The organism is Pantoea sp. BAV 3049, from assembly GCF_009765445.1.
In the GTDB taxonomy this organism is placed as follows: domain Bacteria; phylum Pseudomonadota; class Gammaproteobacteria; order Enterobacterales; family Enterobacteriaceae; genus Erwinia.
This window is the reverse complement of record NZ_WHOY01000031.1, coordinates 3,166,392-3,207,763: the sequence shown is the minus strand read 5'-3', so window position 1 is coordinate 3,207,763 and position 41,372 is coordinate 3,166,392. Positions and strand designations below refer to the sequence as shown.

Here is a 41,372-nt window from a genome sequence, read left to right as displayed (position 1 = left end):
GTTAGAATACCTGCCTGTCACGCAGGGGGTCGCGGGTTCGAGCCCCGTCCGTTCCGCCACTTTACATTAAGCCCTGAGTCTTATGACTCAGGGCTTTTTTGTCTGTCCCGCAAACAGTCATAACCCTCGATCAGATTATCTGATCCCGGATTTATCGCTGTTCCGCAGGGCCTGGTATAACTTGTTTTCAAACCTTATTAGCATGCTCTGATTGAAACCCGGCCTTAAAGTCCCTATAAATGAATAACAGTATCAATCCAGCATCAAGTTAAGAGTCAGGCGGTAAAGTGCGAAAAAAGACCTATGCCATGAGATATGTAGCAGGACAGCCAGCGGAGCGTATTTTTCCGCCTGGTGCCATGCTGCACGTCGGCAAGGCTCTGCCGCCTGGCGCACCGTTGACTACCGAGCCCTCATTGAGGGTACTGGTGTGGAACATTTTCAAACAGCAGCGTGCTGACTGGCTGTCAGTTCTGCAAAACTTTGGTAAGGATGCCCATCTGGTTTTACTGCAGGAGGCGCAGACCACCCCTGAACTGGTGCGTTTTGCCACTACAAATTATCTGGCTGCCGATCAGGTTCCGGCATTTGTCCTGCCTCAGCATCCTTCCGGCGTGATGACGCTGGCCTCTGCCCATCCCGTTTATTGCTGTCCCCTGCGCGAGCGCGAGCCGTTATTGCGGCTGGCTAAATCCGCGCTGGTGACGGCATATCCTCTGCCGAATGAGCAGATGTTGATGGTGGTAAACATCCATGCCGTTAACTTCAGCCTGGGGATCGATGTGTACAGCAAGCAGCTGGGGCCGATTGGTGAGCAAATTATTCATCATCAGGGGCCGGTGATTATGGCGGGAGATTTCAATGCGTGGAGCCGCCAGCGTATCAATGCCTTATACACTTTTGCCCGTGACATGGGGCTGGAAGAAGTAAACTTTACCGACGATCATCGGCGCAAAGCCTTTGGTCGTCCTTTAGATTTTGTGTTTTATCGCGGAATGGGTGTGGCAGAAGCCTCCGTCCTGGTTACCCGCGCCTCCGATCACAATCCTCTACTAGTCGAATTCAATCCCGGCAAGCCTGCGCTTCTTTAGGGAATGTCTGGCCTGCCGCCACTCACGGGCAGGCCAGACCATCGTTCTGCCCATACTCACTTTACAGGCAAAGGAAACAGAGATATGGCAAAGCATCATCATGACAACGTCGATCGGCAATTTGGTGAACAGGCCAGCGCCTACCTGAGCAGTGCCGTGCACGCCAGCGGTCGGGACCTCGTCCGGCTGGGAGAAAGACTGTTTGCAGAGCCGGAAGCGGCGGTGCTGGATTTGGGCTGCGGTGGCGGCCATGCCAGCTATGTGGCGGCTCAACATGTCAAAAGCGTGGTGGCTTACGATCTCTCTGCCAGAATGCTGGCGGTGGTGGCTGAAACGGCCAGAGAGCGTGGCTACACGCATCTCACCCCCCAACAGGGCTACGCTGAACAGCTGCCTTTTGCTGACCAGCAGTTTGATATCGTCATCAGCCGCTATTCCGCCCACCACTGGCATGATGTGGGCCGCGCATTGCGTGAGGTTAAGCGGGTGCTGAAGCCAGCAGGCAAAGTCATCTTTATGGATGTGAATGCGCCAGGCAACCCGGTACTGGATATCTGGTTACAGACGGTAGAGGCATTACGCGATACTTCGCACGTTCGGGATTACCCGCCTGGCGAATGGCTGACGATGTTTACGGAAGCAGGCCTGGCTATCAGCGCTATTCAGCACGATCGGCTGGAACTGGAATTTCGCAGCTGGGTAGAGCGGATGCGCACGCCAGCGGTAATGGTGGAGGCAATCCGCGCTTATCAGCAGTCGGCATCTGATGAAGTGCAGCACTACTTTGCGCTGCAGCCGGACGGTAGTTTCAGCACCGACATCATCTTTATCGAGGCTTTCAGGCCCTGAGCCAGCATAGCGGCCCCGCAAGGGCCACTATTTCACCAGAGCAATCGCCCGGATCGGCGAGGCAGATGCCCCTTTGATTCTCAGCGGCAGCGCGATAAAGGTAAATTCTGTCGGCAGGGTTTTCAGATTAGCCAGATTTTCCAGAATCAGGCATTCCGCTCCCAGTACGGCCAGATGCGCGGGATGTGCCTCATTGCTATAGCGATCCAGCGACATAGCGTCCGTACCGAAGACTTTCACGCCTTTACCAATCAGGTAATCAGCCCCTTCGCCTGACAGCCCCGGCCAGTTAGCTAAAAATTCTGCCTGATGCGGACGGCAGCGCCATTTCTCATCATAGCCGGTGCGGAAAATTACGATATCTCCAGCCTCTATTGCGCCATGCTCAGCTTCCCAGCCCTTGATCATCTGCAGGCTGATATCGCTGTTGGCGGCCAGATGGGACATATCCAGACAGCGCCCACGTCCGGTCAGCTGACGGACATCGATTTGCTCAATGGTTTTTCCGCCCTCGATAAAATGTACCGGCGCATCCACATGGGTGCCGCAATGGTCACCCAGGCTCAGCTGGCAGTTATAGTTACCGTCTCCGGCGACATAATCCTCCGCACGGCTGCAAAAGAACTTCCCGTGGGTTGGCCAGACCGGCATAAATTCCTCATAGAGATGATTCAGCTCAATCAGGCGGTGCTGCTGAAGTAGTGAGACCAGGTCATTTGTCATATCAGGCCTTTTGGACGTTAACGGTTTCTTTGATAAACCAGAGTGGCACACAGGAGAGCACCAGCACGCAGGCGATCACCAGATAGTGCACGGTGAAACCGTAAGTGTGAATGATCCAGCCGCTGACCGGGGCAACCAGGATACCGGCGATGCCAACCGCCAGGCCAATCATCAGGCCCATACTGGAGGCGGCGGCACGTGGCGAGGAGTCGATCAGCAGCGCGTAGGCAACCGGATAAGGTGAGTTACGGAACAGACCCCAGAAAATCAGGATTGCCCAGCCCAGAACGGCTGAGTGAATAAAGATGCACAGCGCTGCTGCCAGGATCCAGCCAGCAATAATAAAGCCGAGAGAACGCTTACGGCCCTTCACGTCGGAGAAGCTTCCCCACAGGATCTGCCCAATCCAGCCGGTCAGTCCTGAAGCCCCGGAAATAATCGCGGCGGTGGAAAGGTTAAGGCCCACTTCACGTGTCAGCTGCAACGTCAGGAAGTTGGCTATGCCCATCTCCGCCCAGGTAAATCCGAAGATCAGCAGGATGGCCAGCTGGCAGTTACGGTTCTTCAGGCAGGAGGCGACGTTAGACCAGAGCGAGGCCTTCTCCACCGTTTTCTGTAAAGACTCCGTCACCGGCGGTGTAAGCTTGTTCTCCACGATCCAGTCGTTGACCTTCTGGTGATTCTTGCGGGTACCCAGGATCAACTGAGCGATAAGGATCACCAGACCAATCATTGGGATAAACAGAAATGCTTCGCGCCAGGTGGCAAAGGCCAGAATGGCGGCAATCAGGATCGGGCCGATAAACTGACCCAGAGGGAAGCCTGTGTGGTGCACGCCAATGGCAAAGCCGCGGTTTTCTTTCTGCCACCATTCGCCGAGCAGCGCGACGTTAATCGGTTCCGAGCCGCCGGTGCCCATGCCCATCGCCACACGCAGTGCCTGGAATGCACCAAGGGACTTACAGAATGCCGTAGCCACACCGGAGATAATCTCTACCAGCACGGCCACGCACCAGCTGTAACAGCGTTTGTGGCCGGTCCCTACCCAGTCTGAAAAAAGCCCGAACAGCACCGCTCCGGCCAGCGTGCCGACAAAGCTGAGTGAGTTCAACCAGCCTGCCTGTACCTCGCTAAGATGGAACGAAGTCATGATGGCCGGGAGCAGGGTAGGAAGGATAATCCTGTCGATAGAGTTCATCAGGATCGCCAGGGTGGTGATAACCAGCATCCACCAGGAGAGCGGATGGGCACGTGGCAGAAAACGCATCAGTCCGCGCTGTGCTTCTCCTGCCCGTGAAGCTGTATCCGGTCTTTGCCGGGCCAGTTCTGCCTGTGAAGCCACTTCAGCCCGCTGCTGGGCCAGTTCTGATGAAGGGATAGTCATACCCGATGCCTTTTAATGTGTTCTTACCAGTACGCCCTGCACGTTCATCCGCGAAGGAACGATACGCCCTGTTATTGAATTGTTTTTTTATTCGGTGTTGTGATCAAAAAATAAACACGCAGGTAACATTAGTGACCAGATGTACTACCATACAAGATGGGTGTTGCCATTAAGGGATCCGGATCACAGTTGGTATCGGGTAAGCGTGTCTGGGATCACAGAATGACCCACAGGAGAGGGAACAAAGGCTGGATTAAGGGCATAAAAAAAGCCAGTCCTGAGACTGGCTTTTTATCGGTCTGAAGACGTTTTAACTGTCCGGAGTGCTGGTGTTACTGACAAACAGCGTCAGTTTGTCACCAGGCTGAAGGTTTGCGATGTCACCGTTGTTCCAGCGCATCAGGTCCTTCATATTGACTCCGTGACGTTTCGCGATGCTGGCCAGAGAATCACCTTTGCGTACTTTATAGGTGATGCTGTTGCCATTATCGGCCAGTTTGGTGGCGTTGCCGCTACCGCCCAGGCTCAACGTCTGCCCCGGTTTGATATTGCCGCCGCGAAGATTATTCGCACGCTGCAAATCTTTCACCGAAACGTTCAGGCGTTTCGCAATTCCAGACAGAGTATCGCCATTGCGCACTTTGTAGGAACCTGCCGTCGTATTGCTGGCCAATGCTGTTGGCTGCACGGCAGCGATATCGCCTGTTGCCAGCGAATTACGCAGCTGCGCGACGTTTGACTTCGGTACCATAATGTACTGAGGACCGCCTTTTGGCGCCGTCGCACCGCGTTTGTAACCCGCGTTAAAACTTTTCAGTTTGCTCAGTGACATGCCCGACATTTCTGCCGCCTGCGTCAGCTGAATCTGCTGACCTACTTCCACTCGTGCCAGAGCACGGGCTTCGTTAGGTTCCGGCAAACGCACGCCGTAACGCTTGTTGTTCTTCAGAATATCACCCAAAGCCAACATTTTTGGCACGTAGACCGTGGTCTCGCGTGGCAGCGATAGATGCCAGAAATCCGTTGGTTTCCCGCGGGCTTTATTGGCTTTAACCGCCTTCATCACACGTCCTTCACCGCTGTTATACGCGGCGATGGTCAGTAACCAGTCCCCGCCAAACATGCCGTTCAGGCGCTGCATCATGTCCAGCGCGACCTTGGTAGAGGCGACAACATCACGACGCCCGTCATACCACTGGTTCTGCTTCAAACCGTAGTTACGCCCCGTTTGCGGTACTATCTGCCAGATACCAGCGGCATTGGCAGCAGACGTTGCATGGGGGTCAAAAGCGCTCTCCACTATGGGTAGTAGTACCAGTTCCATCGGCATCTTACGTTTCTTAATCTGCTCGACAATCCAGTACATATACGGCTCTGCCCGTAATGTTACATCGTGGAGATAGCTCTTGTTTCTCAAATATTTTTGTTTTTGTTCGCGTATCCGGGGGTTATCCGGAACCTTCATCTTCAGCTCGTCGCTAATGAAATTCCACAGATCCTGTTCCTGCGTAAGGCTGGTTCCATCATCCTGCCAGCGCGGTGACAATAAACGGTCTGCGGTTTTACTAGTTTCACTTTGACTTGCTGAAGACAAACTCTGTGCATGCTGTTCCGGATCGTTAGCGTCGTGTCCTGACGCCTGACAACCTACCAGCAAGACTGAGGCGAGTAATATCGCTTTAGCCTTCATGTGTGTGTCATAGTTCGCTTAAAAGACGAGCAACTATACGTGGTCGTTTTGCGCAACACAACCTGAAAAATTAAAAATGGTCTTTCTTCTCGCGTAGAGTTGCAAACACTTGCCATTCATGTTGTGGGGATGTTTCATGGTCGATATTTTTTTGTAATTCAGTATCTTGCGTTCGCAAAAATACATTTATTTTCCGCTCTAAAGCCAGCTTTGTGGGCACCGATACGCCGTTTTTTGCGCGTAACTCCTTAATTTCATGATAATAGCGCTCTATCTCCACATCCTGCGGCAAAAGGGCGTGGGCAAACTTCAAATTGGATAACGTATACTCATGTGCGCAACAAACCAAAGTATCTTCGGGTAGATTGTTAAGTTTTTGAAAAGATTCAAACATCTGCGCTGGCGTTCCTTCGAACAACCTGCCACAACCACCCGAAAACATAGTGTCACCACAAAAAAGGTAAGGGAAACTAAAATATGAGATATGTCCTAAAGTATGCCCGGGGGTAAGAAAAATACTAAATTCGACCCCCAAAACAGCCACTTTATCTCCCTCACTGACGATGTGGGTAGCCCCTTTATCTTGCGTTTCGCCTGGGCCATACACTACAAGATGGGGGTATTTTTCCACCAGTTCTTTCACGCCGCCAACGTGGTCGTGATGGTGATGAGTGAGAAGAATCGCTACCGGTTGCCACTGGTTTTTTGCCACTGCTGCAAGCACCGGAGCTGCTTCGCCTGGATCGACAATCAGGCATTCGCCCCGATTGTTATTAAGTGTCCAGATGTAGTTGTCCTGAAGTGCCGGAATACTGGTAAGATTCATCATCGCCTCTGGATTGCCCGAAATGGAAAGAAGATGGTAAAGCATGAAGCCCGCTAAAACACGCCAAATTCGTCACGTGCCTCAATCCTGGTCAGAGATACCCTGGGGTGAATTTTATCGCGATGCGCTGACGCAGCACCTGCAGCCCCGTCTCGATAAAATGTACGGTTTCCATTTGCTGAAAATAGGTAATCTCAGCGCGGAGATCGACACTGAAAACTGCGCAATCTCACATCAGGTCAACGTAGGGTTAAGCGGCAATGATCTGCATGTCAAAGCCGACCCGATGAGCCTGCCTTTTGAATCAAAATCCGTTGATGCCTGTCTGCTGGCACACAGTCTGGCATGGAGTAGCGATCCGCACCGTATTCTGCGTGAAGTGGATCGGGTATTGATCGACGATGGCTGGATGATTATCAGCGGCTTCAACCCGTTCAGCGTGCTGGGAATGGGCAAGCTGATCCCCGGGCTTCACCGCCGCGTACCGTGGAACAGCCGAATGTTTACCCAGATGCGGCTGATGGACTGGCTGGGCCTGCTGAATTACGAAGTGGTACAGCGTACCCGTTTTCAGGTGCTGCCGTGGAACCGGCAGGGGGGCAAGGTGATCAGCACCCATTTTCCGGCGCTGGGCTGCCTGAGTATTATCGTGGCGCGCAAGCGAACCTTCCCGCTGATCATGAATCCGGCGAAGAAGGCCGCTGTAAACAGAAGGCTGAGCCCGGCTGTGGGCGCAACCAGGCAGTTCCGCTCGCGCCAGCGCCATCAGGATTCGGACTGATAGCCCACATCTTCAAAATTGGGGCTGCCAGCCGCAGCCCGGGCTAATTCGTCACAGCGCTCATTCTCCGGGTGGCCCGCGTGGCCTTTGACCCATTCCCACTTTATCTGATGGTGGCTGAGCGCAGTATCGAGTCGTTTCCACAGGTCGACATTCTTCACTGGTTTTTTATCGGCCGTTTTCCAGCCGCGCTTCTTCCAGTTATGGATCCAGCTGGTGATCCCCTGGCGGACATACTGGCTGTCGGTGCTCATTACCACTTCACATTGCTCTGTCAGTGCTTCAAGCGCGACAATGGCCGCCATCATCTCCATGCGATTATTGGTCGTTAAGTAGTAACCTGCGCTGAAGGTTTTTTCGTGTTTGCCGTAGCGCAGGATCGCGCCGTAACCGCCCGGACCGGGGTTGCCAAGACAAGAACCGTCGGTGAAAATTTCTACCTGCTTAGGCATCTCTGGTAGACTCCCTGCTGAAAAACGCCAAGTCTGACATAAACGGGTCCTATGAGCACAGTAAATACCACACGGCAGATCGTACTCGATACTGAAACAACCGGCATGAACATGATCGGGGTCCATTACGAGGGCCACCGCATCATTGAAATCGGTGCCGTGGAGGTGGTGAACCGTCGCCTGACGGGAAACAACTTCCATATTTATCTGAAGCCGGATCGGCTGGTGGATCCGGAAGCGTTCGGCGTCCACGGCATTGCCGATGAGTTCCTGGCAGATAAGCCAACTTTTGCCGAGATAGCGGACGATTTTATCGCTTATATCGACGGTGCGGAGCTGGTGATCCATAACGCCTCGTTCGATATCGGCTTTATGGACTATGAATTCGCCAAACTGGGGCGCAACATTCCCAAAACGGACACCTTCTGTAAAGTCACCGACAGCCTGGCGATGGCGCGTAAGATGTTCCCCGGCAAACGCAACAGCCTCGATGCGCTCTGCTCACGCTATGAAATAGACAACAGCAAGCGAACGTTGCACGGCGCACTTCTTGACTCTGAAATTCTGGCGGAAGTGTTCCTGGCGATGACCGGTGGGCAGACGTCACTGACTTTCTCGATGGAAGGGGAGCGTCAGGAGCAGAGCAATGGCAACACTATCCACCGTATTGCCCGGCCGGCTTCCGGCCTGAGGGTTGTTGCGGCCTCGGCAGAAGAAGTTGCCGAACATGAATCCCGGCTGGATCTGGTGATGAAAAAGGGCGGCAGCTGCCTGTGGCGGGCTTAAGTGTTTAAAAACGGGCAATAAAAGCGCGGTAAGGTGAAAAAACACGCACTTGCTCTTAAAGGCGTATAAAAAGCATTGACGACCTGAACGCCTGCCCGTAATATTCGCCCCGTTCCCGACGGGGAACATCGGTGGAGCGGTAGTTCAGTTGGTTAGAATACCTGCCTGTCACGCAGGGGGTCGCGGGTTCGAGCCCCGTCCGTTCCGCCAAGCATTCAGAAAGCCTGATTCAGCAATGAGTCAGGTTTTTTTCGTTTCAGGGCCTGCCAGCCTGGCGTTGGCCCCTCCAGTCTTTTCATTCACGCCCTTTTCAGTGAAGCATCATTGACCAGATGCACTTTCACTGCCTGCTCTTCCAGGCAGTTGCGGTGCTCAGCCTCGATTCCCGTATCAGTGACAACATGCTGAAACTGATGATTCAGCGCCAGTGGGTAGGGGTGGATTCGCCCAAATTTGGAGGAATCGGTCAGGGCAATCGTTTCAATACCTTTGTCCATCACCGCATTGATGGTGTCGCAGCGCAGCATATTCTTGCCAGTAAACCCGGTATCCGCATGCCAGCCATCCACGCCAATAAATGCTTTCTGAAAATGGATCTGTTGCACGCAAGCCCGGGTCAGCGGGCCGACTACTGATTCACTGCCTTTCTGATACAGGCCACCGAGAATAATCACCTCACAGCGAGCTTCCTTCAGCAGCCCGGCAATAAAGTGGCTGACCGTGACGATGGTCAGCGTTTCATTATCGGCGAGCGCCCGGGCCAGCAGGGCATTGGTGCTTCCCCCTTCAATAAAGACCGTTTCTCCCTCGCTGACCAGCGAAGCGGCATAGCCTGCCAGCGCCTTTTTCAGCGTGAAATGGGTCTGCATTCTGGTGCCGACATCATCCAGGCCAACAGAATGGGCGAAGCCGTGCGCTCTCTTTATATAGCTGTTGCGCTCCAGCGTGGTCAGATCCTGACGAACCGTCACCTCCGAAACCTGGGTAAGCTGGGCCAGCTCGCTGACGCTGACCGTGCCGCGGTCATTAACCAGCTGAACAATTTGCAACTGTCTGGAATTGATCATCTGTTCAGAAGCCCGGTACGCCGAAGGTTTTTAACCACTCCTGCTCAAATTTTTCCACCGCAGCGGTGACCGCGGGAGTGTGGATGATCTGCTCTGCGACATCCAGCGGCAAGGTAACTGACTGGCAACCGGCCAGCAGACAGGCCATCACCTGGCGAGGCGTCTTGAAACTGGCGGCGAGCACTTTTGCGCCGGGCGCATGCAGGCTCAGAAGCTGCTGTAAATCTTTCACGGTCTGAATACCGTCGCCGCCCTGAGCATCCACGCGGTTAACATATGGGGCAACGTAGTCTGCACCCGCCAGCGCTGATATCAGCCCCTGCGTTGCACCATAAACTGCGGTGCCCAGTGTTGGGATCCCTTCCTGTTTCAGTAGCTTGATAGCCGCCAGGCCTTCTGCCGTTACCGGCACCTTCACCACAAGATTGTCGATCATGGCACGGAGTTTTATTGCTTCCTCCACCATCAGCTCAGCTTTTGACGCAAGGACCTGAGCAAACAGCCGCCCCTGGCCACCCAGCGCTTCCTGCAGCTCGGGGAGCAGCACATCCAGCGGTTTTTTACCGGCAGCAACAATGCTGGGATTGGTCGTGACCCCGGCCAGCGGAAAAATCCGCGCCAGGCGTTTAACTGCGGTGACATCAGAGGTATCCAGAAAGAGCTCCATCGTATGTTTCCCGAAATGTGATGAGTAGCAAATTGATGACAGTATAGCCGCCTCAGCATCACTTTTATTGTCCGTAATCAATATCTCTTTCTTTCGAAAGTCATTCAATCTTCGTACGTAATTTGCGGAGGCCGGTCAATGATCTTCAATATCCAGCGTTATTCCACCCATGACGGGCCAGGCATCCGTACCGTGGTGTTTTTAAAAGGATGCTCGCTGAGTTGTAGGTGGTGCCAGAACCCGGAAAGTTGTTCCCGGCATCGGGAGCTGCTGTTCGATAATCGTCTCTGTCTGCAGGGCTGCGATCTCTGCCAGCAGGCTGCGCCGGACGTGGTGAGAAAACCGGCGGGTGAATTGCAGATTGCCCGGCAGAGGATCGGGGCTGAGCATCTGATCGCGCTGGCGAACTGTTGTCCCGCTCAGGCGCTGACAGTATGCGGTGAGGAGAAAACGGCAGAGGAGATCCTGACCGTAGTCAGACGCGATAAGCCTTTCTATTGGCGCAGTGCAGGTGGGATGACGCTCTCCGGTGGCGAACCTTTTATGCAGCCGCAGCTGGCAAGGGATCTGTTGCGCAACAGCCATAAGGAAGGCATTCACACTGCGGTGGAAAGCTGCCTTCATGTCCCCTGGCATTATATTCAGCCCTCTCTGCCGTGGATCGATCTCTTTCTGGCCGATCTGAAACACATCGATGAACAGAAGTTCAGGCTCTGGACTGATGGCTCGGCAAAAAGAGTGATGGAAAATCTGCGAAAAGTGGCGGCCACTGGCAAAGAAATGATTATTCGCGTGCCGCTTATCCAGGGCTTTAATGCCGACCAGGAGTCGGTGAAGAGCATTGTCGATTTTGCCGCAGATGAGCTGCACGTCAAAGAAATTCACTTCCTGCCCTATCACACGTTGGGAAGGAACAAATATGCGTTACTCAACCGACCTTACCTGGCACCGGATTTGCCGCTCGACTGCCCTGAAATCCTGCAGTTCGCGCAGTCATATGCCGGGCATAAAGGTCTGGCTGCGACCTTAAGAGGATAAGATGATGACCCAATTGAAGCTCGATACCTTAAGCGCCAGAACTCAGGCACACAAACAGGCGCTGATCCGCATTGATAAGCCACCAGTTTGTACCGAACGAGCGCGTCATTACACTAAAATTTATCAGGAAAATATGGATAAGCCGCTGCCTGTGCGGCGGGCGCTGGCGCTGGCTTATCATCTGGCAAACCGCACCATCTGGATCAGGCACGATGAGCTGATCGTCGGCAATCAGGCCAGCGAAGTGCGTGCAGCGCCGATCTTCCCTGAATACACCGTGTCGTGGATTGAGAAAGAGATCGACGATCTGGCGGATCGTCCCGGTGCGGGGTTCTCGGTCAGCGAAGAGAATAAAAGGATCCTGCATGAGATCTGCCCGTGGTGGCGGGGTCAGACCGTGCAGGATCGCTGCTACGGTATGTTCACCGATGAGCAGAAGGCGCTGCTGGCAACGGGGATCATTAAAGCGGAAGGCAACATGACTTCCGGGGATGCTCATCTGGCGATCAATTTTCCGCTGCTGCTGGAAAAAGGGCTGGCGGGGATGCAGGAAAAGGTGGCAGAGCGCCGTTCCCGCATCAATCTGACCGTGCTGGAAGATCTGCATGGCGAACAGTTCCTGAAGGCGATTGAGATCACCCTGCGGGCAGTCAGCGATCATATCCATCGTTTCGCGGCACTGGCGAGGGAAATGGCGGTGCAAGAGAGCCGCCCTGAACGGCAGGCTGAGCTGAATGCAATAGCAGAAAATTGCGATGTTATCGCCAGCGAGCCGCCCCAAACGTTCTGGCAGGCGCTGCAACTGTGCTACTTCATGCAGTTGCTGTTGCAGATCGAATCCAACGGTCACTCGGTCTCCTTCGGGCGGATGGATCAATATCTTTATCCGTGGTATCGCCGTGATGTGGAGCTGGGGCAAAACCTGGGGCGTGAACAGGCTATTGAGCTGCTGCACAGCTGCTGGCTGAAACTGCTGGAAGTGAACAAAATTCGCTCCGGCTCGCACTCCAAAGCCTCGGCAGGCAGCCCGCTGTACCAGAATGTCACCATCGGCGGACAAAATCTGCTGAATGGTAAAGCGGTGGATGCCGTGAATCCGCTCTCTTATGTGATTCTGGAGTCCTGTGGCCGCCTTCGCTCAACCCAGCCCAACCTGAGCGTGCGTTATCATGCCGGGATCGGCGATGACTTCCTGGATGCCTGCGTGCAGGTGATCCGTTGTGGCTTCGGCATGCCTGCCTTTAATAATGACGAGATTGTTATCCCGGAATTTATCAAGCTGGGTGTGGAGCCGGAAGACGCTTATCAGTATGCCGCAATTGGTTGTATCGAAACTGCAGTGGGAGGCAAGTGGGGCTATCGCTGCACCGGGATGAGTTTTATCAACTTCGCGCGGGTGCTGCTGGCCTCGCTGGAAGGGGGACGCGACGCGACCAGTGGTCAGGTGTTTCTGCCACAACCAGAGGCGCTGTCAGCCGGTAATTTTGAACACTTCGATCAGGTAATGGCGGCATGGGATCGGCAGATCCGTTATTACGCGCGGAAATCGATTGAAATTGAGTACGTGGTGGACACGATTCTGGAAGAGAACGCCCACGATATTCTCTGCTCGGCGTTGGTGGATGACTGTATTGAACGGGCGAAGAGCGTGAAGCAGGGCGGCGCGAAATATGACTGGGTTTCCGGTCTGCAGGTGGGCATTGCCAATCTGGGGAACAGTCTGGCCGCGGTGAAAAAACTGGTCTTTGAACAGGGCGCGATAGGGCAGAAAGCGCTGGCGGAGGCACTGGCGAGTGATTTCGACGGGCTGACTAATGAGCAGCTTCGTCAGCGGCTGATTAACGGCGCACCGAAGTACGGTAATGATGACGACCAGGTGGATATGCTGCTGGCACGGGCTTATGAAACTTATATTGATGAGCTGAAGAATTATCATAATCCGCGTTATGGCCGGGGGCCGATTGGCGGGAACTATTATGCCGGAACCTCCTCAATTTCGGCTAACGTGCCGTTTGGTGCGCAGACCATGGCAACGCCGGATGGCCGTAAAGCGAAAACGCCGCTGGCGGAAGGAGCCAGTCCCTCTTCCGGCACCGATCATCTGGGGCCAACGGCGGTGATTGGATCAGTGGCGAAGCTGCCTGTCGGGTCGATTCTGGGCGGCGTGTTGCTGAATCAGAAGCTGAATCCCGCCACGCTGGATAATGACGGTGACCGTCGGAAGCTGATGCTGCTGCTGCGCACCTTCTTCGAAGAGCATAAGGGCTGGCACATTCAATACAATATTGTGTCGCGGGAGACACTGTTAGCCGCGAAGGAGCGTCCGGAAGAGCATCGGGATTTGGTGGTGAGGGTGGCCGGATATTCCGCTTTCTTCACTGCGTTATCGCCGGATGCGCAGGATGACATTATTGCGCGTACCGAGCATATGCTGTGAGGTGTTCATAAAGGCATAAAACAAGTACCTGCGCAGGGATGCAGGACGCTCATAAAGGTATAACACAGTGCCTGCGCGGGGAACACGGCTGCTTATAAAGATGCAAAAGCGCCGTCCATAGCAGCCCGACCCGCACCGTCCATGGTGCGGGACGCTTTATTTCCGGTTGTATTCTCCGCGCTTCATGTCAGGAGTTGTTTGCCCGGATCAGCGCTTTTGCACAGCAACCTTGCCGCTGTAACTCTGCGTGCTGGGAACACGATCTTCCCGAGCAATCCAGCGATAGCAACCTGCCGACAGTCCCGCACCGATAAACCAGCTGAAGTTAGCCATCTCATGCAGTGACGGAATAAAGCTGATCACCAGGCCAATCAGCACCGAGGGTACCAGCGCCGCAATGGCTTTCGGGTTGAAGCCGCCGCGATACCAGTATTTCCCTTTTGGTGTGTCATCAAACAGGTCATCCACAGAGATCTGGCTGCGTTTAATCAGGTAGAAGTCACACAGCAGGATACCGAACAGAGGACCAATAAAGGCACCCAGTACGTCCAGCGTGTAGTGAATCAGCTCTGGTGACTGGAACAGGTTCCAGGGTGTCAGCAGCACTGAACCCACTGCGGCAATCATCCCACCGGTACGGAAGCTGATTTTCTGTGGTGAGCAGTTGGAGAAGTCAAAGGCCGGAGAAACGAAGTTCGCCACGATGTTAATACCGATAGTGGCGGTAATCATCGTCAGCAGGCCAATTGCCACGGCCAGATCGCTGCCCACACGGCTGACAGTTTCGATCGGGTCGGTGATCATCTTGCCAAACAGTGACTGCGTGCCGGAAACGATCACCACGGTAACGATGGAAAACAGCAGGAAGTTAAACGGCAGCCCCCAGCGGTTACCGCGACGGATTTCACCCATGCTCTTACCGTAGCGGGAGAAATCGCCGAAGTTCAGCAGCGGGCCGGAGAAGTAAGAGACAACCAGTGCCGTGGCGGTAATCATCTCCCACACCTGCTGACCGCCGCTCAGCTGCTTGCTGGCCAGCGTCAGTGAAATACCGTCGAAGCCGGTCTTGTACACAATCCATCCTGCCAGCGCCAGCATCACTACGTAGACCGCCGGACCAGCCACATCAATAAAGCGTTTGATGGCGCTCATTCCGTGCCAGAACACCATCGCCTGAGCAAACCACATAATGCCAAAGCAGATCCAACCCAGCTGCGACAGGCCCAGCCAGGAAGCCTGGGTCATCGAAGCCAGCGACGGCCAGAACTTAAGCGATACCAGCATCAGTGCGTTGGCGGCCAGGTAAGTCTGGATACCGTACCAGGCGAAAGCAATCAGGCCGCGGATCACCGCCGGGATATTGGCACCGAACACGCCAAAAGCCTGGCGGCAAATCACGGCATAGGGTACCCCAGCCATCTGGCTGGGTTTGGCTACCAGGTTAGCGCAAATCTGCACGATACAGATCCCGACCAGCAGGCACAGCAGCACCTGCCAGCTGGCGAGTCCCAGCGTAAAGAAGCTGGCGGCCACCACATAGCCGCCCATACTGTGTACATCAGACATCCAGAACGAAAAGATGTTGTACCAGCTCCAGGTCTGGTCACGGGTTGGTGCCAGATCTTCATTGCACAGCCGCGGGCTGTAGTTGGCATTGGCTGCAGCCGACGCCGGAGAGACTTTCTGACTATTTGGCATGAAACCTGCTCCTCTGAATTCACCTAAACACAAACTGGGTTGATGACGTATTGCAGGATCCAGGCCAAAACGTTATTTAATGTATACAAAAGTAAAGAAACATGTGTACGATTTCTTACGGATCTGTTGTTTACCGGAGTAGGGAATGAAGAGTGAAACCGGCCTGAGAACGGCCTCTGACCTGACCGACAAGGACGAACCTATCTATCAGGCGCTGATGACGGCGATAGTGGAACATCAGCTGCCACCGGGCAGCAAACTGCCGGAAGAAGCGCTTTCTGAGGTTTTTGGTGTCAGCCGTACCGGCATTCGCAAAGTGCTGCAACGCCTCGCCGCAGTGCAATTAATTGTTCTTGCGCCCAAACGTGGTGCACAGGTGGCTACGCCTTCAGTGGAGGAAGCGCGGGACATCTTTCGCACGCGGGCGTTGATTGAATGCGCCAATCTGCCAGAGGTACTGGCGCGCTGTCAGTCCACCCATCTGGTGGCCCTGGAGAAGCTCAGCCGCCAGGAACAACAGGCTCATGAAGATCATGATGGCCCGGCTGCGATCCGCCTTTCTGCCGCTTTTCATATACAGCTCCAGGCTATCTCCGGCAATCAGGTACTGACGGAAATGGTTACGCGCCTTGCTCAGCGTTCTTCTCTGGTGATTGCCGCTTACGGCGCGCCGTGGCAGCAGGGATGCCGCTGTGATGACCATGACCGCCTGATCGATTTGATCAGAAAAAAAGAGCCGGAGCCGCTGGCTGAAGCAATGCGGCAACATTTTGCGCATATTGTGGCCAGTCTGCACTTTGAACGCGGTGGCGAAACGCTGCCGGATTTCGCCAGATTGTTCGCAGGATTTGCAGTAAAAACGGGAGTGCAGCCATGACGGCTAAGCAGATAGTGCAGGTAATCAATCCCAACACCAGTGTGGCGATGACGCGAACCATTGGTGAAGCCGCCCGCGCCGTGGCAGGGCCTGCAACCGAAATCCTGGCCGTTTGTCCTTCGCAGGGCGTGCCTTCCATTGAAGGGCACTTTGACGAGGCGATTGCTGCTATTGGGGTACTTGAACAGGTTAAAGCCGGGCGCGAACAGGGGGTTTGCGGGCATGTCATCGCCTGTTTTGGCGATCCGGGGCTGCTCGCCGCTCGTGAACTTGCGCAGGGGCCGGTTGTCGGCATTGCGGAAGCCGCGATGCATATGGCGACCATGGTGGCGACACGCTTCTCCATCGTCACGACGTTGCCAAGAACGGTGATTATTGCACGGCATTTGCTACAGCAGTATGGCCTGGAACATCACTGCGCCGCACTGCACGCAATCGATCTGCCGGTGCTGGCACTGGAAGATGGCAGCGGGCTGGCACAGGAGAAAGTGCGTGAAGGTTGTATACAAGCAAAGCATCATGATGGCAGCGGGGCCATTGTGCTCGGCTGTGGTGGAATGGCCACGCTTGCCCGTGAGCTGACTCTGGAACTGGGCATCCCGGTAATAGATGGCGTGGGTGCTGCAGTAAAAATGGTGGAATCGCTGGTGGCACTGGGTTTTTCAACCAGTAAACATGGCGATCTGAATTACCCTATTCGAAAAATGCTGTCGGGTCAGTTTGAGCGCCTAAACTGAGGGAGTTAAGTCGGCCCGACAACAGGACTTTGACCATGAATGATGCCGTAGAGAAAAAAGAGTACAGCTTCAACAAAAGCTACCCGCGTGACCTGATAGGTTACGCCGGGAATCCCCCGGATGCTGCATGGCCAGGGAAAGCAAAAATTGCCGTGCAGTTCGTGCTGAACTATGAAGAAGGTGCGGAAAACAACGTGCTGCATGGTGATGCCGGTTCTGAACAGTTTTTATCGGATATTATTGGCGCAGCCAGCTATCCCGAGCGCCATATGTCGATGGATTCGCTTTACGAATATGGTTCACGCGCCGGTTTCTGGCGCATTCATAACGAGTTTCAGAAGCGCGGCCTGCCGCTGACCGTCTTTGGCGTGGCAATGGCACTGGCCCGTCATCCTGAAATTGTTGCGGCGATTAAAGCTGCTGACTATGATGTGGTCAGTCATGGCTGGCGTTGGATCCATTATCAGGCGATGGATGCGAAAACCGAGCGCCAGCATATGCAGCAGGCGGTGGACACGCTGAGCGATCTGTTTGGCAAAGCACCGACCGGCTGGTACACAGGTCGCGACAGCCCGAACACCCGCCGGCTGGTGGTCGAGCAGGGTGGGTTTACCTATGACAGCGACTACTACGGAGACGACCTGCCATTCTGGTCGCTGGTGACCTGCCAGGATGGTACGGTGAAACCTCACCTGATCATCCCATACACGCTGGAAACTAACGACATGCGTTTTGCTACGCCGCAGGGATTCAACACGGCTGAGCAGTTCTATACCTATCTGAAAGACAGTTTCGATGTACTGTACGAAGAGGGCGAAGCCTCGCCGAAAATGATGTCGATAGGAATGCATTGCCGCCTGCTGGGCCGGCCGGGACGTTTCAAAGCGCTGCAACGCTTCCTTGACTATATCCAGCAGCATGATGACGTGTGGATTTGCACCCGCCAGCAGATTGCCGAACACTGGATTAAAACGCATCCTGCACCTGCAGTCTGATAATTTCCTGAAGGCTATTTTTTTTCTTAAACAAATAGCCTTTTTCAGTAAAAATTATTTTCCGGTTATTTCCAGGATTGAACAGTCAGGTTGTATGTGCATATGTTTTAATCGCTATGGTAAAATAAGATTGTTTTGGATTTGCACACTATTTTTATAAGGATATTACTGATGGGATTAATTCGTTTGTTAACCGGATTGTTTTTTATTGTTACTATTTCGACTTCCTGCAGTACAATAACTCTTGCTTCACAAGGTTCATGGGCTGGCCAAATTATTAACTTTACTGGATCAATGCCTGATAATGCCGAAGGATATAAAACGTTGGTTTATCCTATTAAGGTTTTATCAGGGAAAAAAGAGAAAGGGTTTTATTACTCACAATATGTCTTTTTTACTCATGGTGGGACCGGTAATGGCGCTTACTATATGGGGATTCAACCCTGGGGCGACAATCAGGCTAAAGTTATCTTTTCTGTCTTTGGTCCCAATGTCGTCAAGCAGGATGATAAATGTACTTCAGAAGCGGATATGAAAAGTGGCTCAAGCTGTGCTGCCTTTATGCCCTTTGAATATGATGTTGAATACAAATTTATCGCCACCCTGGCCAGTTCCTCCTCATCCGGAAATATTTGGGAAGGGTACGCCGTTAATACTGCCAGTAATGAAGCGCGTCGGATAGGTTCCTGGAAAACACCGGCAGCATGGGGCTTACTTTCAGGGAAAAGTATCGGGTTTATTGAACATTTTCTCAGTGTGGAGAACTGTGCCTCTCTTCCCGCTACTACCGCGCTCTTTGGGCCTGGTGTGGGAAGTATATCCTCCACCGAATCGGTTACCGGAAAATTGAATATCGCTTATTCGGCTATTTCTGACCCTTGTAAAAAGAAGCTACCTTTTAAATCAACTATCCAGACTGACGGCAGCCTTTTGGTCGTTCAGGATAAAGGGATGAACTGATATTTTTCAAAGAATTAGGTTCTGCATTGTCCTTTTTTCTTCAATTTGCCTGGGCAGAATATGGCCGGATAAGGAATATTTAAACCATGTTAGCGATTGACTGGAGTTTTATCGACAGGGTTGTCTATATCAATTTAAAAAAAAGAACTGACAGAAATGAAGCGATGCAAAAGGAACTCGGCAGGGTCGGAGTGCCAGAGGAAAAAATTGTTCGCTTTGAGGCTGTTGAACGAGAAAATGGCGGCATGGGTTGTACTCTGTCCCATGCCGGTGTTTTAGCGATGGCAGAATGTAATCAGTGGCCGAACGTACTGATCCTTGAAGATGACATGATGTTCAACGAAGATGATGAATCCTGCAGGCGAATAAACGATTTTTTTTTAAATTTGCAGGGTGTGCCGTGGGATGTGGGATTTCTTTCAGCTAGTTACTATATTATCAAAAAAATAAAACAAGGATTTTACAAAGTTGAGTTTGCTTACCTGGCCAATAGTTACCTGGTTAACCGGCCTTACTACAAGAGACTGATGCGGAACTTTCATGAATCCGCCGTTATGCAGCAAAATGGTGTTCCCTATGATAAATCGAGCCTGGATTATCACTGGTTACAGTTAATGGCTAAAGATCGATGGTACGGCATTTATCCCTGTTCGGGCTATCAAAATCCGGATGTAAGTGACATCGAAAAAAAGATGATGGATCGAATGGATAGTTTTACTCGTCATATTGATGAAATAAAAAAGTATGGTTCATTTTGATGGTGTGTTGATTTTTTTTATGAAGTTTGAAGTTTGAAGTTTGAAGTTTGAAGTTTGAAGTTTGAAGTTTGAAGTTTGAAGTTGATCGTAATTCTGTGTTTTTTCTTCTTCTGTTAAATTCCATTTTCCACCCCGAAATCTGACTGTCATTCCCTTACTAAATTTCTCAATTGTGATGAACTTCAATAAATAGCCTAAGTAATGTCATGTTTGGCCCATTTTTTTAAATTAGCCTCCGACAAAGATTGTTTTTTAACTTTTCTCTCTTCGCGTCCAGGATAGGCACATCAATGACAAGGCAGGAGCCGAAACCTGATGGATGACATTATTAACCGGGAAAATATTCGTCTGCGGATCGAAGTCAGCAACTGGCGGCAGGCGATTACTGCTGCAGGTGAACTGCTGGTCGCCAGCCAGTACAGCTTTCCTTCCTACACGGCAGAGATGATTAGCGCGGTCGAGACGCTGGGGCCGTATATCGTGGTGGCCCCAGGCATCGCCTTTGCCCATTCCCGACCTGGCCCGGCGGTGATCAGGACCGGCATCAGTATGGTCACTCTGGCACAGCCGGTCTGCTTCGGGAATGAAGAGAACGATCCGGTGCAAATTGTTTTTGCCCTATGTGCGACCGATAAAAACAACCATATCCATTTGCTGGCCAGATTAGTGAGCTATCTGGATGACGAAGAGAACCTGCCTTTTTTAAAACGGTGCGATGACGCAGAACAGGTGTATCGCGCTATTAATCATGCAATACCGGGAGAATAAAAATGAAAATTGTCTGCGTGTGCGGCATGGGCCTGGGCTCCAGCGTCATTGCCAAAATGAACATTGAGCAGGTGCTGAAAAAAATGCAGATCGAAGCTCAGGTGGATACCTGTGATGTCGGCAGTATCCGCAGCATCAGCGCTGATGTCTACGTCACCACCCGCGAGCTGGCGGTCACCATGCCAGAAGAGCTACAGGTTAAAACACTGGTGCTGACCAATTTTGTGCGCAAAGTGGAGATTGAAAGCAGCCTCGGCAATTTCCTGAAGGAAAAGGGATTATAAAAACGTTCTGGAGAAGAACATCATGAAAGACTTCGTCGGCTTTATCATCTATCAGATACTGGACAAGGCCCCGCTGTTTCTGGGATTGATTGCGCTAATCGGGCTGCTGCTGCAGCGAAAAAAGGCTACAGAAGTTATTGATGGAACAGTGAAAACCATCGTCGGACTGTTGGTGTTGACCGTGGGATCGGGGACGTTGCTCAGCTCACTGACCCCGATCATGGGTAAGCTCAACAGCATGCTGAATATTCAGGGAGTACTTCCCGCTAACGAGGCGGCCTTTGGGGTGGCGATGCTGCAACTGGCTAACGACGTGACGCTGACCTTTATTCTTGGCTTCCTGCTGCACCTGTTTTTTATCTTCATCGTGCCGTTCCGGCGCTGCAAAAACGTCTATCTCACGGTGCATATGCAACTTTTTCTCGCCACATTTATGGTGCTGTCGCTGCCTGGCGTGTTGGGGATTAAAGGTATGCCGCTAATCGTGACGGGAGCGGTGCTTTGTGCCCTGTACTGGACGCTGACGCCGGCAATCACCCGTGTGCTGGCACAGCAATTTGTTGGTGACGATCTGACGCTCGGGCATCATCAGCAGGCGGGAGCCTGGCTGGCAAGCAGGATTGCGCGCAGGGTCGGTAATCCTTTGCAGGATGCCGAAGCGCTGAAGCTGCCGGGCTTCCTGTCGATGTTTCGCGATAACACCCTTTCCCTGGCTTTCCTGATGCCGCTGATCTTTCTCGGTATTGGGCTGTCAGTGGGTCAGCAGGGGATCAGCGAACTCAGTGGCAAAACCAACTGGATAGTCTGGCTGTGCATGCAGGGGCTGACCTTTACCGCCGGGGTGGTGGTTCTGCTGGTGGGGGTGAGGATGTTTATCGGCTCTGTGGTTCCCGCTTTTAAGGGCATTTCCGACCGCCTGCTGCCGGATGCGGTTCCGGCGCTCGACTGCCCGGCACTGTTCCCCTATTCACCGACTGGAGCAATGCTGGGCTTTATCGCCTCAGTGGCCGGAGCCTTACTGGTTATGGGAGCCACCATCCTGTTTAACAGCGCCATCATCGTTTTTCCCAGCCCGATAATCATGTTCTTTGATGGCTGCACCATGGGGGTATTCGGCAATAAATATGGTGGCTATAAGGGGGCGCTGGCTGCTGGCCTTATTACCAGCCTGATTGCCCATGCGGGGATTATCCTGCTCTATCCGCTAATGGGGCCGCTGTTTGGCTCCGGGCTGATGTTCTCCAACATCGACTTTACCCTGATTTTTTTACCGCTGTTATACCTGCTTAAATTGACTGGCACGGCTTTCGGGCTGGTGCTGTAAACCATGGAGGGAAAAATGAAAATACAACTGGCTCTGGATTTGCTGGACCGGCAGCAGGCTTTAACTGTGGTCCGTGAGGCGGGCGCGCAGGTCGATATCATTGAAGTAGGCACCTCGTTACTGAAACTCTGCGGCATCTCGATCGTCGGTGAAATCAGAGCGATCTTCCCCGATAAACCGCTGTTTCTGGATATGAAGATCATTGACGGACCGGAGCGGGAAGCCACGCTGATGGCACACTGTCGCCCGGACTACTACTCAATGCTGGCCGTCGCCAGCGACACTGCCGTAAGCAAAGTGCTGGCTATCGCCTGGAAGAATCAGGCACAAGTGGTGTTCGATCTGCAATCGGCCAGCGATCCCGTGCAACGTGCCGTCGAGCTGAAGGCGCTTGGAGCGACACTACTGTGTGTGCATAAAAATGACGACTGCGGCGACGATCCCCGGGAAGCTTTCCGGGAGCTTATTGCCGTCCGCGCCGCAACAGGATTGCCGGTTGCACTGGCGGGAGGGATCTCCCTGGAGAGCATCGGGGAGATCCAGCAGCAGCTTGCTCCGGAGATTGTTATTGTCGGAGGAGCCATTCTCAACGCCGCTGACCGTGCCCACGCCGCCAGCGCATTTCGAAAAATCGTCTCAGGAAAAAGGACATCAGCATGAGCAATATAAAAGAGATCACCCGCGAATCGTGGATCCTCAACACTTTTCCCGAGTGGGGAAGCTGGCTGAATGATGAGATTGCGGCAGAGCAGGTGGCAGCCGGATCGGTGGCGATGTGGTGGCTGGGCTGCGTCGGGTTATGGGTAAAAACGCCCGGAAACGCCAATGTCTGCATCGACTTCTGGTGTGGTACCGGCAAACGCCGCAAGGATTTGCCCGCCATGAAACCCAGCCATCAGATGGCGCGGATGAGCGGTGCCCGCATCGCCCAGCCGAACCTGCGTAACACGCCATTTGTTCTGGATCCGTTTGCCATTCGTGAAATTGATGCGGTGCTGGCGACGCATTACCATGCCGATCATATCGATATTAATGTTGCCGCTGCGGTGCTGCAGAACTGCGGTGATGAGGTGCCCTTTATCGGCCCTCAGGCCTGTGTGGACTTGTGGGTGCAATGGGGCGTACCGGTCAGTCGCTGCAAGGTGGTGGCACCGGGGGATGTGCTTAAAGTGAAAGACATGGAGATCGTGGTGCTGGAGTCCTGCGATCGTACCATTCTGATCACCGATCCACCGGAGCCGCTGGCCGACTGCGGCTCCGGCGACATCCCGGATATGGATCTGCGTTCGGTCAGCTATCTGCTGAAAACACCGGGCGGCAATATTTATCACTCCGGCGATTGTCACTACTCAAATATGTATGCGCAACACGGTCGGGAGCACAAAATTGACATCGCGCTGGGATCATTTGGTGAAAACCCGATCGGCATCACCGACAAAATGACTGCAGTTGACATCCTGCGTATGGCGGAAGCGCTGCGTACCGAAGTGGTGATCCCGGTTCACCACGATATCTGGAGCAATATGCTGGCCGACTGTAATGAAATCCTGACGCTGTACGCCATGCGTCGCGACCGTCTGCAGTATCAGTTTGTCCCTTTTATCTGGCAGCCGGGCGGGAAGTTTGTTTATCCACGGGATAAAAACCGGCGGGTTTACCAACATCCACGTGGTTTCCCTGATATTTTCGAGGCAGAAACGGACCTGCCATTCCCATCATTTCTCTGAATGGAACCGCCGCCGGTGCCAGCCCGCACCGGCAGTTGAGGGAGAAAGCATGCAACTTGATCATCTTGCCATCACCATCCTGAGAGAGGTGGCAACCGATCCCGGTTTATCCGTTGACGGTCTGTGCCAGCGGATTGGCCTGCCGCAACGCAATTTCTACTATCGCTGGGGGAAAATTAACGACTGGCTGAGCCAGCAGGATTTTTCTCCGCTCACCCGGCTACCTGACTCCGGGCTGAGGTTTGGCGTGGGGGAATCCGGCTCAATCCTGAAGAAGATTGCCCAGCTGGGCGGTCCCGGCTACAAGCTGCGGGCGGATGAACGCCGTGACCATATTCTGTTCTTTCTCGTCTGCAGCCACGCTCCACAGTTTACTCAGTCGGTTTCTCTGCTGAATAACGTCAGTCGAAATACCACGCTTCACGATCTGCAACTGCTGAAAGAAAGCCTGCAATGTGAGCATGGTCTGACGCTGTCGGTGAGCAGGAAGAAGGGCTATCAAATCACCGGCAATGCATTACAAATCAACCTGTGCGTGATGCAAACACTGCAACACATGCTGAAGTACGCCGACGGGCAGGCTGAAAAGCGAATAACCAGTATTTTACTGAGCCAGTTGCAGGCGTTGGGGGTTTCATCCGGACAGGTACAGCAGGCAACCGACAAGGCTATTGCGGTTGCCGGAGAGTATCTCTGGCGAGACTTCACCGACAAGGATAAGCGGCTGATGCACCATATGGTGCTGTTCTGTTTGTTGCAGACGCAGCAGGGAAAACTGATTATCTTCAGTCCTGCACAGGTGAGCTGGCTGCGCCGCAGGCCGGAATGCGAAGCGGCGGCGTTGCTTAACGCCAGGCTGACCGAAACGCTGGGTTGCAAGCCCCACTCCTGCAACACGTTGTTCTTCTGCCTGCTGCTTTCCACCAGTAAAAGCCTGAACAGCCAGCCGGGCAATGGCGAGGAAGACCGCCGGTTAATCGCCTGTATTCATCGTCTGATTGACGATTTCCAGTCCCTGTCAGGCGTGTATTTTGTGGATATTTCGCGACTGGTGACGCGATTATTCGCCCACCTTGGCCCGGCGCTGCAGCGCTGCCTGTTTCATATTCACAGTGAGAATGTGCTGCGGCAAGAGGTTATCCAGCGCTATCCGCTGATATTCCGCCTCTGTCGCCAGGCTGTTGCAGGGCTTGAGCAGGCTTATCAGGTGGTCTTCAGCGATGATGAACTGAGTTATATTGCCATCAGTTTTGTCGCATGGCTCGATAAACGACGGGAAACCCGTGAGCAATCGCTGCTGCTGGTCACCGAGGGCGGCCTCTCTTCCACGGCGCTGCTGGAGAATCAGCTGCGTAATCTGACCATTGTGCCGCTGGCGATCGAACACTGTTCCGTCAGCCAGCTGGAGCAGCAGGGAGTGCCGGATGGCACCCGCCTGGTGGTCAGCACTGTTGCGTTGCCACAGGGTAAGTACCCGGGTGCAACGGTTATTCGCGTTCAGCATATGCTGGATGCGCGTGAAAAATTACAGCTCCGCCTGCTGCTGGAGGGCGGGGATGATGTTGCGTATCCAGCCGATAAACCGGTGCATAAAAAGACGCTGGCGGAGTATCTGCAGGGACGGGTCAGCTACTGTGGGCGTCATCCCCGCTGGCGGGCAGCCGTGCAGCTTGCGGCCAGGCCATTGCTGGAACAGGGAGTGATTGGTCCGGAGTATGTCGCGCAGATCGTGGCGACTATCGAGCGGGAAGGGCTGAATCGTTATCTGTCGGCCCGGGTATTGCTGCTGCATGCTGAACCGCCAAAGCAGAGCGGGACGGGTGCACTTTCTTTGCTCAAGTTGAAGCATCCGTTGCAGTTTGATGATGTGCCGGTCAGCATTAACCCGCTGATGATCGTGGTGCTGGTGCCGTCCTGCAACCTGTCGCATATTGGACTGCTGGAGGCGCTAAATGAAGTGGTCAGCGATGAAAGCCGCCTTGAAAGGCTGTTAAAGGCCAGCTCCTGCGATGGAGTGCTGGCCGCTATCTGCTGAATTTCAACCCATTGGCGTGGGGGCTTTTCGCAGGCAACCGATGTCAGACCATCAGGCTGACCTGCGCCGCAACAATGCGCCAGCCACAGGGCAGTTTCACCCATGTCTGCTGCTGGCGACCGATTTTGTCGCTGCCCTCACGGGTGAATTCTGTGCTGCATACCGCATAATCTTCCCCGAAAGTGGTGATCACCGTATTGCGCAGTTCACGATCCAGACCCTGCGCCGGACGGGAAGCGCGATAAGCACGAATCTCCTCGATGCCGTACAGATTCTCTCCTGCTCCCAACCGTACGGTGCGCTCGTCATGCCAGAACAGCTCGTCGAGTACAGCAGTGTTGTTGGTGATTAGCGCCTCTTCATAGCGATAAAAAGCTGCGGTCACTTCGGCGAGGATTGCAGGGCGATCAATGTGTTCAGTTTTCATTTTTATGCACTCAGGTTAGCGGGCAGCGCGCGGGCGATACCCATTTTTTCCAGCGCCCAGGCTGCACGCAGGCAGGCCTCTTCTTTAAACGGTGCGGCAATAAGCTGCAGGCCTATTGGTAGTCCGCCCGGCGTCTGCAGTGGCACGGTGGTGACCGGCAGGCCAAGGAATGAAATTGGCTGGGTCAGCATGCCCATACTGGCGCGAATGGGCAAATCAGTGCCATTGATACGCATGGTTTCCTGACCGATGGTTGTTGCACTATCCGGCGTTGCCGGGGCAATGAGCACGTCGAACCGCTCGAACAGCGGCAGTACCTGCTGGCGGAAATGATGACGGAAGCGCTGGGCCTGAACATACCAGGCTGACGGCACCATCGCCCCGGCGAGCAGACGCTCACGGGAGAGTGGCTCAAAACGATCCGGGACGCTCTTCAGGGCTGGCAGATAATGATTGCCACCCTCTGAAGCGGTGATAATAAACGCCGCGGTGCGGGCCAGTTCGGCCTCGGGCAGCGTCACTTCATCCTGAGCATTCAGCGCTTTGGCTGCGGTTGCCACTGCGGTACGGGCTTCCTCGCTGCACCAGGTCTGAAAGTAACCGCCCAGCACGCCGCAACGCAGGCCTTCCATCCCGTGTTCCAGTTGCTGGTGGGTGGGGTGAATGGCTTTTTCAGCCTGGAAGCTGTCCTGCGGATCGCGGCCCTGCAGCGCATCATAAACCAGCGCCAGATCGTCCACCGAACGGGTAAATGGCCCGATATGATCGAGGCTGGCAACAAACGGATGGCTGCCGCTGCGGGAAAGACGGCCAAAAGTTGGTTTCAGGCCGAAAATGCCGCACAGCGAAGCGGGCACGCGAATTGAACCGTTAGTGTCGGTGCCCAGGGAGAAATGTACCAGGCCAGCCGCGACGGCCGCAGCCGAGCCGCCCGAGGAGCCTCCGGCAATCCGGCTAAGGTCACGCGGGTTTTTCGTCGCACCGTAATGGCTGTTTTCGGTGGTGAAGCCGTAAGCATAGGCGTCCATATTCAGCATGCCGGAGAGAAGGGCACCGGCTTCTGCCAGCTTGCGCACCGCCCAGCCATCCTGTCGCGCTGCCTGACGATCGCTGAAAAGACTCGCACCAGCCAGCGTGGAATGACCGGCAACATCAAACAGGTTTTTCACCGCGTAGGGGATGGAGGCCAGTTCTGGCAGGGGCAATCCCTCTTTGCGCAGGCGATCGATGCGATCCGCTTCCTGCAGCATGCGATCCTGGGTGAGGTGGGTCCAGGCATTGATCGCCGGATTATAGTGTTCAATGTCCTGTAGCGTCTGCTGGGCGATTTCACGAGCGCTCAGCTCACCTTTGATCAGCGCGCTCTTCAGCCCGGCAATGGATAACGAGGCAAGATTCATGCTTTATACACCCCCGCGACTTCCAGACGGTCGTCAAGAGGGAAAGCCATCAGCGGCTCCGCCATTCCGGCGATGCGGGCGAACTGCACCATCAGCTCGGCGCGACGCTGGTCATCCAGCGTGACGCCCAGAACCTGTTCCATTTGTGCCACGTAGGCTGCCCAGTCGGGCGAAGTTTGTTTCATCATCCTCTCCTGTTAAAAACCCGCTGCGCTGCCGTTACTGCGTGGGTCACATGCGCCTTCCAGCATGCCGTTAGTGTGCCGGACAATGGCCCCGGCGTGACCAACAGCCTCGCTGAAGGCGGGCAACTCTTCGACTTCATGGCCCAGCGCGCGAAGTTGGTTAAAGGTTTCAGGTGCAAACCGGCCTTCCAGCTTCAGCGAGTCGGAAGATTGTCCCCAGGTACGGCCCAGCAGCCAGCGCGGGGCGCTGACGCACTCCTGCAGCGGCATGCCCTGCACCACATGACGGGTGAAAATTGCAGCCTGGGTCTGCGGCTGGCCGTCTCCGCCCATTGAACCGTACACTATGGTGCGGCCGTCATTCAGACGTGCGGCGGCCGGGTTCAGGGTGTGGAATGGCTGCTTGCCCGGTGCCAGCGCCAGCAGATGATCCGGATCGAGGCTGAACGCCGCTCCGCGGTTTTGCCAGGTAATACCTGTGCCCGGGATCACCACGCCACTGCCAAACTCGTGATAAATGCTCTGAATAAACGACACGGCCAGCCCGCTGCTGTCCATCACGCCCATCCACACGGTATCGCCGGGGCCTTTACCGGTGCCCCATGGCGCAGCCTGCCGGTCATCAATTTTTCCCGCCAGCTGCACCAGCAGGTCGGAATCCAGTAGCGTCTGCATCTGTTCCTGCATATGCAGCGGATCGGTGATATAGCGATCGCGCAGGTCAAAGGCCAGCTTGGTGGCTTCAACGATGCGGTGGATGGTCTGCGCCTCATCGGCATCGGCCATGTTCAGGTGGTCGGTGATGCCGAGGATCGCCAGTGAAACCAGCCCCTGGGTGGGAGGGGTCATATTGAATACTTCGCCGGACTGATGCTCAATACGCAGCGGAGTGCGGCGCAGCGCATGATGATGGTTCAGGTCTTCAAGGGTAATCGGCATGCCCAGGGCTGACATCTCACTCGCCAGCCTGGTTGCCAGCGAACCGCGATAGAAACTCTCCAGCCCCTCTTCGGTCAGGATACTCAGCGTGTCAGCCAGCTCCGGCTGAGTGAAGCGGCTTCCGGGGCGGGGGACTTCGCCGTCCGGTAAAAAGGTGGCAGCAAAGCCGGGCTGATTCGCCAGCTCGTGGTATTTGCTGCGGGTCGCGGAAGATTGAGAGTCGGTGACCGGAATACCGTCTGCGGCGTAGCGGATGGCATCGGCCAGCAGGCGCGAAACCGGCATGGCGCTACCGCCGAATTCAGCCGAGACCTCCAGCGCCTCAGCCCAACCGCTGACTGTTCCGGCCACGGTCAGCGCCGCTTTCGGGCCGCGATGGGGGATGGTCGCCGCATCTTCATAAAAGGAGAAATCAGCCAGCGAACCTGCGGCACCGCTGGCATCAATGGCTATCGGGTCGCCCTGTGGAGGAACAATCAGCCAGAAGCCATCCCCTCCCAACCCGTTCATATGCGGATAAACCACCGCGATGGTAGCCGCGGCAGCAACCATTGCTTCAATCGCATTGCCCCCTTCGCGCAACACGGCCAGTGCGCTTTCACTGGCCAGATGATGGGGTGCCACGGCCATGCCGAGCGGGGCGATATTACTTTGGATCATCACAGTCTCATTTTTTTCGGGTTACAGGGGATAACGGGTAACAAGGGATAATCAAGCAAGAGATGTTCCAGTTTGTTGGCCACCGGAAAAAAGCCGCCGGAGAGAATCAGAGGATTGCTCAGCGAAAAAATTTTTCAGCAGGCACGTTATTTGTATAGGCTATGTTCTCTGAAACGAAAGTTACAAAGGTCTGAGATATGAAGCAGCTCGATGAACGCCTGAGAAGTCACTACCCGCAGCTCTCTCCACAGGAGCAGCGCGTGGCTGATTTTGCTTTCGACCACTTCGACGACCTGATCAGCTACAACAGCGCCGAGCTGGCCAGGCTCAGCGGCGTCTCCAAGGCGACGGTCAGCCGCCTCTTCAGGCGTCTTGGGTATGAAAAATACAAGGATATGCGTGACGAACTGCGCACGCTGCGCCAGAGCGGCATGCCGCTGACCGATAACCGGGATGCGGTGCAGGGTAACACGCTGCTGGCCCGCCATTATAAGCAGGAAATGGCCAATCTCACCCTGTGGGTAAACACCATTGATACCGCTCAGTTTGGTGAGGTGGTTCAGCAGCTGGCTACCGCAAAACGTATATTTATCATCGGGATGAGAAATGCCTATCCGGTGGCACTGCACCTTCGTCAGCAGCTGCTGCAGGCGCGTGGCGGCGTACAGGTGTTGCCGCAGCCGGGCCAGACGTTGTCGGAAGAGCTGGTGGAAGTGACGCCGGAAGATATGGTGGTGGTGATGGCTTTCCGCCGTCGTCCACGGATTATCAAACCGTTACTGCAGCAGTTGCAGAGTGAAAACATCCCGACGCTGGTGATGTGCGAACCTCAGGCGCAGGCGGTGATTGCTCTGGCCCGCTGGCAGCTTTGCGCTCCGCTGGACAGCGTATCCGCCTTTGACAGCTATGCTTCGGCTAACAGCCTGATCAATCTGCTGGCGAATGCCGTGCTGCATGAATTGCTCAGCGAAGGTCGTCAGCGTATTCACCAGATTGCCGACCTCTACAGCCATCTGGACGAGCTGGAACAACGTTAGTGGGGCACTGTTTTGGTGCTTTGCTTTATTGTGGGGCGAATGCTGAATCGCTCCGCTCAACTTCGTTCTTGCTGTAACTAACGTTTCTTTCCACTTGCAGGGCAACCGTTTGCCCGGCAAAAATCCTGACTGTTAAAGCTAAACTTCGGGATCCCACGCTGTTTTTCCCTCGCGTTTCTGCTTTCAGCAGGCGTGACGTTCTGCGCCCAAAAATAATTAGCGTCGATTTCCTGTTGATGGCACATTAGTTGCAAACATCTTCTTCAAGAATCTTTCGTTTCATGATGACTTAATCGGGGAAGAGAAGAATGAAGAAAGCATTACTGGCAGTATTAGGTGCGGCGCTGATGTTAACTCAGATGACTCATGCGATGGCTGATCAGCTACAGGACATTGAAAAACGAGGCGTTTTGCGCGTTGCCGTTCCGCAGGATTTCCCGCCGTTTGGTTCAGTGGGTACCGATCTGCAGCCCCAGGGTTATGACATCGATATGGCAAAATACCTGGCAAAACTGATGAAACTGAAGTTGCAGCTGGTGCCGGTTACCAGTGCAAACCGAGTCCCTTATCTGCAGACTGATAAAGTGGATCTGGTGATCTCCAGCATGGGTAAAAATCCGGAACGCGAAAAAGTGATCGCATTCAGCCGTGCTTATGCGCCGTTCTTCCTTGGGGTGTTTGGCCCGAAAGACGCTGACCTGAAAGAGGCGGCCGGACTGAGCGGCAAATCCATCGGCGTGACCCGTGGTGCGGTGGAAGACATGGTGCTGAGCGACATTGCTCCGAAAGACGCCCAGCTGAAGCGCTATGAAGATAACAACACCACACTCTCTGCTTACCTTTCTGGCCAGGTGCAATATGTGGCAACCGGTAACCTGGTGGTGGCTGCGATTGCCCGTCAGAACGCGGACAAAGCACCGGTAGCGAAATTTATGCTGAAGGATTCTCCGTGCTTTATCGGCATGCGCAAAGACGAACCGACGCTGAAGGCGAAAGTGGATGAGCTGATCGAGCAGGCCATCAAAGATAAGACGCTGAACGGCCTGTCTGAAGAGTGGCTGAAAGCGCCACTGCCGGCAGATCTCGGCGCGTAAGGGCAGGCGATGATGGGGCAACTCAACTTTCCTGCGCTCTGGCCACACTGGCCGGAGCTGCTCTCCGGGCTATGGGCCACCCTCCAGCTGACCGTGCTGGCTACCGTGGGTGGCGTGTCGCTGGGCATTCTGGGAGCGGCCCTGCGCAGCGGCAGGCCTTCACTGCTCAGCCGGCTGTGGGGCTGCTATGTTGAGCTGATCCGCAACACGCCGTTTGTGGTCCAGCTGTTCTTTATCGTTTTTGGCCTGCCGAATCTGGGGCTGAAGCTCACCGCGGGGGAAGCGGCGTTACTGGCGATGCTGATTAATCTCGGTGCCTACAGCACCGAAATCATCCGCGCCGGGATCCAGGTGACCCCGAAAGGGCAGTGGGAGGCCGGACGGGTGCTCGGCCTGACCCACACGCAGACTTTCCTGCGGGTCGTGCTGCCGCCGTCGCTGAAACGTATTTATCCGGCGCTGGTCAGCCAGTGCATTATCGTGATGCTCGGCTCGTCGGTGGTATCGCAGGTCTCTTGTGAAGAACTGACCTTTGCTGCCAACCTGATCCAGTCGCGCACTTTTCTGAGCTTTGAGGTGTACCTGGTGACCACGCTGATCTACCTCGCGCTGTCGATTGCGATGCGTCAGGTTCTGCTGGCTGCCGGACGCAAGTGGTTGGGAGGAGCGCCAGGATGACAACATTTACCGACTGGGACATCCTGCGCAATCTGCTGCTGGCAGCGCGCTGGACCCTGTTGCTGTCACTGACTGCCTTCTTCGGCGGCACGGTGGTGGCGTTGCCGCTGGTGACCATCCGGCTGACCGGCCGCCGCTGGCCGAACCGGTTGATCCGCGGCTATATCGAACTGTTCCAGGGTACGCCGTTGCTGATGCAGCTGTTCCTGGTCTTTTTTGGCGTGGCGCTGTTTGGCGTGGATGTTTCACCGTGGACGGCGGCCTCGCTGGCACTGACGTTCTATACCAGTGCTTTTCTGGTCGATATCTGGCATGGCAGCATCAAAGCCCTGCCCAAAGGGCAGTGGGAAGCTTCACGCTGCCTGGGCCTGAATTTTGGTCAGACGCTGTACCGCGTGGTGCTGCCGCAGGCGCTGCGGATTGGCATCGCGCCGACGGTGGGATTTGCGGTGCAGGTGGTGAAAGGCACGGCGCTGGCGTCAATCATCGGTTTTGTCGAGCTGACCAAGGCCGGCACCATCCTTAACAACGTGACTTATCAACCCTTTAAAGTCTTCGGACTGGTGGCCCTGGGCTACTTCCTGATGTGTTATCCGCTGTCCCGCTACAGCAAGTCACTGGAGAAGAAATTCAATGCCGCTCATCACCATTAATCAGGTGCAGAAATACTACGGCGACAATCACGTGCTGAAAGGCGTGGATCTCGACGTGGAAATGGGTGAAGTCATTTCCATTATCGGTCGCAGCGGCTCTGGAAAAAGTACCCTGCTGCGCTGCATGAATGGGCTGGAAGGCTATCAGGAAGGCAGCATCAAGCTCGGCGGCATGACCATTACCGAGCGGGATACCCAGGCGCGCGAAATCAGCCGCTCGGTCGGTATGGTTTTCCAGAACTTCAACCTGTTCCCGCACATGACCGCGCTGGAAAATGTCATGCTGGCTCCGCGCCGGGTGCTGAAGAAGAAAGAGGCCGAGTGCCGGACTCTCGCGGCACAGATGCTTGAGAAAGTCGGCCTGGGCGACCGCATGGACTATTACCCCGCCAACCTCTCCGGCGGTCAGCAGCAGCGAGTGGCGATTGCCCGCGCCCTGGCGATGTCGCCGAAGGTACTGCTATGTGATGAAATCACTTCAGCTCTTGACCCGGAACTGGTCGGGGAAGTGCTGAAGGTGCTTGAGCAACTGGCAAAAGAGGGCATGACGCTAATCCTCGTGACCCATGAAATGAGTTTCGCCCGTGAAGTGGGCGACCGCGTGGTGTTTATGCATCAGGGCCGCGTGTGGGAGCAGGGCGACAGCAAAACGGTCTTTGCCAGCCCTCAAACCCAGGAACTCAAACAGTTTATCTCACGGGTCACGCGGCCTCAGCTAAGCGCGCCGGGATCACAAAAGAAGGACAGAGAAGATGGATTTATCTAAGTACCCACAAATTAACCCGCCACAACGCCTGCTAATGGGACCGGGACCGATCAATGCCGATCCGCGCGTGTTACGCGCCATGTCCAGCCAGCTGCTCGGGCAGTACGATCCGGCAATGACGCATTATATGAACGAAGTGATGGAGCTGTATCGTGGCGTATTCCGTACCCAAAACCGCTGGACGATGCTGATCGACGGCACTTCCCGCGCGGGGATCGAGGCAATCCTGCTGTCGGCGATCCGTCCCGGCGATAAGGTGCTGGTGCCGGTGTTTGGCCGCTTCGGCCATTTGCTGTGTGAAATTGCCCGCCGCTGCCGTGCCGAAGTGCACACCATCGAAGCGCCGTGGGGCGAAGTTTTCACCCCGGACCAGATTGAAGATGCGATCAAAGTCGTGCGTCCACGCCTGCTGCTGACGGTGCAGGGCGACACCTCGACCACCATGCTGCAGCCGCTTGAAGAGCTGGGGGCGATCTGTAAAAAGTACGGTGTGTTGTTCTATACCGATGCCACTGCCTCGTTTGCCGGGAATGCGCTGGAAACCGATGCCTGGGGACTTGATGCGGTTTCCGCCGGGATGCAGAAGTGTCTGGGGGGCCCGTCCGGCACCTCGCCAGTCACCCTCAGCCCGGAGATGGAAGCGGTAATCCGCAAGCGTAAATGCGTGGAAGAGGGGATCCGCACTGCGGCGCACCAGGATGGCGATGACGAGATGATCTACTCCAACTACTTCGATCTCGGGATGATCATGGATTACTGGGGGCCGGAGCGCCTGAACCACCATACCGAAGCGACTTCAGCCCTGTTTGGCGCGCGTGAATGTGCGCGGCTGATCCTCCAGGAAGGGCTGGATAAAGGCATTGCCCGCCACAAGCTGCACGGCGATGCGCTGCTGAAAGGCATTCAGGGCATGGGGCTGGACACTTTCGGCAACCTGAAACACAAAATGAATAACGTGCTCGGCGTGGTGATCCCGCAGGGCGTGAACGGCGATCAGGTTCGCAAGCTGATGCTGGAAGATTTCGGTATTGAGATCGGCACCTCATTTGGCCCGCTGCACGGCAAGGTCTGGCGCATCGGCACCATGGGCTACAACGCCCGTAAAGACTGCGTGATGCAAACGCTGAGCGCGCTGGAGTCGGTGCTGAACTATCTGGGCTTCAAAACCCCCCAGGGCGCGGCCATGCAGTCAGCCTGGGACCATTACGCCAATGGGAGCTGCTGATGAGTTACGGCCTGATGAGCGCGGCTCAGGCGGCACAGGCGGCCGCCAGGGTGATGGCCCGCTGTGACCAACTGGCAGAAATCAGCGAAACGCCGGAGTTTCTGACCCGCGTGTATCTTTCAACTGAGCATCTGCGTGCCAACGCGCTGGTCGGTGAGTGGATGGCGGCGGCGGGGATGACGGTCTGGCAGGACAGCGTCGGCAACATTTGTGGCCGCTATGAAGGTCTGGAACCGGGAGCACCTGCGCTGCTGCTGGGCTCGCATCTGGATACCGTGCGTAATGCCGGACGCTATGACGGCATGCTCGGCGTGCTGACCGCGATTGAAACCGTGCAGTCGCTGCAGGCCGAAGGTAAAAGGCTGCCGCTGGCAGTGGAGATCGTAGGCTTTGGCGATGAAGAAGGCACGCGCTTCGGCATTACCCTGCTTGGCAGCCGTGGTATTACTGGCACCTGGCCGGAAAGCTGGCTCACCCATCCTGATGGTAACAGTATCACCGTAGCGGAAGCGATGGCGGACGTCGGGCTGGATGCCGGAGCCATTCAGCAGGCTGCGCGGGAAGTGAAAGAGATTGTCGCTTATCTGGAACTGCATATTGAGCAGGGGCCATGTCTGGAGCAGGAAGATCTGCCGCTGGGCGTGGTAACGGCAATTAATGGCGCTCGTCGCCTGAACTGCCGTTTTGTGGGTGAAGCGGGGCACGCAGGCACTGTACCGATGACCCACCGGAAAGATGCACTGGCCGCTGCTGCGGAGTGGATGGTGTTTATCGAGCAGACCACGCCGAAATACAGCCCACAGCTGGTGGCGACGGTAGGCACGCTGCAATGCTCTCCGGGCGCGGTGAACGTTATTCCCGGCGATGTGGCACTGACGCTGGATGTACGCGGGCCGGAAGATCGGCCGCTGGCAGAGCTGCTGTCAGTGTTACTGACCCAGGCGGAAGCCATCGCTCTTCGTCGCGGACTGTCCTTCAGCGCGGATGAGTATTATCAGATCCCGGCAACCCGCTGTGATGAAGGGTTGCAGGCTGCGTTGAGTCGCGCGGTAACACAAGTGCAGGGCCGCAGCCTGTCGCTGCCCAGTGGCGCGGGGCACGATGCCATCGCCATCGCCGAACGCTGGCCAGTGGGGATGCTGTTCGTGCGTAACGAACGCGGCATCAGCCACCATCCGTCTGAATCGGTGATGGAGCAGGACGTCGCCAGCGCCATTCAGGCTTATGCGCGGGTGGTACGGGATGTGGCAGGAGAACTGCGATGAAGCTGGAACAATTTAATCTGGCGTCGGCTGCCGAAGCAAAAAAACTGATTGCCCACTGCGTGGCGCTGAATGACTGGGTGACGGCACTGGTGTCGCAGCGGCCTTACGCTTCGCTGGACGATCTGTTGCAACAGGGCGATACGCTGGCGCAGCAATGGGACGCAAAGTCACTGACCCAGGCGCTCTCTGCCCATCCCCGCATTGGTGAGAGGGCGCGGGGGAGCGGCAAAGAAGCCGCACTCTCCCGTGGTGAGCAGTCCAGTGTGAATGAGGAAGATCACCAGCTGAAGCAGGCGCTAAAAGCGGGCAATGCCGCTTATGAGCAGCGCTTCGGCAGGGTATTTTTAATTCGCGCCAAAGGACGCAGCGGCGAAGAAATGATCTCAGAGCTGGTGCGCCGTCTGGCGAACGATCCACAGCAGGAACAGCAGGAGGCGCTCGATCAACTGCGGGAAATCACCCGGCTGCGCCTCAGGGAGACCTTTCAATGAGCACCATCACCACTCACGTTCTGGATACCGCGCTGGGAAAACCGGCGATCGGCGTGGCGATTTCACTGGAGCAGAACAGCAGCCAGGGTTGGTTGCCGGTGGCTCAGGGCAGCACCGATGCCGATGGCCGCATCAAAGATCTGACCCCCGAGCCGCTGGCTCCCGGCCATTACCGCCTGATTGCCGAAATTGGCGACTACTTTGCGGCCATGGGGCGCGATGCGCTTTATGTCAGCGCGCAGATTGATTTTGTGCTGCCGGAAGCGGGCAGTCACTACCATCTGCCCTTCCTGATTTCACCGTGGTCGTGGTCCACCTACCGGGGAAGTTGACATCCCCTTCATACTTCAAACTGCAGGTGCGTTGGCTGCACGAGCGCCCCCGGTCACTTACTCACCGGGGATTTGCTCGCTGGCCGCCTTCCTGCCGCTCGAATTATTTTGGGGATGCCTGAGAGAACATTTAATTCCTTAATCTGTGTTAGCGGGCTAAGCATCAAAGGGTGAAATAATGAGCATCAGGCCAGAAGATATGCGTTATCCGGCAGGGAAATCCTTTGCCTGGGGTTTGCAACACGTGCTGACCATGTATGGCGGCATTATCGCGCCACCGCTGATTATTGGCTCCGCTGCCGGGCTGCATGCCGCAGAGTTGGGGATGCTGGTGACGGCGGCGCTGTTCGTCAGTGGCTGCGCCACGCTGCTGCAGGCGCTTGGTGTGCCCGGCTTTGGCTCGCGCCTGCCGCTGGTGCAGGGCGTCTCCTTTGCCGGTGTGGCTACCATGGTGACGCTGGTAACGGGCGGCGGCGGCCTGCCGGTGGTTTTTGGCGCGGTAATCGCTTCGTCGCTGATTGGGCTGCTGATAGCGCCGCTGTTCGCTCATATTATCCGCTTCTTTCCGCCGGTCGTGACCGGAACAGTGATCACCGTGATCGGCCTGTCGCTGATGCCGGTGGCCGCCCGCTGGGCGATGGGCGGTAATCCTGCTGTGCCGGGATGGGGCTCCACGACGAATATTGGTCTGGCCGCGCTGACGCTGGGCATGGTGCTGTTGCTTAACCGCATTGGTAACGCTGCGGTAAAAAGGCTGGCTGTATTGCTGGCCATGATGCTGGGAACGCTGTTTGCCGTCGTCGGCGGCAAAACTCACTTCTCCACGGTGCTCAACGGTGACATGCTGGCCTTTCCGGGTGTGCTGACCTTCGGAATGCCGGTGTTCAATGTGGCGGCGATCCTGTCAATGACGCTGATTGTGCTGGTGCTGCTGACAGAAACCACCGCCGGACTGATCGCCATCGGTGAAATTGTCGGTACCAGAGTGGACAGTCAGCGTATCGCCAGCGGTCTGCGGGCGGATATGCTGACCAGCGCGCTGGCTCCCCTCTTCAACTCCTTCCCGCAGAGCGCTTTTGCCCAGAACATCGGGCTGGTGGCTATCACCGGGATTAAAAGCCGCTATGTCGTGGCCGCTGGTGGGATGATCCTGGTGCTGTTGGGCTGCCTGCCGGTACTGGGCCGGATTGTCGCGGCAGTACCGATGCCTGTGCTGGGCGGCGCTGGCGTGGTGTTGTTTGGGACCGTCGCGGCAAGCGGCATCCGTACGCTGGGGAAAGTGGATTACAAAGAGAATATGAACCTGGTGGTGGTGGCGACTTCCATTGCCTTTGGCATGATCCCGATTGTGATGCCTTCCTTCTACGACCAGTTCCCCGGCTGGGTGCGCACTATTTTCCACTCCGGGATCAGCGCTGCCTGCCTGGTGTCGGTCACGCTGAATATCATCTTTAACAGCGTGGCGAAGCGTCCGGTCAGCGTACATCCTTCGCGGGATGGGAATTTGTGAGCGTGGGCAGCGATATTTAGCCGGAAAATCTTTACAGTTCGCCAGTCAATATCCGGATAATTAATAGCGGACTTCAGGTATCTGGTGACAAGGATAATCAAAGGTTCTGTCGCATTAACGGCAGTGGGGTGCGCAAAAGTTACGTTGATTGTTTTTTTATGCGATTAGCTGGTGAAATTGTTCCGCTGCGGACAATCCATCGCCGGGTGGATTTTGATACTGTTCTTTGCGTATCATATGCGCCAACTCAATCCGGGGTGTGACGCAGGTACCAGCGGACACACTGGCTATTACATCAGCGGGATAATGCAGGCGTATGAAGGCTTTTTGGGTCAGGGTCAGTGACATGTGCAGGTAACTTCACAAAAAAAGCAGCATGTTACCTGATGATCAGCTTAATGCCACAGAACCCTCCGGCATAAGACAGAGGCTGTTTTTCTTTCAACTGCCAGCGGAAATACACAGCCTCTTTTTCGGCGGTCAGATATCAGGATTTTACATCGACATCTATTACCTGATAAAACGCATTGGCTGTGTCAGCAATATCTCATATGCCTAAAATAACATGATAGCCGGTATAATCTGACGGGATAGTGCAGCCTTTAATGGTTACCGTTCTCTCCGGCACTTTTCCCTCATCATTTTGCTCGCACAGGGGTTTATTGAGATCAAACTGGTCACGCGTCAGTTTTTCATTTGGATTCCAGTCTTTTTTGGTGATAAAGAAACGCCATTTATCCGTTTTATGCGGCGCGGTCAGCGTCCAGGTAAAGGTATTGTCTCCGGTCGACAGATTGGAATGATGCCACCGCGTTGCCGTTTGTTCATCCAGTGCCGCATAATTATCGTGCCCGGCGCTGGCGATTTTTCCATCTTCCGGACCGCTGGCAGGAAAGCCTTTCGGCCCTTCCAGCGACTGCGGCTCATACTGAATTGAACCGCAATTTTTGTTCAAATTACCGCCCTGTGCGGAACAAAGGTACGCGCGTGAGGGGGGAACGCTGACGAACCCGTGTCGCAGGGAACTTTCTTGCGCCTCACTGAGGTTTGAGACCGTCATTAATGGCATGGCCGAGCAAATGGATAAAAAACAATATTTATTCATAGGTGATATCTCCAGAGGTAATGAGGGTATTGTCATTATTTTCTTGATGATTACACATTCATTAAAATGCGTAGAATGTGAGTATATTATAGGAAAAGATTATTACCCGCTATTACGAGTATCAGCAATAAAATGACTTTGTGGATTATATTTTACAGGGTAGGGATGCAATGAAGTTAAAATAGGGTGGTGTCGCCCATAGCAGTGATTTCGGCGAGGGTTAACGTCCTGATGTAACAATTTATTTTGTTACATATCAATGTTGATGATGTTATGTAAATATATCGGTACAACATTTGATCTTATTCTTTTTGTCTTCATTGTTAATTATCTTATGCCGCCAGAAAATATATTTTAGGGGTGATGGGGCCGAAGCTCGAACGTAGCACGCCTACGGCGCGATCGGGTGTTTGCATGACCTGTGCTCCCCTTCATACACTGCACCATATACAGGCTCTGTCGCATTAACGTCAGCAGACCGGAAAAAGTTGTGCTTCCTGTTTTTCAGGCTGCCATCAGATAAAACTGTTCAGCCGGCGAAACGCCCTGTCCAGCAGAGGTACCAGCCGGATAATCCAGCGGTGAAGTATGGAATGGTCAGCGCTGACCACGCTCAACGTCGGCAGAGCCGATGAAGAAATCATCACCATCAACAAATACCTGAACAACCTGATTGAACAGGATCACCGGAATATTAAACGACGGACACGAGCTATGTTGGGATTAAAATCGTTCCGCCGGGCACAGGCCGTACTGGCGGGGGATTGAGTTAGTACATATGATACGCAAGGGGCAGTACGGGCATCCGGGCGTGGACGACCTGTCGCCAGCTGAACAGTTTCACCAGCTAATTGCATAAAAAACATCAACGTAGCTTTTGCGCAATTCACTGCTGTTAATGGGACAGAACTCCTGTTCATGATCAGAATCATACCGAGCAGACGGCATAATTCTTTTTGAACGCTATCAGGATGAGGAGCCGAATGCGGCGATGAAATGCGGGTAATGCGCGGAGCTTCACATCAATCAGATCAGAGTGGTTCAGTTATCAGAACGAATCCACTCTGACCGGCAGGATAATAAGGTGTATCAGTCTGATTACAGGCTGAACGAATCTGCATCGCGCCATGCCGGGAAGCGCTCACGGTACTCCTGCAGAGTTTTCAGCGACAGTTCCGCATTCAGCACGGCAGGTTGATGGGGTTCGCCCGCCGCCAGGATCTCACCCAGTGGGCTGATAATCCGGCTGTCGCCGCTGTACTGATGGTTATTGCCATCGCTGCCAACGCGGTTGCATCCGGCGATATACGCCTGGTTTTCAATTGCGCGAGCCAGCAGCAGCGCCTGCCAGTGTCCGGCACGCGGAGCTGGCCAGTTTGCCACGTACAGTGCCAGGTCGTAATCATTGTTATTGCGGGAGAACACCGGGAAGCGCAGGTCGTAGCAAACCTGCGGCAGGATCCGCCAGCCGCGCCACTTAAACACTTCACGGCGAGCGCCCGCCAGATAATGATGGTGTTCGTCGGCCATGCGGAACAGATGGCGCTTGTCGTAGCTGTGGACCTTGCCTTCCGGCTCAACCAGCAGGAAACGGTTCACGGCTCCTTTATCTGTCTGAATTGCCGCGCTGCCGCCAACCAGCGCCTGAGTG

At 54.9% G+C, this 41,372-nt stretch carries 40 protein-coding genes, 1 tRNA gene and 3 pseudogenes (1 of these 44 only partly in view); 29 read left to right on the top strand and 15 right to left on the bottom strand.

The genetic code is table 11. The annotated features are described in order from the left end of the window. The first annotated feature begins 287 nt into the window (after nucleotides 1-287). Together GSQ70_RS16030 and GSQ70_RS16025 are read left to right on the top strand one after the other, a co-directional pair. Nucleotides 288-1,091, top strand: a complete 804-nt coding sequence (locus tag GSQ70_RS16030) for an endonuclease/exonuclease/phosphatase family protein (RefSeq protein ID WP_158783467.1) — start codon at nucleotides 288-290, stop codon at nucleotides 1,089-1,091. A gap of 84 nt (nucleotides 1,092-1,175) precedes the next feature. Further along, nucleotides 1,176-1,940 (top strand): class I SAM-dependent methyltransferase, encoded by a 765-nt coding sequence (locus GSQ70_RS16025; RefSeq protein WP_158783466.1) that lies wholly within the window; start codon nucleotides 1,176-1,178, stop codon nucleotides 1,938-1,940. A gap of 27 nt (nucleotides 1,941-1,967) precedes the next feature. On the opposite strand, the gene GSQ70_RS16020 is transcribed toward GSQ70_RS16025, so the two are convergent. The 4 genes from GSQ70_RS16020 to gloB form a co-directional block, all read right to left on the bottom strand. Continuing rightward, the gene (locus tag GSQ70_RS16020; RefSeq protein ID WP_158783465.1) at nucleotides 1,968-2,663 is read right to left on the bottom strand and encodes a cyclase family protein; all 696 of its coding nucleotides are present in this window, start codon (nucleotides 2,661-2,663) and stop codon (nucleotides 1,968-1,970) included. 1 nt (nucleotide 2,664) lies between these two features. Then, nucleotides 2,665-4,047, bottom strand: coding sequence for an MFS transporter (locus GSQ70_RS16015; protein WP_158783464.1), 1,383 nt, complete (start codon nucleotides 4,045-4,047; stop codon nucleotides 2,665-2,667). A gap of 310 nt (nucleotides 4,048-4,357) precedes the next feature. Continuing rightward, nucleotides 4,358-5,737: a murein transglycosylase D gene (mltD, locus tag GSQ70_RS16010; RefSeq protein WP_158783463.1), complete on the bottom strand. Its 1,380-nt coding sequence runs from the start codon at nucleotides 5,735-5,737 to the stop codon at nucleotides 4,358-4,360. Nucleotides 5,738-5,807: 70 nt separating this feature from the next. Then, complete coding sequence (gene gloB, locus GSQ70_RS16005) at nucleotides 5,808-6,563, bottom strand: hydroxyacylglutathione hydrolase (protein ID WP_158785340.1); 756 nt, start codon at nucleotides 6,561-6,563, stop codon at nucleotides 5,808-5,810. 43 nt (nucleotides 6,564-6,606) lie between these two features. Here gloB and GSQ70_RS16000 point away from each other — a divergent pair, with 43 nt between their 5' ends. Then, nucleotides 6,607-7,344, top strand: coding sequence for a class I SAM-dependent methyltransferase (locus tag GSQ70_RS16000; RefSeq protein ID WP_158783462.1), 738 nt, complete (start codon nucleotides 6,607-6,609; stop codon nucleotides 7,342-7,344). Here the strand turns inward: GSQ70_RS16000 and rnhA are convergent. Continuing rightward, nucleotides 7,329-7,903, bottom strand: a pseudogene (gene rnhA / locus GSQ70_RS15995) (ribonuclease HI). The gene GSQ70_RS16000 and the pseudogene rnhA sit on opposite strands and share 16 nt — an antisense overlap. Between rnhA and dnaQ the strand changes: the two are divergent. Further along, nucleotides 7,848-8,582 carry a DNA polymerase III subunit epsilon gene (dnaQ, locus tag GSQ70_RS15990; RefSeq protein WP_158783460.1) on the top strand — a complete coding sequence of 245 codons (735 nt, stop codon included), beginning with the start codon at nucleotides 7,848-7,850 and terminating at the stop codon, nucleotides 8,580-8,582. The pseudogene rnhA and the gene dnaQ overlap by 56 nt on opposite strands. 133 nt (nucleotides 8,583-8,715) lie before the next feature. Then, nucleotides 8,716-8,792 (top strand) — tRNA-Asp (locus GSQ70_RS15985). Nucleotides 8,793-8,881: 89 nt separating this feature from the next. Here GSQ70_RS15985 and GSQ70_RS15980 read toward each other — a convergent pair. Together GSQ70_RS15980 and fsa are read right to left on the bottom strand one after the other, a co-directional pair. After that, nucleotides 8,882-9,646, bottom strand: a complete 765-nt coding sequence (locus GSQ70_RS15980; RefSeq protein ID WP_158785339.1) for a DNA-binding transcriptional regulator YciT — start codon at nucleotides 9,644-9,646, stop codon at nucleotides 8,882-8,884. A 7-nt stretch (nucleotides 9,647-9,653) separates the two neighbouring features. Further along, nucleotides 9,654-10,316: a fructose-6-phosphate aldolase gene (gene fsa, locus GSQ70_RS15975; protein WP_158783459.1), complete on the bottom strand. Its 663-nt coding sequence runs from the start codon at nucleotides 10,314-10,316 to the stop codon at nucleotides 9,654-9,656. Between the two features lie 138 nt (nucleotides 10,317-10,454). Here fsa and GSQ70_RS15970 point away from each other — a divergent pair, with 138 nt between their 5' ends. Both GSQ70_RS15970 and GSQ70_RS15965 read left to right on the top strand, forming a co-directional pair. Next, entirely contained in the window at nucleotides 10,455-11,354 is a 900-nt protein-coding gene (locus GSQ70_RS15970; RefSeq protein WP_158783458.1) for a glycyl-radical enzyme activating protein, read from the top strand. Nucleotides 11,355-11,358: 4 nt separating this feature from the next. Continuing rightward, nucleotides 11,359-13,791, top strand: a complete 2,433-nt coding sequence (locus tag GSQ70_RS15965) for a formate C-acetyltransferase/glycerol dehydratase family glycyl radical enzyme (protein WP_158785338.1) — start codon at nucleotides 11,359-11,361, stop codon at nucleotides 13,789-13,791. 207 nt (nucleotides 13,792-13,998) lie between these two features. Here the strand turns inward: GSQ70_RS15965 and GSQ70_RS15960 are convergent, their stop codons facing one another. Beyond that, nucleotides 13,999-15,489: an NCS1 family nucleobase:cation symporter-1 gene (locus GSQ70_RS15960; RefSeq protein ID WP_158783457.1), complete on the bottom strand. Its 1,491-nt coding sequence runs from the start codon at nucleotides 15,487-15,489 to the stop codon at nucleotides 13,999-14,001. Between the two features lie 145 nt (nucleotides 15,490-15,634). Between GSQ70_RS15960 and GSQ70_RS15955 the strand changes: the two genes are divergently transcribed. The 11 genes from GSQ70_RS15955 (at nucleotide 15,635) to GSQ70_RS15905 (ending at nucleotide 25,954) form a co-directional block, all read left to right on the top strand. Next, nucleotides 15,635-16,366 carry a GntR family transcriptional regulator gene (locus tag GSQ70_RS15955; protein ID WP_158783456.1) on the top strand — a complete coding sequence of 244 codons (732 nt, stop codon included), beginning with the start codon at nucleotides 15,635-15,637 and terminating at the stop codon, nucleotides 16,364-16,366. After that, nucleotides 16,363-17,103 carry an allantoin racemase gene (gene hpxA / locus GSQ70_RS15950; protein WP_158783455.1) on the top strand — a complete coding sequence of 247 codons (741 nt, stop codon included), beginning with the start codon at nucleotides 16,363-16,365 and terminating at the stop codon, nucleotides 17,101-17,103. The genes GSQ70_RS15955 and hpxA overlap by 4 nt, the downstream gene beginning before the upstream one ends. Before the next feature lie 35 nt (nucleotides 17,104-17,138). Continuing rightward, the gene (gene puuE, locus GSQ70_RS15945) at nucleotides 17,139-18,098 is read left to right on the top strand and encodes an allantoinase PuuE (protein ID WP_158783454.1); all 960 of its coding nucleotides are present in this window, start codon (nucleotides 17,139-17,141) and stop codon (nucleotides 18,096-18,098) included. A gap of 171 nt (nucleotides 18,099-18,269) precedes the next feature. Further along, complete coding sequence (locus GSQ70_RS15940) at nucleotides 18,270-19,058, top strand: hypothetical protein (RefSeq protein ID WP_158783453.1); 789 nt, start codon at nucleotides 18,270-18,272, stop codon at nucleotides 19,056-19,058. A gap of 86 nt (nucleotides 19,059-19,144) precedes the next feature. Further along, complete coding sequence (locus tag GSQ70_RS15935; RefSeq protein WP_158783452.1) at nucleotides 19,145-19,816, top strand: glycosyl hydrolase family 25; 672 nt, start codon at nucleotides 19,145-19,147, stop codon at nucleotides 19,814-19,816. Nucleotides 19,817-20,131: 315 nt separating this feature from the next. Next, nucleotides 20,132-20,584 carry a PTS sugar transporter subunit IIA gene (locus GSQ70_RS15930; RefSeq protein ID WP_158783451.1) on the top strand — a complete coding sequence of 151 codons (453 nt, stop codon included), beginning with the start codon at nucleotides 20,132-20,134 and terminating at the stop codon, nucleotides 20,582-20,584. 2 nt (nucleotides 20,585-20,586) lie between these two features. Next, complete coding sequence (locus GSQ70_RS15925) at nucleotides 20,587-20,868, top strand: PTS sugar transporter subunit IIB (protein ID WP_158783450.1); 282 nt, start codon at nucleotides 20,587-20,589, stop codon at nucleotides 20,866-20,868. Nucleotides 20,869-20,890: 22 nt separating this feature from the next. Beyond that, complete coding sequence (locus GSQ70_RS15920) at nucleotides 20,891-22,192, top strand: PTS ascorbate transporter subunit IIC (protein WP_158783449.1); 1,302 nt, start codon at nucleotides 20,891-20,893, stop codon at nucleotides 22,190-22,192. Between the two features lie 15 nt (nucleotides 22,193-22,207). Next, nucleotides 22,208-22,852: an orotidine 5'-phosphate decarboxylase / HUMPS family protein gene (locus GSQ70_RS15915; protein ID WP_158783448.1), complete on the top strand. Its 645-nt coding sequence runs from the start codon at nucleotides 22,208-22,210 to the stop codon at nucleotides 22,850-22,852. Beyond that, nucleotides 22,849-23,919, top strand: coding sequence for an L-ascorbate 6-phosphate lactonase (gene ulaG, locus GSQ70_RS15910; protein WP_158783447.1), 1,071 nt, complete (start codon nucleotides 22,849-22,851; stop codon nucleotides 23,917-23,919). The genes GSQ70_RS15915 and ulaG overlap by 4 nt, the downstream gene beginning before the upstream one ends. A 49-nt stretch (nucleotides 23,920-23,968) precedes the next feature. Then, complete coding sequence (locus GSQ70_RS15905) at nucleotides 23,969-25,954, top strand: PRD domain-containing protein (protein WP_158783446.1); 1,986 nt, start codon at nucleotides 23,969-23,971, stop codon at nucleotides 25,952-25,954. A 43-nt stretch (nucleotides 25,955-25,997) separates the two neighbouring features. On the opposite strand, the gene hpxZ is transcribed toward GSQ70_RS15905, so the two are convergent. The 4 genes from hpxZ to GSQ70_RS15885 are packed head-to-tail and all read right to left on the bottom strand — an operon-like array spanning nucleotide 25,998 to nucleotide 29,565. Then, entirely contained in the window at nucleotides 25,998-26,381 is a 384-nt protein-coding gene (hpxZ, locus tag GSQ70_RS15900; RefSeq protein ID WP_158783445.1) for an oxalurate catabolism protein HpxZ, read from the bottom strand. Between the two features lie 2 nt (nucleotides 26,382-26,383). Continuing rightward, nucleotides 26,384-27,781 carry an AtzE family amidohydrolase gene (locus tag GSQ70_RS15895; protein ID WP_158783444.1) on the bottom strand — a complete coding sequence of 466 codons (1,398 nt, stop codon included), beginning with the start codon at nucleotides 27,779-27,781 and terminating at the stop codon, nucleotides 26,384-26,386. Continuing rightward, complete coding sequence (gene hpxX, locus GSQ70_RS15890) at nucleotides 27,778-27,966, bottom strand: oxalurate catabolism protein HpxX (protein ID WP_158785337.1); 189 nt, start codon at nucleotides 27,964-27,966, stop codon at nucleotides 27,778-27,780. The genes GSQ70_RS15895 and hpxX overlap by 4 nt, the downstream gene beginning before the upstream one ends. A gap of 12 nt (nucleotides 27,967-27,978) precedes the next feature. After that, nucleotides 27,979-29,565: a gamma-glutamyltransferase family protein gene (locus GSQ70_RS15885; protein ID WP_158783443.1), complete on the bottom strand. Its 1,587-nt coding sequence runs from the start codon at nucleotides 29,563-29,565 to the stop codon at nucleotides 27,979-27,981. 197 nt (nucleotides 29,566-29,762) lie between these two features. Here GSQ70_RS15885 and hpxU point away from each other — a divergent pair, with 197 nt between their 5' ends. The 10 genes from hpxU (at nucleotide 29,763) to GSQ70_RS15835 (ending at nucleotide 38,616) form a co-directional block, all read left to right on the top strand. Further along, entirely contained in the window at nucleotides 29,763-30,602 is an 840-nt protein-coding gene (hpxU, locus tag GSQ70_RS15880; protein WP_158783442.1) for a MurR/RpiR family transcriptional regulator HpxU, read from the top strand. 308 nt (nucleotides 30,603-30,910) lie between these two features. After that, nucleotides 30,911-31,696 carry a transporter substrate-binding domain-containing protein gene (locus GSQ70_RS15875; RefSeq protein WP_158783441.1) on the top strand — a complete coding sequence of 262 codons (786 nt, stop codon included), beginning with the start codon at nucleotides 30,911-30,913 and terminating at the stop codon, nucleotides 31,694-31,696. A 9-nt stretch (nucleotides 31,697-31,705) separates the two neighbouring features. After that, the gene (locus GSQ70_RS15870; protein WP_158783440.1) at nucleotides 31,706-32,374 is read left to right on the top strand and encodes an amino acid ABC transporter permease; all 669 of its coding nucleotides are present in this window, start codon (nucleotides 31,706-31,708) and stop codon (nucleotides 32,372-32,374) included. Then, nucleotides 32,371-33,027 (top strand): amino acid ABC transporter permease, encoded by a 657-nt coding sequence (locus tag GSQ70_RS15865; protein WP_158783439.1) that lies wholly within the window; start codon nucleotides 32,371-32,373, stop codon nucleotides 33,025-33,027. The genes GSQ70_RS15870 and GSQ70_RS15865 overlap by 4 nt, the downstream gene beginning before the upstream one ends. Beyond that, nucleotides 33,008-33,793, top strand: a complete 786-nt coding sequence (locus GSQ70_RS15860) for an amino acid ABC transporter ATP-binding protein (protein ID WP_233268323.1) — start codon at nucleotides 33,008-33,010, stop codon at nucleotides 33,791-33,793. The genes GSQ70_RS15865 and GSQ70_RS15860 overlap by 20 nt, the downstream gene beginning before the upstream one ends. Then, a complete protein-coding gene (locus GSQ70_RS15855) occupies nucleotides 33,780-35,018 on the top strand; it encodes an alanine--glyoxylate aminotransferase family protein (RefSeq protein WP_158783438.1) in 1,239 nt (412 codons plus the stop codon). Before GSQ70_RS15860 ends, GSQ70_RS15855 begins: the two co-directional genes overlap by 14 nt. Then, complete coding sequence (gene hpxK, locus GSQ70_RS15850) at nucleotides 35,018-36,283, top strand: allantoate amidohydrolase (protein ID WP_158783437.1); 1,266 nt, start codon at nucleotides 35,018-35,020, stop codon at nucleotides 36,281-36,283. The genes GSQ70_RS15855 and hpxK overlap by 1 nt, the downstream gene beginning before the upstream one ends. Next, on the top strand, nucleotides 36,280-36,774 hold the full coding sequence (gene uraD / locus GSQ70_RS15845) for a 2-oxo-4-hydroxy-4-carboxy-5-ureidoimidazoline decarboxylase (RefSeq protein ID WP_158783436.1): 495 nt from the start codon (nucleotides 36,280-36,282) through the stop codon (nucleotides 36,772-36,774). Before hpxK ends, uraD begins: the two co-directional genes overlap by 4 nt. Continuing rightward, nucleotides 36,771-37,106, top strand: coding sequence for a hydroxyisourate hydrolase (gene uraH / locus GSQ70_RS15840; protein WP_158783435.1), 336 nt, complete (start codon nucleotides 36,771-36,773; stop codon nucleotides 37,104-37,106). Before uraD ends, uraH begins: the two co-directional genes overlap by 4 nt. Before the next feature lie 178 nt (nucleotides 37,107-37,284). After that, on the top strand, nucleotides 37,285-38,616 hold the full coding sequence (locus GSQ70_RS15835) for a nucleobase:cation symporter-2 family protein (protein ID WP_158783434.1): 1,332 nt from the start codon (nucleotides 37,285-37,287) through the stop codon (nucleotides 38,614-38,616). A 265-nt stretch (nucleotides 38,617-38,881) separates the two neighbouring features. Here GSQ70_RS15835 and GSQ70_RS26420 read toward each other — a convergent pair. Together GSQ70_RS26420 and GSQ70_RS15825 are read right to left on the bottom strand one after the other, a co-directional pair. After that, nucleotides 38,882-38,958 (bottom strand): annotated as a pseudogene (locus GSQ70_RS26420) (IS6 family transposase); the annotation flags it as partial. 205 nt (nucleotides 38,959-39,163) lie between these two features. Further along, nucleotides 39,164-39,721 (bottom strand): lytic polysaccharide monooxygenase, encoded by a 558-nt coding sequence (locus tag GSQ70_RS15825; RefSeq protein ID WP_158783433.1) that lies wholly within the window; start codon nucleotides 39,719-39,721, stop codon nucleotides 39,164-39,166. Nucleotides 39,722-40,318: 597 nt separating this feature from the next. On the opposite strand from GSQ70_RS15825, the pseudogene GSQ70_RS15820 reads away from it, so the two are divergent. Next, nucleotides 40,319-40,580: pseudogene (locus GSQ70_RS15820) on the top strand (DDE-type integrase/transposase/recombinase); the annotation flags it as partial. A 239-nt stretch (nucleotides 40,581-40,819) separates the two neighbouring features. Here GSQ70_RS15820 and GSQ70_RS15815 read toward each other — a convergent pair. Continuing rightward, nucleotides 40,820-41,372 carry the 3' portion of an amidohydrolase gene (locus GSQ70_RS15815; protein ID WP_158783432.1) on the bottom strand. The gene runs 215 nt beyond the window's last position, so 553 of the gene's 768 nt are visible here — the last part of the coding sequence; its start codon lies off the right edge, out of view; the stop codon is at nucleotides 40,820-40,822.

Coding starts and splice junctions, on each gene's coding strand:
- GSQ70_RS16025 (WP_158783466.1), top strand. CDS start 1,176: ATGGCAAAGCATCATCATGACAACGTCGATCGGCAATTTGGTGAACAG.
- GSQ70_RS16020 (WP_158783465.1), bottom strand. CDS start 2,663: ATGACAAATGACCTGGTCTCACTACTTCAGCAGCACCGCCTGATTGAG.
- GSQ70_RS16015 (WP_158783464.1), bottom strand. CDS start 4,047: ATGACTATCCCTTCATCAGAACTGGCCCAGCAGCGGGCTGAAGTGGCT.
- mltD (WP_158783463.1), bottom strand. CDS start 5,737: ATGAAGGCTAAAGCGATATTACTCGCCTCAGTCTTGCTGGTAGGTTGT.
- gloB (WP_158785340.1), bottom strand. CDS start 6,563: ATGAATCTTACCAGTATTCCGGCACTTCAGGACAACTACATCTGGACA.
- GSQ70_RS16000 (WP_158783462.1), top strand. CDS start 6,607: ATGAAGCCCGCTAAAACACGCCAAATTCGTCACGTGCCTCAATCCTGG.
- dnaQ (WP_158783460.1), top strand. CDS start 7,848: ATGAGCACAGTAAATACCACACGGCAGATCGTACTCGATACTGAAACA.
- fsa (WP_158783459.1), bottom strand. CDS start 10,316: ATGGAGCTCTTTCTGGATACCTCTGATGTCACCGCAGTTAAACGCCTG.
- GSQ70_RS15970 (WP_158783458.1), top strand. CDS start 10,455: ATGATCTTCAATATCCAGCGTTATTCCACCCATGACGGGCCAGGCATC.
- GSQ70_RS15965 (WP_158785338.1), top strand. CDS start 11,359: ATGACCCAATTGAAGCTCGATACCTTAAGCGCCAGAACTCAGGCACAC.
- GSQ70_RS15960 (WP_158783457.1), bottom strand. CDS start 15,489: ATGCCAAATAGTCAGAAAGTCTCTCCGGCGTCGGCTGCAGCCAATGCC.
- GSQ70_RS15955 (WP_158783456.1), top strand. CDS start 15,635: ATGAAGAGTGAAACCGGCCTGAGAACGGCCTCTGACCTGACCGACAAG.
- hpxA (WP_158783455.1), top strand. CDS start 16,363: ATGACGGCTAAGCAGATAGTGCAGGTAATCAATCCCAACACCAGTGTG.
- puuE (WP_158783454.1), top strand. CDS start 17,139: ATGAATGATGCCGTAGAGAAAAAAGAGTACAGCTTCAACAAAAGCTAC.
- GSQ70_RS15940 (WP_158783453.1), top strand. CDS start 18,270: ATGGGATTAATTCGTTTGTTAACCGGATTGTTTTTTATTGTTACTATT.
- GSQ70_RS15935 (WP_158783452.1), top strand. CDS start 19,145: ATGTTAGCGATTGACTGGAGTTTTATCGACAGGGTTGTCTATATCAAT.
- GSQ70_RS15930 (WP_158783451.1), top strand. CDS start 20,132: ATGGATGACATTATTAACCGGGAAAATATTCGTCTGCGGATCGAAGTC.
- GSQ70_RS15925 (WP_158783450.1), top strand. CDS start 20,587: ATGAAAATTGTCTGCGTGTGCGGCATGGGCCTGGGCTCCAGCGTCATT.
- GSQ70_RS15920 (WP_158783449.1), top strand. CDS start 20,891: ATGAAAGACTTCGTCGGCTTTATCATCTATCAGATACTGGACAAGGCC.
- GSQ70_RS15915 (WP_158783448.1), top strand. CDS start 22,208: ATGAAAATACAACTGGCTCTGGATTTGCTGGACCGGCAGCAGGCTTTA.
- ulaG (WP_158783447.1), top strand. CDS start 22,849: ATGAGCAATATAAAAGAGATCACCCGCGAATCGTGGATCCTCAACACT.
- GSQ70_RS15905 (WP_158783446.1), top strand. CDS start 23,969: ATGCAACTTGATCATCTTGCCATCACCATCCTGAGAGAGGTGGCAACC.
- hpxZ (WP_158783445.1), bottom strand. CDS start 26,381: ATGAAAACTGAACACATTGATCGCCCTGCAATCCTCGCCGAAGTGACC.
- GSQ70_RS15895 (WP_158783444.1), bottom strand. CDS start 27,781: ATGAATCTTGCCTCGTTATCCATTGCCGGGCTGAAGAGCGCGCTGATC.
- hpxX (WP_158785337.1), bottom strand. CDS start 27,966: ATGAAACAAACTTCGCCCGACTGGGCAGCCTACGTGGCACAAATGGAA.
- GSQ70_RS15885 (WP_158783443.1), bottom strand. CDS start 29,565: ATGATCCAAAGTAATATCGCCCCGCTCGGCATGGCCGTGGCACCCCAT.
- hpxU (WP_158783442.1), top strand. CDS start 29,763: ATGAAGCAGCTCGATGAACGCCTGAGAAGTCACTACCCGCAGCTCTCT.
- GSQ70_RS15875 (WP_158783441.1), top strand. CDS start 30,911: ATGAAGAAAGCATTACTGGCAGTATTAGGTGCGGCGCTGATGTTAACT.
- GSQ70_RS15870 (WP_158783440.1), top strand. CDS start 31,706: ATGATGGGGCAACTCAACTTTCCTGCGCTCTGGCCACACTGGCCGGAG.
- GSQ70_RS15865 (WP_158783439.1), top strand. CDS start 32,371: ATGACAACATTTACCGACTGGGACATCCTGCGCAATCTGCTGCTGGCA.
- GSQ70_RS15860 (WP_233268323.1), top strand. CDS start 33,008: ATGCCGCTCATCACCATTAATCAGGTGCAGAAATACTACGGCGACAAT.
- GSQ70_RS15855 (WP_158783438.1), top strand. CDS start 33,780: ATGGATTTATCTAAGTACCCACAAATTAACCCGCCACAACGCCTGCTA.
- hpxK (WP_158783437.1), top strand. CDS start 35,018: ATGAGTTACGGCCTGATGAGCGCGGCTCAGGCGGCACAGGCGGCCGCC.
- uraD (WP_158783436.1), top strand. CDS start 36,280: ATGAAGCTGGAACAATTTAATCTGGCGTCGGCTGCCGAAGCAAAAAAA.
- uraH (WP_158783435.1), top strand. CDS start 36,771: ATGAGCACCATCACCACTCACGTTCTGGATACCGCGCTGGGAAAACCG.
- GSQ70_RS15835 (WP_158783434.1), top strand. CDS start 37,285: ATGAGCATCAGGCCAGAAGATATGCGTTATCCGGCAGGGAAATCCTTT.
- GSQ70_RS15825 (WP_158783433.1), bottom strand. CDS start 39,721: ATGAATAAATATTGTTTTTTATCCATTTGCTCGGCCATGCCATTAATG.